58 protein-coding genes and 1 tRNA gene (2 of these 59 running past the window's edge) are annotated in these 54,165 nt (G+C 60.2%); 26 read left to right on the top strand and 33 right to left on the bottom strand.

Going from position 1 to position 54,165, the window contains the following annotated elements; genetic code table 11:
- Together ahpC and ahpF are read left to right on the top strand one after the other, a co-directional pair.
- A protein-coding gene (gene ahpC / locus GV002_RS23350; protein ID WP_160020638.1) for an alkyl hydroperoxide reductase subunit C crosses the window boundary here: on the top strand, positions 1-401 show its 3' portion. 163 nt of this gene lie to the left of the window's left edge; the window shows 401 of its 564 coding nt (coding positions 164-564); the start codon falls outside the window, past its left edge; its stop codon occupies positions 399-401.
- A 206-nt stretch (positions 402-607) separates the two neighbouring features.
- Positions 608-2,164: an alkyl hydroperoxide reductase subunit F gene (gene ahpF, locus GV002_RS23345; protein ID WP_160020637.1), complete on the top strand. Its 1,557-nt coding sequence runs from the start codon at positions 608-610 to the stop codon at positions 2,162-2,164.
- A gap of 147 nt (positions 2,165-2,311) precedes the next feature.
- On the opposite strand, the gene GV002_RS23340 is transcribed toward ahpF, so the two are convergent.
- Positions 2,312-3,154 (bottom strand): bifunctional allantoicase/(S)-ureidoglycine aminohydrolase, encoded by an 843-nt coding sequence (locus tag GV002_RS23340; protein ID WP_079784336.1) that lies wholly within the window; start codon positions 3,152-3,154, stop codon positions 2,312-2,314.
- Between the two features lie 143 nt (positions 3,155-3,297).
- Between GV002_RS23340 and GV002_RS23335 the strand changes: the two genes are divergently transcribed.
- Complete coding sequence (locus tag GV002_RS23335; RefSeq protein WP_160020636.1) at positions 3,298-4,152, top strand: LysR substrate-binding domain-containing protein; 855 nt, start codon at positions 3,298-3,300, stop codon at positions 4,150-4,152.
- 96 nt (positions 4,153-4,248) lie between these two features.
- Here GV002_RS23335 and GV002_RS23330 read toward each other — a convergent pair whose 3' ends face one another.
- From GV002_RS23330 to GV002_RS23305, 6 genes are all read right to left on the bottom strand, one after another.
- Positions 4,249-4,902 (bottom strand): HAD family hydrolase, encoded by a 654-nt coding sequence (locus GV002_RS23330; protein WP_160020635.1) that lies wholly within the window; start codon positions 4,900-4,902, stop codon positions 4,249-4,251.
- On the bottom strand, positions 4,902-5,888 hold the full coding sequence (locus GV002_RS23325; protein ID WP_160020634.1) for an ABC transporter ATP-binding protein: 987 nt from the start codon (positions 5,886-5,888) through the stop codon (positions 4,902-4,904). The genes GV002_RS23330 and GV002_RS23325 overlap by 1 nt, the downstream gene beginning before the upstream one ends.
- Positions 5,885-6,679: an ABC transporter permease gene (locus GV002_RS23320; RefSeq protein ID WP_160020633.1), complete on the bottom strand. Its 795-nt coding sequence runs from the start codon at positions 6,677-6,679 to the stop codon at positions 5,885-5,887. Before GV002_RS23320 ends, GV002_RS23325 begins: the two co-directional genes overlap by 4 nt.
- Positions 6,666-7,508 (bottom strand): ABC transporter permease, encoded by an 843-nt coding sequence (locus tag GV002_RS23315; protein WP_160020632.1) that lies wholly within the window; start codon positions 7,506-7,508, stop codon positions 6,666-6,668. The genes GV002_RS23320 and GV002_RS23315 overlap by 14 nt, the downstream gene beginning before the upstream one ends.
- Complete coding sequence (locus GV002_RS23310; protein ID WP_160020631.1) at positions 7,505-8,311, bottom strand: alkaline phosphatase family protein; 807 nt, start codon at positions 8,309-8,311, stop codon at positions 7,505-7,507. Before GV002_RS23310 ends, GV002_RS23315 begins: the two co-directional genes overlap by 4 nt.
- Positions 8,312-8,413: 102 nt before the next feature.
- The gene (locus GV002_RS23305; RefSeq protein ID WP_072422729.1) at positions 8,414-9,472 is read right to left on the bottom strand and encodes an ABC transporter substrate-binding protein; all 1,059 of its coding nucleotides are present in this window, start codon (positions 9,470-9,472) and stop codon (positions 8,414-8,416) included.
- Positions 9,473-9,788: 316 nt separating this feature from the next.
- Here GV002_RS23305 and GV002_RS23300 point away from each other — a divergent pair, with 316 nt between their 5' ends.
- The 4 genes from GV002_RS23300 to GV002_RS23285 all read left to right on the top strand — a co-directional run bounded on the left by GV002_RS23300 (position 9,789) and on the right by GV002_RS23285 (position 12,409).
- A complete protein-coding gene (locus GV002_RS23300) occupies positions 9,789-10,505 on the top strand; it encodes a UTRA domain-containing protein (RefSeq protein WP_160020630.1) in 717 nt (238 codons plus the stop codon).
- A 286-nt stretch (positions 10,506-10,791) separates the two neighbouring features.
- Positions 10,792-11,154 carry a YciI family protein gene (locus tag GV002_RS23295; protein WP_160020629.1) on the top strand — a complete coding sequence of 121 codons (363 nt, stop codon included), beginning with the start codon at positions 10,792-10,794 and terminating at the stop codon, positions 11,152-11,154.
- Between the two features lie 28 nt (positions 11,155-11,182).
- The gene (locus GV002_RS23290) at positions 11,183-11,965 is read left to right on the top strand and encodes a DUF899 domain-containing protein (RefSeq protein ID WP_160020628.1); all 783 of its coding nucleotides are present in this window, start codon (positions 11,183-11,185) and stop codon (positions 11,963-11,965) included.
- Between the two features lie 21 nt (positions 11,966-11,986).
- Positions 11,987-12,409, top strand: a complete 423-nt coding sequence (locus GV002_RS23285; protein WP_160020627.1) for a YybH family protein — start codon at positions 11,987-11,989, stop codon at positions 12,407-12,409.
- A gap of 43 nt (positions 12,410-12,452) precedes the next feature.
- Here the strand turns inward: GV002_RS23285 and GV002_RS23280 are convergent, their stop codons facing one another.
- Positions 12,453-13,403, bottom strand: a complete 951-nt coding sequence (locus tag GV002_RS23280) for a helix-turn-helix transcriptional regulator (protein WP_160020626.1) — start codon at positions 13,401-13,403, stop codon at positions 12,453-12,455.
- Between the two features lie 191 nt (positions 13,404-13,594).
- On the opposite strand from GV002_RS23280, the gene GV002_RS23275 reads away from it, so the two are divergent.
- On the top strand, positions 13,595-14,305 hold the full coding sequence (locus GV002_RS23275) for a glutathione S-transferase family protein (RefSeq protein WP_160020625.1): 711 nt from the start codon (positions 13,595-13,597) through the stop codon (positions 14,303-14,305).
- Positions 14,306-14,325: 20 nt separating this feature from the next.
- Positions 14,326-14,709 carry a VOC family protein gene (locus GV002_RS23270; protein ID WP_160020624.1) on the top strand — a complete coding sequence of 128 codons (384 nt, stop codon included), beginning with the start codon at positions 14,326-14,328 and terminating at the stop codon, positions 14,707-14,709.
- Between the two features lie 7 nt (positions 14,710-14,716).
- On the opposite strand, the gene GV002_RS23265 is transcribed toward GV002_RS23270, so the two are convergent.
- Complete coding sequence (locus GV002_RS23265) at positions 14,717-15,253, bottom strand: tetratricopeptide repeat protein (RefSeq protein WP_160020623.1); 537 nt, start codon at positions 15,251-15,253, stop codon at positions 14,717-14,719.
- Between the two features lie 150 nt (positions 15,254-15,403).
- Here GV002_RS23265 and GV002_RS23260 point away from each other — a divergent pair, with 150 nt between their 5' ends.
- The gene (locus GV002_RS23260; RefSeq protein WP_160020622.1) at positions 15,404-16,531 is read left to right on the top strand and encodes a M14 family metallopeptidase; all 1,128 of its coding nucleotides are present in this window, start codon (positions 15,404-15,406) and stop codon (positions 16,529-16,531) included.
- Positions 16,532-16,767: 236 nt separating this feature from the next.
- Here the strand turns inward: GV002_RS23260 and GV002_RS23255 are convergent, their stop codons facing one another.
- A complete protein-coding gene (locus GV002_RS23255) occupies positions 16,768-18,027 on the bottom strand; it encodes an OprD family porin (RefSeq protein ID WP_160020621.1) in 1,260 nt (419 codons plus the stop codon).
- 483 nt (positions 18,028-18,510) lie between these two features.
- Between GV002_RS23255 and GV002_RS23250 the strand changes: the two genes are divergently transcribed.
- Entirely contained in the window at positions 18,511-18,864 is a 354-nt protein-coding gene (locus GV002_RS23250) for a 5-carboxymethyl-2-hydroxymuconate Delta-isomerase (protein WP_160020620.1), read from the top strand.
- Here the strand turns inward: GV002_RS23250 and soxR are convergent.
- Positions 18,861-19,313, bottom strand: coding sequence for a redox-sensitive transcriptional activator SoxR (gene soxR / locus GV002_RS23245; protein ID WP_372241852.1), 453 nt, complete (start codon positions 19,311-19,313; stop codon positions 18,861-18,863). The genes GV002_RS23250 and soxR overlap by 4 nt on opposite strands.
- An 84-nt stretch (positions 19,314-19,397) precedes the next feature.
- Between soxR and GV002_RS23240 the strand changes: the two genes are divergently transcribed.
- On the top strand, positions 19,398-19,976 hold the full coding sequence (locus tag GV002_RS23240; protein WP_160020618.1) for an NADPH-dependent FMN reductase: 579 nt from the start codon (positions 19,398-19,400) through the stop codon (positions 19,974-19,976).
- A 531-nt stretch (positions 19,977-20,507) separates the two neighbouring features.
- Here the strand turns inward: GV002_RS23240 and gcvT are convergent.
- From gcvT to gcvH, 4 genes are all read right to left on the bottom strand, one after another.
- The gene (gene gcvT, locus GV002_RS23235) at positions 20,508-21,632 is read right to left on the bottom strand and encodes a glycine cleavage system aminomethyltransferase GcvT (protein WP_160020617.1); all 1,125 of its coding nucleotides are present in this window, start codon (positions 21,630-21,632) and stop codon (positions 20,508-20,510) included.
- Between the two features lie 69 nt (positions 21,633-21,701).
- Positions 21,702-22,955, bottom strand: a complete 1,254-nt coding sequence (gene glyA, locus GV002_RS23230; protein ID WP_160020616.1) for a serine hydroxymethyltransferase — start codon at positions 22,953-22,955, stop codon at positions 21,702-21,704.
- 148 nt (positions 22,956-23,103) lie between these two features.
- On the bottom strand, positions 23,104-25,956 hold the full coding sequence (gene gcvP / locus GV002_RS23225; RefSeq protein WP_160020615.1) for an aminomethyl-transferring glycine dehydrogenase: 2,853 nt from the start codon (positions 25,954-25,956) through the stop codon (positions 23,104-23,106).
- Positions 25,957-25,965: 9 nt separating this feature from the next.
- On the bottom strand, positions 25,966-26,349 hold the full coding sequence (gene gcvH / locus GV002_RS23220; protein ID WP_017361715.1) for a glycine cleavage system protein GcvH: 384 nt from the start codon (positions 26,347-26,349) through the stop codon (positions 25,966-25,968).
- Between the two features lie 334 nt (positions 26,350-26,683).
- On the opposite strand from gcvH, the gene sodC reads away from it, so the two are divergent.
- Positions 26,684-27,235 carry a superoxide dismutase family protein gene (gene sodC / locus GV002_RS23215; RefSeq protein ID WP_160020614.1) on the top strand — a complete coding sequence of 184 codons (552 nt, stop codon included), beginning with the start codon at positions 26,684-26,686 and terminating at the stop codon, positions 27,233-27,235.
- A gap of 125 nt (positions 27,236-27,360) precedes the next feature.
- On the opposite strand, the gene GV002_RS23210 is transcribed toward sodC, so the two are convergent.
- Positions 27,361-28,881, bottom strand: a complete 1,521-nt coding sequence (locus tag GV002_RS23210; protein ID WP_160020613.1) for a sigma-54-dependent transcriptional regulator — start codon at positions 28,879-28,881, stop codon at positions 27,361-27,363.
- 73 nt (positions 28,882-28,954) lie between these two features.
- On the opposite strand from GV002_RS23210, the gene GV002_RS23205 reads away from it, so the two are divergent.
- A complete protein-coding gene (locus GV002_RS23205; protein WP_160020612.1) occupies positions 28,955-29,152 on the top strand; it encodes a hypothetical protein in 198 nt (65 codons plus the stop codon).
- Positions 29,153-29,361: 209 nt separating this feature from the next.
- Here GV002_RS23205 and GV002_RS23200 read toward each other — a convergent pair whose 3' ends face one another.
- The 3 genes from GV002_RS23200 to GV002_RS23190 all read right to left on the bottom strand — a co-directional run bounded on the left by GV002_RS23200 (position 29,362) and on the right by GV002_RS23190 (position 31,722).
- Positions 29,362-30,060: an endonuclease gene (locus GV002_RS23200; RefSeq protein WP_160020611.1), complete on the bottom strand. Its 699-nt coding sequence runs from the start codon at positions 30,058-30,060 to the stop codon at positions 29,362-29,364.
- Positions 30,061-30,226: 166 nt separating this feature from the next.
- Positions 30,227-31,360 (bottom strand): mechanosensitive ion channel family protein, encoded by a 1,134-nt coding sequence (locus GV002_RS23195; protein WP_160020610.1) that lies wholly within the window; start codon positions 31,358-31,360, stop codon positions 30,227-30,229.
- A 170-nt stretch (positions 31,361-31,530) separates the two neighbouring features.
- Positions 31,531-31,722, bottom strand: coding sequence for a hypothetical protein (locus GV002_RS23190; protein ID WP_160020609.1), 192 nt, complete (start codon positions 31,720-31,722; stop codon positions 31,531-31,533).
- Between the two features lie 87 nt (positions 31,723-31,809).
- On the opposite strand from GV002_RS23190, the gene GV002_RS23185 reads away from it, so the two are divergent.
- Positions 31,810-32,478, top strand: a complete 669-nt coding sequence (locus GV002_RS23185) for a hypothetical protein (RefSeq protein ID WP_160020608.1) — start codon at positions 31,810-31,812, stop codon at positions 32,476-32,478.
- A 260-nt stretch (positions 32,479-32,738) separates the two neighbouring features.
- On the opposite strand, the gene GV002_RS23180 is transcribed toward GV002_RS23185, so the two are convergent.
- The 3 genes from GV002_RS23180 to GV002_RS23170 are packed head-to-tail and all read right to left on the bottom strand — an operon-like array spanning position 32,739 to position 35,194.
- A complete protein-coding gene (locus GV002_RS23180) occupies positions 32,739-33,266 on the bottom strand; it encodes a DUF5677 domain-containing protein (RefSeq protein WP_160020607.1) in 528 nt (175 codons plus the stop codon).
- 15 nt (positions 33,267-33,281) lie between these two features.
- Positions 33,282-34,454 carry a DUF1508 domain-containing protein gene (locus GV002_RS23175; protein WP_160020606.1) on the bottom strand — a complete coding sequence of 391 codons (1,173 nt, stop codon included), beginning with the start codon at positions 34,452-34,454 and terminating at the stop codon, positions 33,282-33,284.
- Positions 34,455-34,492: 38 nt separating this feature from the next.
- Positions 34,493-35,194 carry a hypothetical protein gene (locus GV002_RS23170; protein ID WP_160020605.1) on the bottom strand — a complete coding sequence of 234 codons (702 nt, stop codon included), beginning with the start codon at positions 35,192-35,194 and terminating at the stop codon, positions 34,493-34,495.
- Between the two features lie 547 nt (positions 35,195-35,741).
- Between GV002_RS23170 and GV002_RS23165 the strand changes: the two genes are divergently transcribed.
- The 4 genes from GV002_RS23165 (at position 35,742) to GV002_RS23150 (ending at position 38,803) form a co-directional block, all read left to right on the top strand.
- Complete coding sequence (locus GV002_RS23165; protein WP_160020604.1) at positions 35,742-36,635, top strand: toll/interleukin-1 receptor domain-containing protein; 894 nt, start codon at positions 35,742-35,744, stop codon at positions 36,633-36,635.
- Between the two features lie 205 nt (positions 36,636-36,840).
- Positions 36,841-37,209 carry a hypothetical protein gene (locus GV002_RS23160; RefSeq protein ID WP_160020603.1) on the top strand — a complete coding sequence of 123 codons (369 nt, stop codon included), beginning with the start codon at positions 36,841-36,843 and terminating at the stop codon, positions 37,207-37,209.
- Positions 37,209-37,571, top strand: a complete 363-nt coding sequence (locus GV002_RS23155; RefSeq protein ID WP_160020602.1) for a hypothetical protein — start codon at positions 37,209-37,211, stop codon at positions 37,569-37,571. Before GV002_RS23160 ends, GV002_RS23155 begins: the two co-directional genes overlap by 1 nt.
- 320 nt (positions 37,572-37,891) lie before the next feature.
- Positions 37,892-38,803, top strand: coding sequence for a hypothetical protein (locus tag GV002_RS23150; protein ID WP_160020601.1), 912 nt, complete (start codon positions 37,892-37,894; stop codon positions 38,801-38,803).
- A gap of 125 nt (positions 38,804-38,928) precedes the next feature.
- Here the strand turns inward: GV002_RS23150 and GV002_RS23145 are convergent, their stop codons facing one another.
- On the bottom strand, positions 38,929-39,183 hold the full coding sequence (locus GV002_RS23145) for a helix-turn-helix domain-containing protein (RefSeq protein ID WP_160020600.1): 255 nt from the start codon (positions 39,181-39,183) through the stop codon (positions 38,929-38,931).
- 69 nt (positions 39,184-39,252) lie between these two features.
- Positions 39,253-39,522 carry a DNA-binding protein gene (locus tag GV002_RS23140; protein WP_160020782.1) on the bottom strand — a complete coding sequence of 90 codons (270 nt, stop codon included), beginning with the start codon at positions 39,520-39,522 and terminating at the stop codon, positions 39,253-39,255.
- A gap of 132 nt (positions 39,523-39,654) precedes the next feature.
- Here GV002_RS23140 and GV002_RS23135 point away from each other — a divergent pair, with 132 nt between their 5' ends.
- The 7 genes from GV002_RS23135 to GV002_RS23105 all read left to right on the top strand — a co-directional run bounded on the left by GV002_RS23135 (position 39,655) and on the right by GV002_RS23105 (position 43,634).
- Positions 39,655-39,873: a hypothetical protein gene (locus GV002_RS23135; protein ID WP_064494269.1), complete on the top strand. Its 219-nt coding sequence runs from the start codon at positions 39,655-39,657 to the stop codon at positions 39,871-39,873.
- A complete protein-coding gene (locus GV002_RS23130; protein ID WP_160020599.1) occupies positions 39,870-40,085 on the top strand; it encodes a hypothetical protein in 216 nt (71 codons plus the stop codon). Before GV002_RS23135 ends, GV002_RS23130 begins: the two co-directional genes overlap by 4 nt.
- On the top strand, positions 40,078-40,419 hold the full coding sequence (locus GV002_RS23125) for a hypothetical protein (protein ID WP_160020598.1): 342 nt from the start codon (positions 40,078-40,080) through the stop codon (positions 40,417-40,419). Before GV002_RS23130 ends, GV002_RS23125 begins: the two co-directional genes overlap by 8 nt.
- Positions 40,412-40,810, top strand: a complete 399-nt coding sequence (locus tag GV002_RS23120) for a hypothetical protein (RefSeq protein WP_160020597.1) — start codon at positions 40,412-40,414, stop codon at positions 40,808-40,810. The genes GV002_RS23125 and GV002_RS23120 overlap by 8 nt, the downstream gene beginning before the upstream one ends.
- Before the next feature lie 9 nt (positions 40,811-40,819).
- Positions 40,820-41,134: a hypothetical protein gene (locus GV002_RS24190; RefSeq protein WP_178094796.1), complete on the top strand. Its 315-nt coding sequence runs from the start codon at positions 40,820-40,822 to the stop codon at positions 41,132-41,134.
- Between the two features lie 227 nt (positions 41,135-41,361).
- Positions 41,362-42,609, top strand: a complete 1,248-nt coding sequence (locus tag GV002_RS23110) for a hypothetical protein (protein ID WP_160020781.1) — start codon at positions 41,362-41,364, stop codon at positions 42,607-42,609.
- Positions 42,609-43,634, top strand: coding sequence for a tyrosine-type recombinase/integrase (locus GV002_RS23105; RefSeq protein WP_160020596.1), 1,026 nt, complete (start codon positions 42,609-42,611; stop codon positions 43,632-43,634). The genes GV002_RS23110 and GV002_RS23105 overlap by 1 nt, the downstream gene beginning before the upstream one ends.
- 25 nt (positions 43,635-43,659) lie before the next feature.
- On the opposite strand, the gene GV002_RS23100 is transcribed toward GV002_RS23105, so the two are convergent.
- From GV002_RS23100 to GV002_RS23060, 9 genes are all read right to left on the bottom strand, one after another.
- Positions 43,660-43,733, bottom strand: a tRNA-Gly gene (locus GV002_RS23100).
- Positions 43,734-43,818: 85 nt separating this feature from the next.
- The gene (locus GV002_RS23095) at positions 43,819-44,706 is read right to left on the bottom strand and encodes an alpha/beta fold hydrolase (RefSeq protein ID WP_160020595.1); all 888 of its coding nucleotides are present in this window, start codon (positions 44,704-44,706) and stop codon (positions 43,819-43,821) included.
- Between the two features lie 395 nt (positions 44,707-45,101).
- Positions 45,102-45,794: a pseudouridine synthase gene (locus GV002_RS23090; protein ID WP_160020594.1), complete on the bottom strand. Its 693-nt coding sequence runs from the start codon at positions 45,792-45,794 to the stop codon at positions 45,102-45,104.
- Between the two features lie 3 nt (positions 45,795-45,797).
- Positions 45,798-46,001: a cysteine-rich CWC family protein gene (locus GV002_RS23085; protein ID WP_160020593.1), complete on the bottom strand. Its 204-nt coding sequence runs from the start codon at positions 45,999-46,001 to the stop codon at positions 45,798-45,800.
- Positions 46,001-47,467, bottom strand: a complete 1,467-nt coding sequence (locus GV002_RS23080; RefSeq protein ID WP_160020592.1) for a sensor domain-containing diguanylate cyclase — start codon at positions 47,465-47,467, stop codon at positions 46,001-46,003. Before GV002_RS23080 ends, GV002_RS23085 begins: the two co-directional genes overlap by 1 nt.
- Positions 47,468-47,970: 503 nt before the next feature.
- Entirely contained in the window at positions 47,971-51,669 is a 3,699-nt protein-coding gene (gene uca / locus GV002_RS23075; protein WP_160020591.1) for an urea carboxylase, read from the bottom strand.
- A gap of 253 nt (positions 51,670-51,922) precedes the next feature.
- Positions 51,923-52,558 (bottom strand): urea amidolyase associated protein UAAP2, encoded by a 636-nt coding sequence (locus tag GV002_RS23070; protein ID WP_160020590.1) that lies wholly within the window; start codon positions 52,556-52,558, stop codon positions 51,923-51,925.
- A gap of 10 nt (positions 52,559-52,568) precedes the next feature.
- A complete protein-coding gene (locus GV002_RS23065) occupies positions 52,569-53,297 on the bottom strand; it encodes an urea amidolyase associated protein UAAP1 (RefSeq protein WP_160020589.1) in 729 nt (242 codons plus the stop codon).
- A gap of 135 nt (positions 53,298-53,432) precedes the next feature.
- Positions 53,433-54,165: the 3' portion of a putative urea ABC transporter substrate-binding protein gene (locus GV002_RS23060; RefSeq protein ID WP_160020588.1), read on the bottom strand. It continues 335 nt past the right edge of the window; only the last 733 of its 1,068 coding nucleotides appear in the window; the start codon falls outside the window, past its right edge; it ends in the stop codon at positions 53,433-53,435.

Here is a 54,165-nt window from a genome sequence, read left to right as displayed (position 1 = left end):
CCAATAACTACGCCGAGTTCCAGAAGGCTGGTGCCGAGGTCTACATCGTGACCACCGACACCCACTTCTCGCACAAGGTATGGCACGAAACTTCGCCGGCCGTTGGCAAGGCACAGTTCCCGCTGATCGGCGACCCGACCCACCAGCTGACCAACGCTTTCGGCGTGCACATCGCTGAAGAAGGTCTGGCTCTGCGTGGCACTTTCGTGATCAACCCGGAAGGCGTGATCAAGACCGTTGAGATCCACTCCAACGAAATCGCTCGCGACGTCTCCGAGACTCTGCGCAAGCTGAAGGCTGCTCAGTACACCGCCGCTAACCCGGGTCAGGTTTGCCCGGCCAAGTGGAAAGAAGGCGAAGCCACTCTGGCTCCTTCGCTGGACCTGGTTGGCAAGATCTAAAAACGGTTTCAGAGCTACCGTGTTTGGCTAGGCAACGCCTGCTAACCAGGTTTGCCTAGCCGTCGCTCGCGACGCTCTGAATTCCGTTTTGCCATTGCTACCTGCGCTGTTTGGGCCATTAACCGGCCCTTGTGGTGCCCGATGCCCGGGCGCGATCCGTCCGGGCATTTTATTGCCCGAATTTTCGTATTTGAGGAATTTCCGCCATGTTGGACGCCAATCTTAAAGCCCAGTTGAAGGCCTACCTGGAGAAGGTCACCCTGCCGTTCGAGATCGTTGCGTCCCTCGATGACAGCGCGAAATCTCAGGAGCTGCTGGGCCTGCTTCAGGACATCGTCGGCCTGACCGACAAGATCATTCTCAAGACCGACGGCAGCGATGCCCGCCGTCCGTCCTTCGCCCTGAACCGTCCGGGTGAAGACACCGGCGTTGCCTTCGCCGGTATCCCCATGGGCCACGAGTTCACCTCGCTGGTGCTGGCGCTGCTGCAGGTTGGCGGTCATCCGTCGAAGCTGGACGCCGACACCATCGCGCAGATCAAGAGCATCGAAGGCACGTTCGAGTTCGAGACCTACTTCTCGCTGTCCTGCCAGAACTGCCCGGACGTGGTCCAGGCGCTGAACCTGATGGCCGTGCTCAACCCCAATATCCGCAACGTCTCCATCGACGGTGCGCTGTTCCAGGAAGAAGTCGAGCGTCGCCAGATCATGGCTGTGCCGAGCATCTACCTGAACGGTGAGGTCTTCGCTTCCGGTCGCATGGAAGTGAAGGAAATCCTCGCCAAGATCGACACCGGCGCTGCCAACCGCGACGCCGAGAAGATGAGCGCCAAGCCAGCCTTCGACGTATTGGTGGTCGGTGGTGGCCCGGCCGGTGCTGCGGCTGCCATCTACGCCGCGCGTAAAGGTATCCGTACCGCCATTGCCGCCGAGCGCTTCGGTGGTCAGGTGCTGGACACCATGGCCATCGAGAACTTCATCTCCGTCAAGGAAACCGAAGGCCCGAAACTGGTGCGCGCGCTGGAAGAGCACGTCAAGGAATACGAAGTCGACGTGATGAACCTGCAGCGCGCTTCGGCTCTGGTACCGGCCAGCAGCGAAGGCGGCCTGCACGAAGTGAAGTTCGAGAACGGCGCGTCGCTCAAGGCCAAGACCGTGATCCTCTCCACCGGCGCACGCTGGCGCGAGATGGGTGTGCCCGGCGAGCAGGAATACAAGGCCAAGGGTGTGTGCTTCTGCCCGCACTGCGACGGCCCGTTGTTCAAGGGCAAGCGCGTGGCAGTGATCGGCGGCGGTAACTCCGGCGTCGAGGCGGCCATCGATCTGGCCGGTCTTGTTGCTCATGTGACCCTGCTGGAATTCGCCGACACCCTGCGTGCCGACGCCGTACTGCAGAAGAAGCTGCTCAGCCTGCCCAACGTGACTGTGATCAAGAGCGCGCAGACCACCGAGGTCAAGGGCGATGGTCAGAAAGTCACCGGCCTGGTGTACAAGGACCGCACCACCGAGGAGCTGCACACCGTCGAGCTGGAAGGCATCTTCGTGCAGATCGGCCTGTTGCCTAACAGCGACTGGCTCAAGGGCACCCTGGAGCTCAACCGCTTTGGCGAGATCATCGTCGATGCCAAGGGCGCGACCAATATCCCTGGCGTGTTCGCGGCTGGTGACGTGACCACCGTGCCGTACAAGCAGATCGTCATCGCCATGGGCGAAGGCTCGAAGGCATCGCTGAGCGCCTTCGACCACCTGATCCGCCATAGCTGATCGGGCGTTGCAGAAATGAAAAGGCCACCCCATGGGGTGGCCTTTCTTTTTATGGCTAACGAGGAGCCGCTTCGTAGGGTTTGCCGCGCGCACCGGTGTCTCGGTTCTGCTGGTGCGCATGGCGCACCCTGCGAGTGGGGGCATCCCTCAGCGCTTCAGGCCGCCCAGGGTCAGCGGCATCTGACGGTTCACATCCTTGTACAGCAGGTAGCGGAAGCGGCTCGGGCCACCGGCGTAGCAGGCCTGCGGGCAGAAGGCGCGCAGCCACATGAAGTCGCCGGCTTCCACTTCGACCCAGTCCTGGTTCAGGCGATACACCGCCTTGCCTTCGAGCACGTACAGGCCGTGTTCCATGACGTGGGTTTCGGCGAAGGGGATCACGCCACCCGGCTCGAAGTTGACGATGTTGACGTGCATGTCATGGCGCATGTCGCTGATCTCGACGAAGCGCGTGGTGCTCCAGCGGCCTTCGGTGCCCGGCATGACGATCGGTTCGATGTCCTGTTCGTTGGTGACGAAGGCTTCCGGGTAAGGCACGCCTTCGACCGGCTGGTAGGCCTTGCGCAGCCAGTGGAAGCGCACGGCTTCACTGCTGTTGTTGCGCAGCGTCCAATCGCTCTGCGGCGGGATGAAGGCATAGCTGCCCGGGCGCATGGCGTGCTGGGTGCCATTTAGAGTCAGGCTGAATTCGCCTTCGACGACGAAGATCACGCCTTCGGCAGTGGCGTCCAGCTCAGGCTTGTTGCTGCCGCCGTTCGGGCCGACTTCGACGATGTACTGCGAAAAGGTTTCGGCGAAGCCAGTCAGCGGGCGGGCGATGACCCACATGCGCATGTTGTCCCAGAACGGCAGGTGGCTGGTGACGATGTCACGCATCACGCCTTTGGGGATCACGGCGTAGGCTTCGGTGAACATGGCGCGGTCGGTCAGCAGTTGATCCTGACCTGGGTGACCGCCATGCGGTGCGTAGTAGTAGGGCGATTTGCTCATCGAGAGATTGCCTCGGCGGGTGAATGGCGCGGGGTTCGATCCCCGAGCGGAAAATTGGCTCCCAAGCACTATAGGAATTCGCAGCTGGATTCGGAAATTAAATAGTAGAATGCCTGTCAGTGGCTTTCATGATGGGTGGCGACATGCTCGATCCCGTGCTGTTACGCAGTTTTCTCGCCGTGGTGCAGACCGGTGGTTTCACCCGCGCGGCTGCCAGTCTGCACCTGACGCAATCTACTGTCAGCCAGCAGGTTCGGCGCCTGGAGGAGCAGCTCGGTGCGCAGCTGCTCGACCGCAGTGGCCGCTACGTGGTGACCACCACCGAGGGTGAACGCCTGCTGGGTTACGCCAACCGCATCGTCGCACTGATGGACGAAGCCATGCTGGCGTTGGGGCAGAGTGCGGTGGAAGGAGAAGTGCGCCTCGGTGTACCGGACGACTTCGCTGCCAACAGCCTGACGCCTTATCTGGCGGATTTCGCCGACGCGCACCCGGGCATTCGTCTGGAGATCACCAGCGGCCTCAGTCATGACGTGTGGCGTGCGTTCAATGCGGGTGAACTGGATCTGGCGCTGATCAAGCAGCGCGCCGGTAGCGCCAAGGGCCTGGCCAGTTGGGCTGAGCCGCTGGCCTGGCTCGACAGCCGTGCGCGCCCGGTGCTGGCGCGTAACCCGGTGCCGCTGGCTGTGTTCCCGCCCAATGGCCTGTACCGTCTGGAGATGACTCACGCGCTGGACGCCATGGGCAAGCCCTGGCGCATTGCCTATGTCAGCAGCAGCCTGCCCGGCGTCAGCGCTGCTGCAGAAGGAGGGCTGGGTCTGACCCTGTTGCCGCGCCGGTTGATCACTGCCGCGCACCGCGAACTGGACGAGGCCGAAGGTTTCGCCCCGGTGGCGCCGGTGGAGGTGGCCCTGCACGCGCGCAACCAGTTGCCCGGCTACGCGCGGGAGCTGGCGGCGGCGTTGATCGAGGCCTGCGAAGGGATCATGGCCGGGTAGGGTGCGCCTTGCGCACCTTGAAAGCAGTGTTTCGTCTTGTTGACCGTACACGTCGACGGTCGCTGGTGCGCACGGCCTGGGCGGCCCCGCGATACCCTACCGCCAACTGAGAATCGGCCAGCCGGCCTGTTCGGCATGGGCGCGCAGAGTCGGGTCGGGATTGACGGTGAAAGGCTTGTCCACCCGTTGCAGCAGCGGCAGGTCATTGCGCGAGTCGGAATAGAAGCTGGCGCCGGCCAGGCTTTCGCCCTGCTCGGTGAGCCAGGCGTTCAGTCGGGTGACCTTGCCCTCACGATAGGTCAGCACGCCCTGGGTGCGGCCAGTATAGAAACCGTGTTGCTGCTCCAGGTCGATGGCCAGCACCTCATTGATGCCAAAGCGTTCGGCGATGGCGCTGACCAGGAAATGCGCCGACGCCGAGATCACCAGCAGGCGATCGCCCGCAGCGCGGTGTGCCGCCAGCGTACGACTGGCGTCGCTGTAGAAGATCGGCTCGATCACGTCCTCGACGAAGGGCTCGACCACATGCGCGACTTCCTCGGGCGTACGGCCAACCAGCGGCGACAGGGTGAAGGCCATGTAGTCTTCCATGGCCAGGGTGCCGGCGGCGTATTGGCGCATCAGCTCCTGTTCGTGGGCGAGGAAGGAGTCGCCATCGGCCCAGCCGATCTTCACCATTTCCTGGGTCCACAGGCTGGCGCAGTCGCCATGGATCAGGGTCTCGTCGAGATCGAAGATCGCCAGGGCCATCACGCCACCTCCCGGATCGCATCGGCGCCAATGGCCAGGCTGACGCTCTGGCCGTCGTGGTGCAGGTCAGCGGCGGAGCGGTTGAGCACGTCCACCAGCAGCTCCACGCCGCAGGCTTCGACTCGGTAGCGGATCACGTTGCCGAGCAGGCTGTGGCTGCGAATCTGCGCCTCGATGCCGCTGTCGGCGAAGTGGATGGCTTCCGGACGAATGGCCACGCGGCTGCCGATCTGTTGGCCAAGCAGGCGGCTGGCGGCATCGGCATCGAGTAGGTTGTAGTTGCCGATGAAACCGGCGGCAAAGGCATCGGCTGGTGCGGTGTAGAGGGTCTCGGCATCGCCGCTCTGGACGATCTGGCCACCGTTCATCAGCACGATGCGGTCGGACAAGACCAGCGCCTCTTCCTGATCGTGGGTGACGAAGATGGTGGTCAGGCCCAGCTCGCGTTGGATGGCGCGGATCTGCTCGCGCAGGTGTTTGCGGATGCGCGCATCCAGGGCCGACAGCGGCTCGTCGAGCAGCAGCAGGCGCGGGCGGGTGACCAGCGAACGGGCCAGGGCCACGCGCTGGCACTGACCACCGGAAAGCTGGTGCGGGTAACGATTGGCGTAGTCGCTGAGCTCCACCAGTTCCAGCACCTCGGCGACGCGCTTGCTGGCCTCGGCGGCTGGCACTTTCTGCATCCGCAGGCCGAAGGCGACGTTCTGTTGCACGGTCATATTGGGGAACAGCGCATAGCTCTGGAACACCATGCCGATGCCACGCTTCTGCGGCGGCATCGGCACCAGGTCCTGGCCATCTAGCAGGATCTGCCCGCCGTCGACCGCAGTGAGGCCGGCGATGCAGCGCAGCAGGGTGGACTTGCCGCAACCGGACGGGCCGAGCAGGGTGATGAATTGGCCTTGGCCAATCTCGATATTGATGTCGGTGAAGATACGGGTCGGGCCGTAGCTTTTGTGCAGATTCTGGATATGCAGAAAACTCATGACTTGTCCTTGTTCAGACGGTTGGCTGCCCAGGTCATCAGCAGCACGAACATGAAATAGGAAATCACCAGGGCGCTGGTGAAGTGGCCGCTGTCGTTACGCATGTTGTACAGGTACACCTGCAGCGTCTCGTAGCGGCTGCCCACCAGCAGGTTGGCGAAAACGAATTCGCCGAACAGGAAGCTGAAGGACAGGAACACCGAAACCATCAAACCTTTGCGCAGATTGGGCAGCACCACCATGAAGGCCGCACGCCAGGTGCTGGCGCCGAGCAGGTGGGCAGCGTCCATCAGGTCGCGCAGGTTGATGGCCTGCAGGTTGTTGGTGATGGCGCGGTACATGAAGGGCAGGGCGATGGTGAAGTAGCAGCCGACCAGAATCCATGGCGTACCGAGGATCGGCAGTGGGCCGGACGCGAACAGCTGCATCAGGCCGACCGAGGACACTACCGGCGGAATGGCGAACGGCAGCAGGATCAACACGTTCATCACGCCGTCCAGCTTGGGGAAGTGGTAGTTGACCACGAACAGCAGCGGCAGGATCAGCAGCAGCGCCAGTGCCAGAGCCCCGAAGCACACCAGCAGCGAGCGGCCGAAGGCAGCGAGGAAGCGCGTATCGCTCCACAGCGCCACGTACCACTTGAAGGTGAAACCGCTGGGCAGGATGGTCGCCGACCAACTGGTGGACAGCGAGTACACAAGGGTGCCGAGCAGCGGCAGCAGCAGGATCAGAAACAGCAGGTAGACCACCAGTTGGTGGAACAGCGGCGAGCGTTTTTCAGCGGGTGACATGGTAGCTCCGGCGCAGCAGCCATTGGTGGACGATGGTGATCAGGGTCATCAGACCGACCAGTACCATGGCCAGGGCGCTGGCCATGTTCGGGTCGAGGAAGATGTCGCCGGAGACCATCGCCGCGATACGGATCGGCAGGATGTTGAAGTTGCCGGTGGTCAGCGCATACACCGTGGCATAGGCGCCCAGGGCGTTGGCCAGGAGGATGACGAAGGTGCCGAGCAGTGCCGGTGTCAGCACCGGCAGGCCGATGTGGCGCCAGAACTGCCAGGTATTGGCGCCGAGCAGTTCGGCCGACTCGCGCCAGTCTTCGCGCAGGGCATCGAAGGCCGGATAGAGCAGCAACACGCCAAGGGGAATCTGGAAGTAGGTGTAGAGGACGATCAGGCCGGTCTTGGAATAGAGGTTGAAGTCCTCGATCACGCCCATCTGCTTGAGCAGGATGGTCAGCGCGCCGTTGAAGCCGAGCAGGATGATGAAGGCGAAGGCCAGCGGCACCCCGGAGAAGTTGCTGGTCATGTTGGAAAACGCCATGACGAAATCGCGCAGGCGGCTGCTGACCTGGCGCAGCGAATAGCTGCCGATGATGGCGATGGCGATGCCGAACAGGCTCGACCAGAAGGCCACCTCCAGGCTGTGACGCATGGCCTGGCGGTAGAAGGCCGAGGAGAAGGCCTGCTGGAAATTGCCCAGGCCCCAGCCTTCGGCGGTATTCAGGCTGTTGCTCGCCACCCAGACCAGCGGTGCGATCTGGAAGGCGAAGAAGAACAGGGTGAAGGGGACCAGGCACAGCAGTGCCCAACCCTTGCTGGAAATGGACGACTTCATGCAAGCAGCTCCCTGCACCAGGGTTTATCGTGGGCCGCGCCGAGCAACTGGCAGAGGGTGCCGCACAACTCGGTCTGTTGCGGGCGGGCTGCAGGATCGAGACTGAATGCGCTGCCCAGGACGATCAGCGGTACTTCGCGCTCTTCCGGCAGCACGCCGTTGTGGCTGCGGTCGTTGTTCATGCCGTGGTCGGCAGTCACCAGGATCTGGTAACCGGCGTCGAGCCAGGTCTGGATGTATTCGGCCAGCAGCACGTCGGCCATGCGCGCGGCGTTGCGGTACTGCGAGCTGTCGAGGCCGTGCTTGTGGCCGGCATCGTCGATGTTCATCGGGTGTACCAGCAGCAGGTTCGGCTGGTGGCGCTGGCGCAGGCTGTCGGCGTCGGCGAACAGGTGCGAATCCGGGTAATGGTCGGCGTAATAGAAGTGGCCGTGCTGAATCGGCAGTGCTTCGTCGCTGGTGTGACGGTCGCGCGCGGCCTGGAAGGGTGCGCGGTTATACAGCTCGCTGACCCAGTGATAGGCGGCAGCGGCAGTGCTAAGGCCGGCGTCACGGGCGTAGTGGAAGACGCTGCGCTGATTCGACAGACGCACCACATCGTTATGCACGATGCCGCTGTCGATGGGCGCGACGCCGGTGAGAATGCATTCGTAGAGCGGACGGGACAGTGCCGGCAGTGCGCAATCGAGCTTGTACAGCGCGGCGCGCCCGGCCTGGCAGTAAGCCAACAGGTGACCCAGCGCATGCTGGGCCACCTGATAGCTCAGGCCATCCAGTACCACCAGGATGACGTTGTGCTTCATGGGGTTCTCTCTTTCGCTCGTAGCCCGGATGTAATCCGGGGGCGTACTTGGCGATTGCCCCGGATTGCATCCGGGCTACGGATCAATGGTGTCGCGACCGCATCAGTTCATATTGATGATCACGTGCTCCTGCCACAGGCGCGGCAGGGCCTTGGAAGTGGCCTCCCAGGCAGCGGCATCCTTGATCGGCTGGACCTTGGCGTACTGCTCTTGCGGCAGCAGCTTGGCCTGCACCTCGGCCGGCAGTTCGATGTGCTCGGCGCGAATCGGGCGGGCGTTGCCCTTGGCCAGGTTGATCTGCCCGGCATCGCTGAGGATGTATTCGCGGGTCAGCTTGGCGGCGTTGGGGTTCTTCGCCCACTTGTTGATGATGGTGCTGTAGCCGGAGATCACCGAACCGTCGGACGGGATCAGTACCTCGAAGCGCTCGGGGTCGATCTGGTCGCGATAGGAAAGGCCGTTGAAGTCCCAGACGATGCCGACTTCCACTTCACCCTTTTCCAGGGTCTGGATGGTCGGGTTGGCCAACGACAGGCGACGCTGCTTGGCCAGTTCGCCGTAGAAATCCAGGGCCGGCTGCACGTTGCTCTCGTTGCCGCCCATGGCGATGGCGGCGGCCAGCACGCCGTTCACCGCTTGCGCGGCGGTGCTCACGTCACCGGCGGACACCTTGTAGGTGCCGGTCTTGAGATCGGCCCAGGAGCGCGGGATGTCCTTGACCAGTTGCTTGTTGACGATGAAGGCGATGGAGCCGGTGTAGGCCAGCATCCAGTGACCGTCCTGGTCCTTGGCCCAGTCGGGAATCTGCGCCCAGGTGCTCGGCTTGTACGGCTGGGTCACGCCCTGCTGTACGGCGATGGGACCGAAGGCTGCGCCGACGTCGCCGATGTCGGCGGTGGCGTTCTCTTTCTCGGCGGCGAACTTGGCGATTTCCTGCGCCGAGCTCATGTCGGTGTCCTGGTGCTTGAGGCCATAGAGTTTGGCCAGGTCAGCCCAGGTGTCTTTCCAGTTGGCCCAGCTGTCAGGCATACCCACGCTATTCACCGCGCCTTCGGCGCGTGCAGCCTTTTCCAGTGCCTGCAAGTCGGTGCCTTCGGCCATGGCGGAAGTCGCCAGAGCGATGGCCGAGCCCATCAGTGAAGCCAGCAGCAGTTGTTTCATTGGAAACTCCTTTGCAGTGAGAATGTTGGTCTAGATCAGCAATACCCGAGCCAATCTAAGCGCCTTCGATGACAGTTTTATGTCCAGCCACGGCTGGCAGATGTCTAGCTGCAGTCAGCTGGCGCGCTCATCAAGCGTAGACCATGGATAAGTCGCTGATTTATTGGGCTGTGAGTGGATGTGGCGGTGGCATGCAGCGTGCTTGCAGCAAGGCTGTCATCTATCAGTCATCTAGACTGCCTAGTCTTGTAACCCGTTTGAGTGAGTGACTTTTGCCCTGTGATGGGGCTGGACTAGTCCAAAAGGGGAAATTTTGATGCGCGAAGAAGCGCCACGGGCCGTCACCCTCATCTGCCGCGCGTTGCAGGAGCAGATCGACCGGGGCCTGTTGCCCTCCGGCAGCAAGTTGCCGGCCGAGCGCAAGCTCAGCGAGTTGTTCGACACCACGCGTATCACCCTGCGCGAGGCGCTCGGCCAGTTGGAGGCGCAGGGGCTGGTCTATCGCGAGGAGCGTCGTGGCTGGTTCGTTTCGCCGCAACGGGTGGCCTACAACCCTCTGGTGCGTACCCACTTCCACGCCATGGTGGCCGAGCAGGGGCGGGTGCCGGCGACCGAGGTCCTGAGTGCACGCTTGATGCCGGCCACCGCGCAGATCTGCCAGGTGCTGGAGCTGCCGGCGTTGTCGAGCGTCTATCAGGTGTGCCGCGCGCGGCGCATCGACGGGCGCCTGGTGCTGTATGTCGAGCACTACCTGAATCCGGCCTACTTCCCAGGCATTCTCGAGTTCGACCTGACTCGCTCGCTGACCGACCTCTATGCCAGCGAATACGGCATCCACTACGGCCGCGTGCGCTTCGACATGGTACCCACCGCCCTGCATACCGAGGCGGCGACCAGCCTGAAAGTTTCACCTGGCAGCCCGGCGCTGCGCATCACCCGCGTCAACCGTGACCAGCACGGACGCATCATCGACTGCGACCTGGAGTTCTGGCGTCACGACGCCATTCACGTCAGCGTCGAAGTCCCCGAGTAGGGTGCGCTGCGCGCACCGGATTTTTAGGGCGCTGTCTGTACCAGCTGTTGCGAGGCACTGAGCCTTACACGGGGTTCGCTCACTATCATTGGTGGGCCAAAGCGGAACGCCGCCCGGCCCACCCTACAGGCCTGCGCAGCAACTCCTAACCCTTAACGCAGGTATTGAGGTGCGCACGGCGCACCCTACCGTTCGTCGGCTGCGTAGATGTTTTTTCGGCCAATGTCGAAATGAGCTCGCCGCGTTCGACTATCCAGTATCCACCGCCAAGGAACTGGAGTGCGTCATGAAATACCTCTGTCTCGTCTACGCCAACGAACAGGAGCTGCACAGCTCCCCCGACAGCCCGCATGACAGCGAGTGTCACGCCTACGCCCAGCGTGTGCAGGAGAGCGGGCGGATGCTCGCCGCCGAGGCGCTGCAGTCGGTACAGACCGCCACTACCGTGCGCATGCGTGGCGGCAAGCTGGACATCACCGATGGCCCCTTCGCCGAAACCAAGGAGCAGCTCGCCGGCTTCTACTTGATCGAGGCGCGCGACCTCAACGAGGCCATCCAACTCGCCGGTCACATTCCCGCCGCCCGTGTCGGCTGCGTGGAAGTGAGGCCGGTTCGCCAACTGGATGTCGACCCGGCCGCTCAACACTGAGCTGCCCTCGTTCAGCAGGAGAACCTTCATGGACCGTCGTTATATCCCCGAGGTCGCTACACGTGAGCAGTGGCTGGCCGCTCGCAAGGCGCTGCTCGAACAGGAAAAGGCGCTGACCCGCCAGCGTGACGCGCTCAATCGCGCCCGCCGTGCCCTGCCCATGGTGCTGGTGGAAGAGGACTACCGCTTCCAGGGCCCGCAAGGTGAAGTCGGCCTGGAGGCGTTGTTCGACGGGCGCAGCCAGTTGATCGTCTACCACTTCATGTATCACATGGACCGTGGCGAAGGCTGCGACGGCTGCTCTTGCCTGGTGGACAACATCGGCCACCAGTCCCACCTGCATGCTCGCGACACCAATCTGGTGCTGGTTTCGCGGGCGCCGCGGGCTGATCTCGAAGCCTTCAAGCGGCGCATGGGCTGGACGCTGCCCTGGTACAGCGCCTACGGCAGTCGCTTCAACTACGACTATCACGCCACCACCGATGAGCAGGTCGCGCCGGTCGAATACAACTACCGCGACAAAGACGAGCTCAAGCGCCTGGGCCTGACCTATCACATCCAGGGCGAGCAGCCCGGTGTCAGCGTGTTCCTGCGCGACGGTGGGCGCATCTATCACACCTATTCCACCTATGGCCGAGGCGTGGAGATGCTGATGAGCAGTTTCCACTTCCTCGACTTCACGCCTTTTGGCCGCGGCGAGGGTTGGGATGGCATGCCCGATCTGGACGGCAAGGGGCTCAACTGGACGCGCCTGCACGACGAGTACGAACAGACCGCGCCCACCCACGACTGCTGCGGCCACAAGGCCTGAACCTCAGCGAAGGAGAACGACATGAGTCAGCACGAACTGCAAGATGCCCTGAACAGCTGGACCGAAGCCTGCCGCAGCAAGGACGTGGCGCGCATCATGAGTCACTACGTCGAGGACGTGGTGTCCTACGATGCCATCGGCCCATTGCGTTTTCAGGGGCGCCCGGCGTACCAGGCGCATTGGCAGGCCTGCATGGAGATGTGCAGCGGCCCGGGGATGTTCGAACCGCACGAGCCGACCTTCACCGCCAGCGGCGATCTGGGCGTGACCCATTACCTGCTGCACTGCGGCGGCACCAATGAAAAGGGCGAGCTGGAAACCTGCTGGATGCGCGTGACCCAGTGCCTGCGCCGCCAGGGCGGTCGCTGGCTGATTTTCCATGAGCACTTCTCGGCGCCCTGCGATATGGAAAGCGGCAAAGCCCTTTTCGACCTGCAGCCCTAGCGAGCAGGGGCTGCGCGATGGTCTGGTGCTTACCAGACCATCCTTAGCGCGTGACCAGTTCCAGCATGCGTTGCGCCTGCTGGCGTACGGCCTCACGCAGCTCGACCGGCTGTTCGATGGTGAAGTCGAAAGACAGGCGTAGCAGCAGGTGAGCGAACCAGGTTGGGCTGTCGGTGCTGGTGGTCAGACGCACGCTGTTGCCTTCGGGCATCAGCAGACCGGCGTTGTTACCCAGTTCGGCGATGGCACTGGCGAGGTCGGTGTGCAGCTGGATACTCACCGGGTAGGCCCGTGGCAGGGTGGCGATGCTGGTATTGAGGTGGGCGGCGGCGTCGAAGGCTTCCGGCCGCTCGAAGTGGCTCTCCAGGGCGCGCACTTCGCGCAGGCGATCCAGGCGGAAAGAACGCACCGCCTGGCGTAGGTGGCAGTAGCCGCTCATGTACCAGAAGCCCCGGCGGAACACCAAACCGTAGGGATCGACTTCGCGCTCGCTACATTGGCCCTGATCGCTGCAATAGCTCACCCGCACCTGACGGCGCGCCTCGGCGGCGGCGGCGAGTTCGGCCAGGAGTTGCTGGTCGCCATTGGCGCGGTTGCGCGGTAGATCCAAGATGGCGCTCTGGCTGAGGGCGCGCACTCGCTGCTGCAGTCCCTTGGGCATTACCCGCTCCAGCTTGGCGCGGGCACTGGCCACCGCCACGGCGGTTTCTGTCAGGCCCAGATTGGCCGTCGCCAGCAGGCCCAGCGCCACCGCCTGAGCCTCCTCAGCAGTGAACATCAAGGGCGGCAGCTTGAAACCGGCCACCAGGCGGTAACCGCCATGCCGACCGCGCTCGCTGGTTACCGGAATCCCCAGGTCTTCCAGATGGCGGATGTAACGGCGCAGGGTGCGGCCGTCCACCTCAAGGCGCTCGGCCAGGTCGCGACCGCTGAGCTGGCTATGACTTTGCAGCAGCTCCAGCAGGGCGAGCACGCGGGTGGTGGGACTGTTCATAGGCGATCGCAGGCTCCGTAGGGCGCGCAGTGCGCACCGGGCAAACCTTTAGCTGTCTTGCTGCGCGCACACTCAACAAAAACAGCGCTAGGCGATTTTATTAGGGCGGAATATAGCCTAATTGGCTCTTAGTCTGGAGGTAGGTCGACGCCAAAGGCGTGTCGGCCACCAGCAGACAAGGAGTAACCCTTATGCAACCGATACTGTTCTACGGCGTTCCGCAAGGCTGTTCGTTCGGCTCGATCGTAGCCCTCGAGTGGCTCGGCCAACCTTATCGACTGTGCCGGGTCGAGATGCTCGAGCAACCCTGGGACCCGCTTTTCGAGCGGATCAACCCGCTCTATCAGACGCCCGCGCTGCTGCTGGAGAACGGCGAGTTCCTGAGCGAGAGCCTGGCCATTCTCCTGAACCTGGCGGCGCGGTCAGTGGATACGCCGCTGGGGCCACGGCAGGGCAGCGACGAATTCGATGCACTCAACCAGATGCTGTCCTACCTGGTGACCGACTTTTTCTCCGCCTTCAACCCGCTGTGGTTGGCTTATGAAAAGGCTGAGCTGGACGAGCCGCAGCGCGAGCTGTTGCGCAGCCTCGGCGCAGAGCAGGTGGTGGCGGGCTGTCGTTATCTTGATCGGCTGCTCAGCGAGCGCGACTGGCTGCTGGGTCAGCGCCGCAGTCTGGCGGATGCCTACCTGAGCGGTGTTGGCCGCTGGGTCGACTACCACCAGTTGTTCGATCTGCGACACGACTACTCGCATCTGGCCCGCCACCTGGATCGGCTCGCCAACGATCCAGCGGCGCGTTTCGCTCATGCGATCGAGCAGGGCATAACGGTTGAGGGCGCTGGCGGCTTCCTCGGCCATGTGGGCTTCCAACAACTGCGCGAAGGGTTGTGCGCAGCCTGAAAACCTATGGTGAGGTTTCGATGATCGACCATCTTTGTATCACCGTGGCCAACTTTCGCCGCAGTCGCGCCTGGTATCAGGCGGCCCTGGCGCCTTTGGGCTACGAGCTGAAATACGACGGCGAGCATGGCGCGGGGTTGGCCGCCGGCTTCGGTCCGCAGGCCGAGGAGCAGGCCGTGCTTTACCTGCTCAGTTCCGCCCCCGGACGTGGTCAGTGTGAGCCGCTGACGCATTTTTGCCTGCGTGCCGACAGCCAGGCGACAGTGCAAGCCTTCCATGCCGCGGCGTTGCAGGCCGGTGGCGAAGACAATGGCCAGCCCGGCCTGCGCGAAGAATATGGCTACTACGCCGCCTTCGTGCTTGACCCCGATGGCTACAACGTCGAGGTGGCCTGTTACGTCTGAACCTTCGTCACTGCTGGCCCAGCGCCGCGCAGGAAGGCTCGTAGCGCTGCTGGCAGGCACTCTGGTACAGGCGCTGGGCCTGGTCGGGATCGCGCGATACGCCACCTTCGCCGCGACGGTAGAGATTGCCCAGCACATGCTGCGCCATCGGGTTGCCCGCAGCGGCTGACTGGTTGAGGTATTTGAGCATGTCACGCTGGTTGGCGAACTCAGGGGCGTCGCGCCCGGTATAGAGGTAGGCCAGGCTGACCGCAGCCATGGCGTGGCCCTTGTCTGCGGCCTGCTTCCACCAATATTCGGCCTGCTTGAGGTTCTTCTCCGGCTGACCGACGAAGTAGCTGCTGCCGAGCTGGAACTGGCTTTCCAGATCACCGCGTTGGGCTTGTTGGCGCAGCTGATCCTGCTCGGTCTGGGGGACGGGCTGTTCGACCTGCGGCTGTTTTTCCGGTGCGGCGGAGTCGGCTTCCCGCCCGGCGCAGCCCGCCAGCAGCGCGATGGCGAGCAGGGCGGTGATGGCGTGAAGCGGGCTGATCGGGCTGGGCATGGCAGTGACTCCGTAGGCAATAAACAGGGCAAGTCGCTATTAGGCCTGCCTCGCTCACCTTAGTTCGCTCTGATCCGTCTGTGCAGTGTCGACTTCACACTCGCGTCCTGAACTGCAATCCTGAGCGCTGATTTCGCTTACGAGGTAGTCATGAAGATCAGCGCGGATTTCGACAGTGGCAACATTCAGGTCATCGACGCCAGTGACCCGCAGCGCGTACTGCTGGCCATGCGGCCGGACCTCAACAGCCATCATTTCCAGTGGTTTCACTTTCAGGTCGATGGCCTCCAGCCTGGTCAGGGTTATGGATTTTGTCTGACCAACGCCGGGCAGTCGGCCTACAACCGTGCCTGGGACGGTTACCAGGCTGTGGCCAGTTACGACCAGCAGGACTGGTTTCGTGTGCCGACCCGTTATCAGGATGGTCAACTGCACTTCGAGTTGCAGGCCGAGCACGAGGGCATCTGGTTCGCCTATTTCGAGCCCTACCCGCGAGCGCGGCATGAACGCCTGATTGCCAACGCGCTGGAGCGCGGCGCCGAGCTGGTGGCCAGCGGCAGAAGTCTGGAAGGCCGTGATATCCAGTTGCTGCGTATCGGTGGCCAGGCTGGCGCTGCGCGCAAACTGTGGATCATCGCCCAGCAGCATCCGGGTGAGCATATGGCCGAGTGGTTCATGGAGGGGCTGATCGAGCGTTTACAGGATCCACAGGATGCCGAGATCGCCGCGCTGTTGGCCGAGGCCGAGTTCTATCTGGTGCCGAACATGAACCCGGACGGTGCCTATCGCGGTCATCTGCGTACCAACCATGCCGGGCAGGACCTCAATCGCGCCTGGCAGTCAGCCAGCTCCGAGCGTAGCCCCGAGGTGTTGTTCGTGCTGCAGCACATGCAGCGCATCGGCGTCGATCTGTTCCTCGATATTCATGGCGACGAAGAGATCCCTCACGTGTTCACCGCCGGTTGCGAGGGTAATCCGGGCTATACCCCACGGCTGGCTGCGCTGGAAGAAGAGTTCCGTAGCCGCCTGGTTGGTATCGGCGCCGAGTTCCAGACCCGTTTCGGTTATCCGCGTGACGAGCCAGGCAAGGCCAACCTGACCCTGGCCTGCAACGCCGTGGGCCAGGCCTTCGATTGCCTGTCGTTCACCATCGAGATGCCGTTCAAGGACCACGACGACAGCCCACAGCCGCGCACCGCCTGGAATGGCGCACGCTCGCAGAAGCTGGGGCAGGATGTGTTGACCGTGCTGGCGCAGATGGTCGCGACCTTGAGGTAGGGTGCCATGTGTTCCGCATCATCGATGCGCATGACAGGTAGGGTGGATCACGCTTCACCGATCCACCGCTCTGGTGGATGTAAAGAGCGACATCCACCCTACGTTTTCCCAAGGCAAGCTGCCTGTGCGGTCGGGGAGAGGCAGCCATTTTCCAGGTAAAAAAAGCCCGTCACGAGGACGGGCATAAAGTGCCGTTAACACACAGGAGTCAATAGGACGCAGTGATGCGTCCGGTATTACAGAATCGACAGCGGATAGTTGATGATCAGACGGTTCTCGTGCAGATCCTGGCCAACGTCACGGCGGACGTCGGAGTTACGCCAGCGAACGTTGAGGTTCTTCAGGGTGCCTTCCTGAATGGTGTAGGCCAGTTCGGTTTCACGACTCCATTCTTCGGCATCGGTACGGCCGCCGGCATGGATATTGGAGCCGCTGGTGTAGCGGTTCATCAGGGTCAGGCCCGGGATGCCGAGGCCGGCGAAGTTGTAGTCATGACGCAACTGCCAGGAACGCTCCTCGGGGCTGTCGAACGCCGACAGGAAACCGTCGTTGACCAGCGAGCCGCCACTGGCGCCGTCGATACGCAGGAACTTGGTGTCACCGCTCAGTCGCTGGTAGGTGACCTGGAAGGCGTTGTTGCCTCTCTTGGCCGACAGCGCACCTTGATACACCTTGTTGTCCAGGTCGCCGGCCTTGGCCGCGCCTTCGTCCTTGCCGTTGAAGTAGCCGAGGTTGGCGCCCAGTACCCAGTCACCGACAGGCTGGCTGTGGGTCAACTGCAGGAAGCTCTGCTGATAAACGTCTTCCAGGCGAGCGTGCCAGGCGCCGACCATGGTGTTGTTGCCGTTGAAACGGAACTCACCGCCACCGAAGTTGAAGTCGTCGCCCTCCACGCCACCGAACGACATGTCTTCACGGCTGGCATCGTTGCGCTGGCTGTTCTTCCAGAACTGGCCGCCGTACAGGGTCAGGCCATCGATCTCGTTGGAAGTCAGCTGGGCGCCCTGGAAGGTTTGCGGCAGCGAACGACCGTCGTCGGCGCGCAGGATCGGCAGCACGGCGAACCATTCGCCGACCTTCAGTTCGGTCTTGGAAATCTTGGCCTTGGCAGCTACGGCGGTGCGGCCGAACTGGTCGGCGGCCTGGCCATCATCGTGGATCGGCATCAGTTGGGTGTTGGCGGCGCCACGGTTGCCATCCAGCTTGATGCTGTACAGACCGAGCACATCGAGGCCAAAGCCGACAGTGCCCTGAGTGAAACCGGAGCGGGCATCGAGGATGAAGTTCTGCGTCCAGCCTTCGGCCTGGCCCTGGCGCTCGCCACGGATCACCGGATCGGTGCTGTTCAGGTAGTTGCGGTTGAAGTAGTAGTTGCGCAGGCCGAGGGTGACCTTGGCGTCTTCGACGAAGCCGGCAGCGTGCGTGGTGGTCGGCATAACCAGGGCCAGAGCCGTGCTGCCGAGCAGGGCCAATGGAATGATGTTGCGTGCGGTCATTGTTGTTGTGCTCCCAGTTTTTGAACGAACCATCCCCTGCCGGTCTGCATCAGGACCTGCATGATGGGAATGTTGTGTTTGCCCCGTAGAGGGCGATAGCCCGGCCGAACGCGGCCGGTCATTGCTGGTGGCTGACGTCAGCCTCCGGCGAATCCGGTTCTGTGGCGTGTGGCGGCGATGGGTGCCGAGCAGGCGAGGGGCTGCTGCGCTGAGGGAGAGGCGAGGATAGTCATGTCATGGCCCTGATTCTTGTTGTTATCGTTGTTATATGTCGTCATACAACTTGCTGGATTATCGACAGCCTTTTTATTGCTTGTCAACGTATGGCTAGACGAAAGTCTGAGGAGGTTTTCCCCGTATAGCGGTGCTATTGGCGATGCCATGGGCTTTCAGCGCGGTTCCGTGCAGAGCCGGTAAACCATCTGGTATCGAATTTGTTGTGTGATAACGTATGACAAATTCACTTACCTCTAGGGTTTATCCATGCCGCATTGCCTGATCGAAACCGCCCGCGAGGTGAGTGAGCTGATTGCACCGCAGGAGCTGGTGCAACTGGTGCATGACCAGGCAGCTGAGGCGGGGCTGTTCCAGCCCGGCGAGGTCAAGGTGCGCCTGAGCCTGTACGAGCACCACTGCGTGGGTGGCGAGCCGGGGTTGTTCGTGCACCTGATCTTCTACGTGCTGGCCGGGCGCAGCGATGACGACAAGCGGGCGCTGTCGCGACGTATCGTGCGCGCACTGGTCGAGCGCCTGCCGCAGGTGCCGGCGATCTCCCTGGACGTGCGCGACATTTGCCGCGAGGTGTTCAGCAACAGGCGCAACTGCCTGGACGATTAATGCGTCTCCAGCAGACGTGCCCCTGCGCCCTGTTCACCGAGTTCGTCGCTGGGGTTGCGCAGTGGGCAGTCCTGCATCGACAGGCAACCGCAACCGATACAGCCGGTGAGCTGGTCGCGTAGCCGCGTCATTTGCTCGATGCGTGCGTCCAGGTCGTGCTGCCACTGCGCTGACAGTCGCTGCCAGTCCGCAGCCGTGGGGATGTGGTCGCAAGGCAGCGTGCTCAGCGCCAAACCGATATCTGCCAGGGGAATACCCAGGCGCTGCGCCACCTTGATGAGCGCTACGCGGCGCAGCACATCGCGCCGATAACGTCGCTGATTACCGGCATTGCGTTGGCTGTGGATCAAACCCTTGGCTTCGTAGAAATGCAGTGTGGAAACCGCCACGCCACTGCGCTCGGCTACCTGGCCGACGCTCAGCGGACGTTCGTGAAAGGCGCGATGCATGTCCATGAGAAATTCCTGTTGACCTCAAGTTAAGTTGAGGTTTTACCCTCGCTGGCCTTGATAGACAACACCGAGGGCAATTCCATGCAGGACCGCATTCGACTGGTAGTGATTTACGGCAGCGTGCGTGAAGAGCGCTTCTGCGACCAGGTGGTGGCCTGGGCGCGTGAGCAGATCGAGCAGCGCAGCGAATTCGAGCTGAGCCTGGTCGATCCGGCCGTGATGTTTCGCCAGCCTGGCGAGGCGCAGGCGCTTGTTGAACGCCGGCATCAATCGCTGCAGCAGTTGCTGCGTGCCGATGCCTTTCTGATCGTCACACCGGAGTACAACCACGGCTATCCGGCGGCGCTCAAGCAGTTCATCGACGAGGTGCCGGCGTCCTGGGAAGCGCGGCCGGTGGGATTCGTCAGTTATGGCGGGGTGTCCGGCGGGTTGCGAGCGGTGGAGCAACTGCGCCAGGTGCTGGCAGAGCTGCACGCGATGACGGTGCGTGGTTCGGTGAGCTTCACCAATGCCTGGGAACAGTTCGATGACCAGGGCCAACTGAGTGAACCACGACGGGCCAACTCGGCGTTGGCGCATACGCTGGTGCAACTGAACTGGTGGGCACAGACACTACGCGCCGGGCGCGAGCGGGTGCCCTATGAGCGGATCAGAGGGTAGAAACGACGTAGCCCGGATGCAATCCTGGAGCTTTTGAGGGCCTCCCCGGATTGCATCCGGGCTACGGAGCCGTCATCCGTAGGGCGGGTACAACCCGCCAGGGCTATGTGGCGGGTTTCACCCGCCCTACGAACTGCGCGCCGGACGCGAGCGTGTGCCCTATAAGCGGATCAGAGGGTAGAAACGACGTAGCCCGGATGCAATCCGGGAGCTTTTGAGGGCTTCCCCGGATTTCATCCGGGCTACTAAGCAGTGACCTGTAGGGCGGGTGCAATCCGCCAGGACTATGTGGCGGGTTTCACCCGCCCTACGAACTGCGTGCCGGACGCGAGCGGGTGCCCTATGAGCGGATCAGGGGGTAGAAACGCCGTAGCCCGGATGCAATCCGGGAGCTTTTGAGGGCATCCCCGGATTTCATCCGGGCTACTAAGCAGTGACCTGTAGGGCGGGGTGCAACCCGCCAGGACTATGTGGCGGGTTTCACCGGCCCTACGCCATTGTCCTTTCCCATGAGCGGGAAAAGTGAGCGAATCAGCCGCGGTAGTAGCGCTGCGGCACGAACGGGGTCTTGGCCACTTTCATCGCCACGCGCTTGCCGCGCACCACGGCCCAGACGTCGCTGTCGATGGCGACATGGCTGGCGTTGACGTAACCCATGGCCACCGGCGCGCCGAGGGTCGGGCCGAAGCCGCCGCTGCACACCTGGCCGATCACCTGGCCGTCTGCGTCGACGATTTCCGCGCCTTCACGCACCGGTACACGCTCCTGCGGCAGCAGGCCGACGCGTTTGCGCGCCACGCCTTTTTGCTGCTGCTCGAATACGCGTTCGGCACCCGGGAAGTTGCCGGCGCGCTCGCCATCGGCACGACGCACCTTGGAGATGGCCCACAGCAGGCTGGCTTCGATTGGCGTGGTGGCGCTGCTCATGTCGTGACCGTAGAGGCACAGGCCGGCTTCCAGGCGCAGCGAATCACGCGCACCCAGGCCGATCGCCTCGACTTCCACTTCTGCCAGCAGGCTGCGCGCCAGGGCTTCGGCCTGGTCGACGGCGACGGAAATCTCGAAACCGTCTTCGCCGGTGTAACCGCTGCGGCTGACGATGCACTCGCTGCCCAGCAGGCGCACGCGGGCGACCTGCATGAAGGTCATCTTGCTTACTTCCGGCGCCAGGCGGGCCAGCACGTCGACCGCTTTCGGCCCTTGCAGGGCGAGCAGGGCGCGCTCCTCGAACAGGCACTCGATCTGGCACTGCTCACCGATGTGTTTCTTCAGGTGGGCCAGGTCCTGATCCTTGCAGGCGGCGTTGACCACCACGTACAGCGTGTCGTCACCCAGGTTGGCGACCATCAGGTCGTCGAGGATGCCGCCCTGGGCATCGGTGAACATGGCGTAGCGCTGCATGCCCACCGGCAGGTCGATGATGTCCACCGGCACCAGGGTTTCCAGAGCGCGCGCAGCGTGCTCGCCACGCAGCAGGATCTGGCCCATGTGCGAAACGTCGAACAGGCCGGCGGCGTCGCGGGTGTGCAGGTGCTCCTTCATCACGCCCAACGGGTACTGCACGGGCATGTCGTAGCCGGCGAAGGGCACCATGCGCGCGCCGAGTTCGAGGTGCAGAGCGTGCAGCGGAGTCTTGGCGAGAGTTTCAGTGGTCATGTCGATTTCCTGTTGGGTGCGCCGCGCGCACCGGTTGGGGCCGCCGCGCGGCCCGTGGTAAGTCGGGTATCAGTCAGCGTAGACCGGGAAGGTGGCGCACAGGTCTGCGACCTGGCCGCGCACGCGCTCGATCACGGCCGGGTTTTCCAGGTCGTCGAGGATGTCGCAGATCCAGCCGGCCAAGGTGCGGCATTCACCTTCCTTGAAGCCGCGAGTGGTCACCGCCGGAGTGCCGATACGGATGCCGGAGGTAACGAACGGCGACTGCGGGTCGTTCGGCACGGCGTTCTTGTTCACCGTGATGTGGGCATCGCCAAGGGCTGCGTCAGCCGCCTTGCCGGTCAGGCCCTGCTTGACCAAGCTGATCAGCATCAGGTGGTTGTCGGTGCCGCCGGAGACCACGTCATAGCCGCGCTCGACGAACACTGCCGCCATGGCGCGGGCGTTGTCGATCACCTGCTGCTGGTAGGTCTTGAAGCCCGGCTCCAGCGCTTCCTTGAAGCACACGGCCTTGGCCGCGATCACATGCATCAGCGGGCCGCCCTGGGCGCCGGGGAACACGGCGGAGTTGAGCTTCTTCTCGATCTCTTCGTTCTTGCGCGCGAGGATCAGGCCGCCACGCGGACCGCGCAGGGTCTTGTGGGTGGTGGTGGTGACCACATCGGCGAACGGTACCGGGTTGGGGTACAGACCGGCCGCGACCAGGCCGGCGACGTGGGCCATGTCGACGAACAGCAGCGCCCCGACCTTGTCGGCGATGGCGCGGAAACGTGGGAAGTCCAGCACGCGCGAGTAAGCCGAGAAGCCGGCGACGATCATCTTCGGCTTGTGTTCGATGGCCAGACGCTCGACCTCGTCGTAATCGATCAGGCCGTTCTCGTCGATGCCGTACTGCACGGCGTTGTACAGCTTGCCCGAGGACGACACCTTGGCGCCGTGGGTCAGGTGGCCGCCATGCGCCAGGCTCATGCCGAGGATGGTGTCGCCCGCGCTCAGCAGTGCGAGGTACACGGCGCTGTTGGCCGAGGAACCGGAGTGCGGCTGGACGTTGGCGTAGTCGGCGCCGAACAGGGCCTTGGCGCGCTCGATGGCCAGCGCTTCGACCTTGTCCACATGCTCGCAGCCACCGTAGTAGCGCTTGCCCGGATAGCCTTCGGCGTACTTGTTGGTCAGGCCGCTGCCTTGCGCCTGCATCACGCGCTGGCTGCAGTAGTTTTCCGAGGCGATCAGCTCGATATGGTCTTCCTGGCGCTGTTCTTCGGCCTGGATCGCCGCGAGTAGGGCGTCGTCATAGCCCTGCAGTTGGTCGTGCTTGCTGAACATGGTGAGGCCCTCTTTATCGTTTTTCTCGGGATGCAGTCGACCCGCCCCGGTGAGGGGAGCCGAAAGGAATCGGGGTGGATGTAGCCCGGATGCAATCCGGGGAAGCTGTTGAGAGCTCCCGGATTTCATCCGGGCTACGGGCTGGCGCTTACGCGTCCTGATACGCCTCGATGGACGGGCAGGCGCAGACCAGGTTGCGGTCACCGTAGACGTTGTCCACGCGGCCAACCGGCGGCCAGTACTTGGCCTCGATCAGCGTCGCCAGCGGGTACACGGCCTGCTCGCGGCTGTAGGCGTGGTGCCATTCGCCAACCAGTTCCAGGGCGGTGTGCGGGGCGTTCTTCAGCGGGTTGTCGTCCTTGTCCAGACGGCCTTGCTCGACCGCGCGGATTTCTTCGCGGATGGCGATCATGGCGTCGCAGAAGCGATCCAGCTCTTCCTTGGACTCGCTCTCGGTCGGCTCGATCATCAGGGTGCCGGCAACCGGGAAAGACATGGTCGGAGCATGGAAGCCGAAGTCGATCAGGCGCTTGGCCACATCGTCGACGCTGATGCCGCTGCTGTCCTTGAGCGGACGGATGTCGAGGATGCACTCGTGCGCCACCAGGCCGCCTTCGCCGGAGTACAGCACCGGGTAGTGCTCTTCCAGACGACGGGCGATGTAGTTGGCGTTGAGGATGGCCATCTGCGACGCGCGCTTGAGGCCGTTGCCGCCCATCATGGTGATGTACATCCAGGTGATCGGCAGGATGCTGGCGCTGCCGAACGGTGCGGCGCTGACCGCACCTTCCTTGCGTGCCATGTGCGCATGGCCCGGCAGGAACGGCGCCAGGTGCGACTTGACGCCAATCGGGCCGACGCCCGGGCCGCCGCCGCCGTGCGGGATGCAGAAGGTCTTGTGCAGGTTCAGGTGCGAGACGTCGCCGCCGAACTGACCCGGGGCGCAGAGGCCGACCATGGCGTTCATGTTGGCGCCGTCGATGTACACCTGGCCGCCGTTGTCGTGGATGATCTGGCAGATCTCGCGGATACCTTCCTCGAACACACCGTGGGTGGACGGGTAGGTGATCATGATCGCTGCCAGGCGATCCTTGTGCTCTTCGGCCTTGGCCTTGAGATCGGCGATGTCGACGTTGCCGCGCGCATCACAGGCGGTCACCACCACGCGCATGCCGGCCATGGAGGCAGTCGCCGGGTTGGTACCGTGGGCCGATTGCGGGATCAGGCAGATGTCGCGCTGATCGTCGCCACGGCTCAGGTGATAGGCGCGGATGGCCAGCAGGCCGGCGTATTCGCCCTGGGAGCCGGCGTTGGGCTGCAGCGACACGGCGTCGTAGCCGGTGGCGGCGCAGAGCATGGCTTCCAGCTCAGTGGTCAGCTGGGTGTAGCCGGCGGCCTGCTCGACCGGAGCGAAGGGGTGCAGGTTGCCGAATTCCGGCCAGGTCACCGGGATCATCTCGCTGGCGGCGTTAAGCTTCATGGTGCAGGAGCCCAGCGGGATCATGCTGCGGTCCAGGGCCAGGTCCTTGTCAGCCAGCTTGCGCAGGTAGCGCATCAGCTCGGTTTCGCTGTGGTAGCGATTGAACACTTCGTGCTGCAGGATCGCCGATTGGCGCAGCAGGCCTTGCGGCAGGCGGCTGGCAATCTGTGCGGCCAGGTCGCTGACGGCAGGGGCAGCCTGGTCAGCGGCGAACAGGTTCAGCAGCGCCTCGACGGCGGCCTGGTCGGTGGTTTCGTCCAGCGACAGACCCAGACGCTCGGCGTCGATCTCGCGCAGGTTGATGCCGGCGGCACGGGCCTTGGCATGCAGCTCGGCGGTCTTGGCGCCAGTCTTGATGCTCAGGGTATCGAAGAAGTGCTGCTGCTCGACGCTGTGGCCCAGCTTGGTCAGGCCCAGAGCGAGGATGGCGGTGAAGCTGTGGATGCGCTGCGCGATCTCGGTCAGGCCTTTCGGGCCGTGGTACACGGCGTACATGCTGGCGATGTTGGCCAGCAGCACCTGAGCGGTACAGATGTTACTGGTGGCCTTCTCGCGGCGGATATGCTGCTCGCGGGTCTGCATGGCCAGGCGCAGGGCCGGCTTGCCGAAACGGTCGACCGACATACCGACCAGGCGGCCCGGCATGTCGCGCTTGAACGCGTCGCGGGTGGCGAAGTAGGCGGCGTGCGGGCCACCGAAGCCCAGCGGCACACCGAAGCGCTGGGCGCTGCCCAGAGCGACGTCGGCGCCGAACTCGCCCGGCGGGGTGAGCAGGGTCAGGGCCAGCAGGTCGGCGGCGACGGCCACCAGGGCATTGGCGGCGTGGAAACGCTCGACCAGGGCGCGGTAGTCGAAGATGTCGCCGTTGCTTGCCGGGTACTGCAGCAGGGCGCCGAAGTAGGCACTGGCGTCAGTGATGGCGGCTTCGTCGCCGACTTCGATGTCGATGCCCAGCGGCTCGGCACGGGTGCGCAGCACGTCGAGGGTCTGCGGGTGGCAGTGCTGGGAAACGAAGAAGATGTTGGCAGCCTTGTTCTTCGACAGACGCTTGCAGAAGGTCATGGCCTCGGCGGCAGCGGTGGCTTCGTCGAGCAGCGATGCGTTGGCGATCTGCATGCCGGTGAGGTCGCTGATCAGGGTCTGGAAGTTCAGCAGCGCTTCCAGGCGGCCCTGGGAAATCTCAGGCTGGTAAGGGGTGTAGGCGGTGTACCAGGCCGGGTTTTCCAGCAGGTTGCGCAGGATCGGGCTCGGCGTGTGGGTGCCGTAATAACCCTGGCCGATGAAGTTCTTGAACTGCAGGTTCTTCGCGGCGATGGCCTTGATCTTGGCGAGGGCGTCGGCTTCCGACAGGCCCGGCTGCTCGCCGAGGATGCTGGTGCCCTTGATGCTCTCGGGAATCACGGCACCGGTCAGCGCGTCGACCGAGTCATAGCCGAGCAGTTCGAGCATGGCGGCGGTGTCGGCATCGCGCGGGCCGATGTGGCGGGCGATGAATTCGTTCTGGGTATCGAGCTTGGTCATGGCGGTCACTCAGGCGTCGGCGTTGGCGTTCAACAGACGATCATAGCCGGCCTTGTCCAGCAGGTCGGCCAGCACGGCGTTGTCGGCCAGGCGCATGCGGAAGAACCAGGCCTTGTCCAGCGGCGACTCGTTGACCAGTTCCGGGCTGCCTTCCAGGTCGGCGTTGATTTCGACGATCTCGCCATCGAGCGGCATGACGATGTTGCTGGCGGCCTTGACCGACTCCAGCACCGCTACTTCCTCGCCCTGGGCGTAGGACTTGGCTTCCGGCAGTTGCACATACACCACGTCGCCGAGCGCGTCCTGGGCGTAATGGGTGATGCCGACGGTAACCAGACCATCGTTGTCCAGACGCAGCCATTCGTGATCGGCGGTGAAACGCAACTCGCTCATGTCAATTCCTCAGGGGGTAATGGTGTCCGCTTCTAGGTGGCGGCCAGGTTGCGGAAGCGTTTGCAATGCCGGTGCCAATGTAAGAATATTCAATAAAATCAACAACTTAATTATATTTTAAGGGGTTGTATACAGTCCTCTGGAACGATATCGCTACGAATCCAGGCGTCGCAAATGGAAAAGTCGAAGTCGCAGCAGACAGGGCGCGGCTTTCGCTCGTTTGTTGCTGAATCGTTACGGTGGAATGATATCGATACGTTGTTTGATTGGAACCGCTCAAGGGCATCGAGGGTCGGTAACTGGGAGGCTTTATAAACAAGGAGACAGATCGACCATGAGACCCCTGATTCCCCTGGCATTCGCGTTGCTAAGCGCCACCAGTCTGCAGGCCAGCGAGACGGTCACCGTGACCCTCGAACAGGCCACCGAAAACGGCACAGGCGCGCCTGTCGGCAGCGTGACCATCAGCCAGTCGCCCTATGGGCTGGTGTTCACTCCTGATCTTCAGGGCCTGGAGCCGGGCGCGCATGGCTTTCACGTGCACACCGAGGCCAACTGCAACGCGGCAGAAGTGGACGGCAAGCTGACACCGGCCGGCGCGGCAGGCGGTCACTGGGACCCGGAAAAAGCCGGACGCCATGGTTTCCCCTGGGAGGACGACGCCCACCTCGGCGATCTGCCAGCGTTGCTCGTCACCGATGATGGCAGCGCCAGCCAGCCAGTGCTGGCACCGCGACTCAAGCGCCTGGAAGACCTGCATAACCGTTCGCTGATGATTCATGCCGGCGGCGACAACCACGCCGACCACCCGCAACCTCTGGGCGGCGGCGGTGCGCGTGTGGCTTGCGGGGTAATCAAGGTGCCGACCAGCACCACGCCGATCTGATCCGCGCCGAGTAACCCACCGGGCGATCTCCCGCGTTGCGCCGATGTTGGGTTGCGGCGCATCGGACCCTGTGGGATTTTTCGTATTCAAGACAGGCGCCTAACCCACCCTACCGGGCGAGTGCGTCAGTGCTTGCCCGGAATTCCGTACTTGCGCAGGCGCTTGGCGATGGCGGTGTGCGAGGTGCCGAGGCGGGTGGCCAACTGGCGGCTGGACGGGTGGCTGTCGTAGAGCTTTTCCAGCAGCGCCTTCTCGTACTCGTCCATGGCCTGCTCCAGGCTGGCGACTTCCCCTTGCACCTTCGGCGCCACTTCGGTGCCGGCGATATCCAGGTCATCCATCTCCACCCAGTTGCTGTCGCAGATCGCGGCGGCGCGGAAGATCACGTTCTGCAACTGACGCACGTTGCCCGGCCAGCGTCCGGCCAACAGCGCCGGGAAGGTGGCGGGCGCCAGGCGGCAAGGCAGGCGCTGGATCTGCGCGCAAGCCTGGGCCATGAAGTGCTGGGCCAGCAGCAGAATGTCCTGGCCACGCTCGCGCAGCGGCGGCACTTCCAGGTTGAGCACGTTGAGGCGGTAGAACAGGTCTTCGCGGAAGCTGCCTTCGGCGACCATCTTTTCCAGATCACGGTGGGTGGCGCTGAGGATGCGCACGTCCACCTTCACCTCGCGGTCGCCACCGACGCGGCGGAAGCTGCCATCGCTGAGAAAACGCAGCAGTTTGGCCTGCAGATAGGGCGACATCTCGCCGATCTCGTCGAGAAATACCGTGCCCTGGTTGGCCAGCTCCAGTAGCCCCGGCTTGCCGCCACGCTGAGCACCGGTAAAGGCGCCGGGGGCGTAGCCGAACAGCTCGCTCTCGGCCAGATTCTCCGGCAGGGCGGCACAGTTCAGCGCCAGGAACGGTGCGGTACGGCGCACGCTGACGGTATGGCAGGCGCGCGCCACCAGCTCTTTGCCGGTACCGGTTTCGCCGTGGATCAGCAGCGGTGCATCGAGCGATGCCACACGCAGGGCGCGGGCCTTGAGCGCACGAATCGGCGCCGACTCGCCGAGCAGAGAATCGAAACCCTCGGCATGATCATGATGCAGCGCGGCCAGACGCTGGCCCATGCGGCTTGGTGCATAAAGGGTGAGCAGGCCGCCGGTGAGGCGACCGTCTTCGGTGATCGGCTGGGCATCGAGCAGCAGCGGCTGGCCGGCGAAATGCACCTCGCGCAGTGGCTGGTGAAAACCGGCGGCGAGCAGCGATTGCTGCAGTGCGTCATCGGCGAACAGCGCGGCGATGCTCAGACCTTCGGGGGGGCGGGTGCACATGTCCACCAGCGCCGGGTTGGCCAGCAGTACGGTGGCGCGGTCATCCACCGCCAGCACCGGGTCGGGCATGGCCGCGAGCAGCGCATCGAGCTGCAGGCGTCTGCGTTGGCCGGGCAGAATGTCCACCACTTCAACGCTCTGCACGCCATGCACCTGCAACAGGGCGCCGCGCAGTTCCTCGAGCACCGCCGCGCTGAGGGTCGGTGCATCGATATAGACGTTTGGCGGTACCATCTCCACCGCATCGAGGTTCAGATTGCGCCCGCCAAGCAGCGCCAGGACTTCCTGGGTGATGCCGACGCGGTCGATGAAACTGACGTGGATGCGCATTGATGACGGTCGAAATGGGCGAACAGGTCGCGATTATGCCTGCTCTGCCCGATATGAGGAAAAGGGCAACCGCGTGAGTACAGAAAAACCGAGCCGCGCCGACTACCACCGCGAGCACCAGGCCCGCGCTGAAGCCGAGGCCCAGCGCCTGCTGGCGCGCAGGAACGAGCTGCAAGGGCGCTGGCTACCCTGGGTGGCGCAGGAGCTGTACCAGCTCAGCCCGCCGGAGTTCGCCAACATGGTGCGCCGCGAGTTGCAGCGGTTGGCGTAGATCGCTGCTACACGATGTACACCTGTAGGAGCGGCTTCAGCCGCGATGCTGTTGAACGGCCCGGATTGCATCTGGACTACGTGCTGGGCGAAAGCATTGGGGCGGTTTTGGACAGCGGTAGAGGTTCTAATCGCGGCTGAAGCCGCTCCTACGGGACGGTGGATATCTGTAGAAACAGTCGGTATGCCACGCCACTACGTGACTCGGTCCTACGCGCGCTTGCGCGCACAGCGGCTCATATCCACCTTGCCCACATAGGGGTTGCCCCAGCCCATCACACAGGCCACCTGCTGGTTGCGTTGCTGCTCCCATACCTTGGGCGGGTAGGCCTTGCTCCAGGCTTCGTAGAGCTGCCGATCCTGCTTCGACAGGCGCAGCTTGTAGCGGTCGGCCATGTAGAAATAGGTGCGTGCGATCATCCCGCGAATGGCCGGGCGCGGCATTACCTTGCGCGCCTTGAAGTCCACCACCGTTTCGCACTTGCCATATTGATGCGGCTTCTGTGGCAGCCAGGCGAAGGCGTAGTTGCTGCGGTCGCCGTTCACCTCGCCGATGCTCGGGACCAGGTTGTGCAGGTCGGCCTCGGCCTTGCGGAACTGCGCATCGTTGGCCGCGCAGTGCTTGCGCCCGCCTTTCTGCCAGCACTGGCGCTGATGGCCGATCACCCATGCTGGGACGATATGTTCCCACTCGATGCGCTGGGCGCGATTGGCGTTCTTGCGTGGCGTGTAACCACAGGAGCGCAGATCGACCCGATTGCCGCTGTACTTGCAGCCGCAATAGAACTCGGTGGATTGCTGCTCATACAGCGGCCAGGCCAGGCGCTTGGCCTCGGCGAAAGTGGCGGGTGCGGCGTGCAGGGAAAGGGCTGTGAAACAGCAGAGCAGGGGCAGTAGGCGTCGAATCATGGGGCGGCAGATTAGCCGTCACCGCTGTCGATGTGAAGACAGAAATTTCATGTTTTTCAAATGCTTGCGTGATGGCTAGAGGCCTTTATTGCGGGCTGGTTGGTACATGGACTGCTGCTCAGTCCGTCAGCCTGCAAGCAGCACTGGCGACCTCCCGCCCTTGCAATCAGCTGAACCTCGGCAAGCGCTGATCCGAGTCGTTGCCTTCGCTCTGGGCCGGTTGCGGCAGGCCTGCGACCTTGAGCACCGGCATCCTCTCGCCCACCAGACGCAGATCGCGGCGGGGCAGGGCGAAGCGCACATCCAGCTCGCGCAGGGCATCGAGCAACTGCAGGTTGATCTCCTGCTGAGTGTCCATGTACTGGTTGTAGTCCGAGGTCAGCACGATATAGACCACCTCGAAGGTCAGCTGGCTTTCATCGAAACCGAGAAAATGCGCGCGGTCGAAGCGGGTCTTGGGCGTGGCGCGGATGATATCGCCGACCTTCTCCGATACCTGGCGCACCTTGTCGCTTGGCGTGTCGTAGTTGATACCGAACTTGAAGACGATCCGTCGCGTGTCCATGCGCTTGTAGTTGTGCACGACCTGGCGCAGCAGGTCGGCGTTGGCGCACACCACCTGCTCACCGCTGAGGCTGCGAATGCGCGTGGTCTTCAGACCGATATGCTCGATGGTCCCTGCCACCTCGCCGAACACCACGAAGTCACCGATCTCGAACGGCTTGTCGACGCCAATCGACAGCGAGGCGAACACATCGCTGAGCACCGTCTGCACCGCCAGCGCCACGGCGATACCGCCGACCCCCAGGCTGGCCACCAGCGCGGTGATATCCACCCCCAGATTGGCCAGGATCGACAACAGCATCACCGACCACACCACGATCAGGATCATGATGCTGATGATGGTGGTCATAACCGGGTTGTAGCTGCCACCGTTCTTGCTCATCACCAGGCTGCGCGACCACAGGCGCACGCCGGTATCGACCCACAGCGCCACCTGCAAGGCCAGGGCAACGAACCAGGTATGGCTCAGCGCGCTCTGCCAACTGCCGGGCAGCTCCGGCAGACGCAACGCCAACAGCAGGGAAAACGCCAACAACAGCACGCGGCTGGTGCGCCCGATGACCATGGCGACGAAGTGCTGCCAGTTGCCGTCCTGATCCTTCGACCAGGCCTTGAGCCGCTTGTGCAGGGTGTTCACCAGGGTACGCAGCACGCTGTACATCAGCGCCGTGGCGACCACCACGATCGCCACGTTGAGCCAGAGATCACGCTCAAGCCAGATATTCCACTGTTCCATCGCCGGGGCCTCCAGAAAAAGACGTATAGGGTTCTGGTGGCGTTGGGGGGCAGAAGTTCCAGGGAAATGGGCGAGCGGTTTGGGTTCGTTCAGTGTTGGGGGATTAAACCCTTTCCAGGCCCGTGCAGTGATCCGTAAGGCCCGGCTTTACTGGCCTCGCAACCCAGCCACTACGGCATTTTTCCGCTATCTCTTGCAGTGTTTTCGACACTTTTTCGACAGGCCGTCTGGACAGTTTTCAAGTCAGCCAGTAGCGTCTGGCCATTACGTTGCCTTGGCTGATCGGCTTGGTTGTCGTTTTTCGCCCACCCTGAGTCGCGCTCTTTCTTCTTGTCTTCATGCGAATCAAGACTGTACTGCATGACAAGGAACGTTATCCGACACCGCCAAGGTGTGTTAAATGACAGCAATGTCGCCTAAATAATAATTACGCACTCTAAGGAGTACCAATGGCATTTAAGGATGAAACAAAGTTAGCTATAAAAGAATATCTTGGCGCTCATCTTGCCGATTGGAACTGGCACAAAGATCGCTTTGACTTCATCACGGACAGCGTACTAAGAGATCGACTTGCGGACGAGTTTATATCGACTAGATATGTATATAAAATTCTTGAAGGCATGTCAGCCGACTCATGGCTTCTGCGCGCACAAATTCGCCTTCAAGTTCTATCCTATGCCTCAATATATGAGGCAGTAATCCACCACATCCTGTTTGATAATCTACCATCAAATCCTGACGTTCAATTACTTACTGAATTCAGTATGAAAAAAGTAATTTCCATTCCCGCCGCCAAAATGGCCGTGCTACAAAGCTCTCTTGAGCACGACGGAAAGGAGATAATCCCTACGTACGAAGGTATTGGAAAAACTGACACGACTAAAGTGAGGTTTGATCGAAAAGCAGAGTGTGCAGAAAAGCTAGGATTAATTGAAGGGTGGCTGAAAGATGAGATCATTGAACTTTATGAGGCCAGAAATTCTATCCACATACATGCTGAAATAAGAAAAAGTCTCAATTATCAACTTGATCTATCCAAAAGAGCATATCTGCGAATGGAACCATTTGTGGAGCAAATTAAGAAGAATCTGCCCACAGTGCTTGCCAATCATGCATAACAGTGAGCCCGAGCGCTCGCTTCGTTTCTCCAAGCTTTAGATAAATATCTTGAATTCCAGTTGGTCAACATTCGAGACAGCTTATCAAACATTGGTATTTTTGCGCGAAAAAGGTAGCCGCGAAAAAAAGGAAAAGGGGACAGATTTATTTATGGTACAGCGCCACTGGTCTAAAAATAAATCTGTCCCCTTTTTACACTGTTTCTAGAAAGGCGATTCCTAGGGCAATATAAGATTGCATGTCTTCAAGTATTTCATCCTCATTGGGAGAGTATAGGATAGTGGCTAGTGTTGAGTGCGCAAAGGTGGCTGAGAGTTTCCGATAGCTGCTGTCGTATATTGCGTCTTGCAAACCTGAAAGCTCTGCTATGTTGTATAAATTGGCTTTTAAGTCTTTCGTGCTTGCAGAGGTTTCTAAGTGTGCCTGAGCTTTTAGTAGTAGCTCTTCTTCTAGGGAGGAATGTCTTTTTTTGGTTCTCTACTATTTTAGTAAGAGTTCTTTTGATATCGCTTTTGCTTTGTGCTTCAAGATCATTAAGGTGTCCGGGGTTTTTTATTAGTGCTGCTAGATTTAGTAGGTGCTCAATGGTTAAATGATCTATTGCGGCAGCCTCTTTGTTATAGTTGTTTTGGGTCAGAAGTATGACGGCTTTTGAGTTTGAAAGTATGTTTTTGAAGAATCCTAACGCGGCTTTTTCGTGCGGGTGCTTTAGTTTTTTCTCTAGCTCGTTATGTTTTGAGTCGCCAGTGAATATTGATTTTTTTAGTTCGCTTTGAATGTGGCTCATTGGTTTGGATCTTCGTTATTTGTCTTTGTAGGATTCTTTTATGAAATTAGCTACGTGCTCAATTTCAGGGAAGATTGATGATCTACTTACTCCTAAGAGTTCTAGTTGTTTGAGTATTTTGGATTTATTGTGGCTTGGTATTAGTAGTCTATTTTTGTCTTTGGATACTAAAAGGTTGTTGGGTATTTCTGCTGGTATTGTCTTGTCTTTTCCCATGCCGAATAAGAAAAAAGCGCCGTCTTGTTTGATTATTCTTGGGTTGTCAAGTATTGGCTTGACACATAGTACGGTGTTTATATCCTCGGGTTTTATTCTTGGTTCAAAATATGGTTTCTCTCTTTGGATCTCACGTACCAGGCTGTCAACTTCTTGAAGTTTGTTAAATTTACTAGGGTCGGCTTCTTCTGGAATAGCAAATGATGAATGCATTCTGCTGATGTTTGATACTACGCTTACTGTGTCGCTGTCGTAATACTTTATGTTTGATTTCTTTACAGAGAATACTATGACTTCACCTTCCTCGCTCTGGCTTCCAGCGCATGCGAAGTATAGTGCTATTAGCGGGTTGGATGTGATGTCTAGTAATCTTGTGGGTAGAGAATAGTGTTGCATTTTTACTAGGGAGTTAAATGTTGACTTTGAGTTATGGAAGTCTCCTGGGCATCTCAAAGCAAGCTCGTGAAACATTACGTGTTCATTTGTTACCCAGCCAGAGTTTCTGAAAATACTTGGGGCTAGGGTGTACTTGGAATCTCCGTGGCCTCTGTAAAATAATACAGAGTTTGTGTCTGAGCTTATATCTCCAATGATTTTTAGGAAAGTGGTTACGCTTCCAATTTTTTCTATACTGTTTTGCTTTGAAAGGTCTGTAATACTGCTGTGTTTTAGATGGCGTACAACCTCAGAAATGCCTCTAAATGCACTCGAGCTATTTGCGTACATTTGGCTTTGGCCAAGTACTTGGCCGTTTGAAGCTTTTAGAAAGAAATAGTACTTTCCTGATGACGTGGCTTTCAGTTGGAAGCGGTTAGGTTCTCCGCCGTTTTTCTTGACAGATTCAATTCCGTTGATGGCCGATTCTTTGTGTTTGTAAAGTTCGCTGGATAGTAGTACCTGGCCATTGCTGGATAAAAGATTAAAATGGTAGTTTCCGTCTTTTGTTTGTTTTAACTCAAAAGTTCCAAGCATTTTCAATTTTCCTGGTTTTTATTCTGTGGGCTGCCCCGTTAGGTCTTGATGCTGACTAGTTTGTTTAGCCTTTCCTGTAGCTGGCTTGCAAGAGCTTCTTTCTGTTTTATTAGGTTTTCTTTTTCAAGTTTCTCCTGTTCTTCTTTTCTTGCTTGTATTTCTGCCTTTAGTCTTTTATTTGTTCCAAGAAGAATTTTGTAAAGGCAATCCCTGAACCAAGTGAAAGCACTGATGGCATCTTTTATTTCTCTGTCTGAGACTTCTAAGTCTTTTGAGGATTTTGGATGCATAAGCCTGTCTCTTATTTTTATGCATCTTGATAGCGATTCAAATCCTTTTCCTTTGCACTCAATTTGATTTCCTAAACCTAAATTCTTGGTTGCAATGTTAAAGGTCAGCTTAATGAGTGCGATAGTTCTTATTTTCGCTTTTGATTCATGAACGATGCCGTTTCCATCGACCTGATAGTTGACTTCTCGTATCGCCATTGATTCAAAGTTGCTTAATTTATCTTGGAAATCATTTAATATGTCTGTTCTTGTAAGGTAAGACATTCCTTCAATAAATGCGTAGATTGACCTAACAAGCGTGCGCCTATCGCTTTCGCTTAGATTCGTAGGGTCAAGTATTATCTGCATGGAGCTATTGGTAGGGTGTGGCTTCGTTTGCAAGAACTTTTCTACGTCTTCATTTAGTATTCTAAATACTTTTCTATGTTCGCTTTCTTGCTTAGGTTCCATGGTCAGAGTCCTTTCTTTGGGCATACCAGCGACGAAAAAGGTGACAGATTTATTTTCCTCTCCAGCGCCTTTTCTGCCTGATCGCAAAGCGCCATCTTTCCCGGCTCAAACCCTTGCGGTCAAGCCCTTCAAACGCCAGAAACGAAAAAGCCCCGTCAGTGATGACGGGGCTTTTTCTTGGCTGTCTGGAGCGGGTGATGGGAATCGAACCCTTTCCGGGGGCTCGCTGTAATCCGCAAAGCCCGGCTTTACTGGCCTTGCAGCCCATCCTTTGGGGCATTTCTCTGCTATCCCTTGCAGTGATTTCGACACTTTTTCGACACGCCGTCTGGACAGTTTTCAAGCCTGCCAGTAGCGTCTGGCCATTACATTGCCTTGGCTGATCGGCTGTGTTGTCGTTTTCCGCCAACCCGGAGTCGCGTTCCTCGGTCTTGTCTTCAAGCGAATCAAGGCTTTACTGCATGACAAGGAACGTTATCCGACATCGCCAAAGTGTGTTATGCGACAGCAATGTCGTCTAATTAATAGTTATGCATAAGGAAGCGCAATGTCTATCTCATCAATCACAAGTACCATCACACGGCTGCAAAAGGAAATATCAACTATCGCCGCAAAAGTGAGTCAGGAAACCAAAAAAGAGGTGGCGCTGTACTCACGAATAAATCAAATTCAGAGATCAATAACAAAAAACACCTCCGCCAGCTCCTTATCAAGCAAGCTCTCAGAAATTGAGCGTAAGCAGAAAGAAATAGCCACCATTTCTGTAGCCAAAGCCGCACTTGCAAAAAAGGAATCCGACAAAAACGCAGCGTTACTCAAGGCGCGTCAAGAACTAGCAAAAGAGGAAGAAAAAGAAAGAAAGCGCATTGCTTCTGCTAAAGAACGGGAGCTGAAGAAGGAGATTGAGTTAGAGAAACAGCGTCAAAGAGCTCAACTTGAATTCCAGAGAAACCTAAATGCTGAATTGTCTGCCACATCTGCACTATCAAGAAAAATTGAGTCAATGACTCCTCAGCATCAAGAGCCTGAAATAGCATACGATTTATTTATTTCGCATGCGTCTGAGGACAAGGAAGATCTTGTACGACCGCTCGCAGTTGCTCTTGAAAAGCTAGGCGTAAAAGTCTGGTATGACGAATTCACTCTCAAAGTAGGCGACAGCTTGCGCAGAAGCATTGATAGTGGTTTATCAAACTCGCGCTTTGGAACTGTAGTGCTTTCCTCATCATTCTTTTCAAAAAACTGGACTCAGTATGAACTGGACGGAATGACCGCCAAAGAAATGGACGGTAGGAAAATGATTCTTCCGATCTGGCATAAAGTTACAAAGAGTGAAGTTATAAAATTCAGCCCGACACTGGCGGACAAAGTCGCATTAAATTCTTCGGTTCACAGCACGGAAGAAATTGCGCAGCTAATAGCAGACGTAGTGCTAGGGTAGAAAAATGCATAACAAATGGTTCAAATCGTTCGCTTCGCTCACTCAGTAGGAAAAGGGGACAGATTTATTTATGGTACAGCGCCACTGGTCTAAAAATAAATCTGCCCTCTTTTTCGCATGGACTTAGATGGGAGTATATCGCTGGCGTCTAAGATTGGGCTTGCTCGATAAACCAAAATGGAATTGTTTTGAAAAGAGAAGGTGTATGAGGCTAGGAAAATTCAAAGTAGTACATCAAACGTCATTTCTTCAAATGGCGGAGGATGATGCGATTGTCGAGTTTGAGTTCGATGATGACAGTGCATCCTTCATCATCAAATTTGCATCGGATGCCGATCCTGAAGAGAAACCTCAAAGGCGTATTGAGGGTGGCCCAGATCCCGATAATGAAGAGCGCGGGCTTCTCACTTTTTATAACTGGGGCAGGCCAGGTGCTGCATCCAGTGGTGAGCCAATGACTGTGTTGACCATTGAGGATGGTGATAGGAGGACGAAAATTCTGATGCTTGCTTTTGTGCAATATGCGAATCGAATTTACTCTGTCAATCTTCAGTTCATGATGGAGGTGGCCTAATGACCACCCCGAAATATACGAGCAGCAAAGTAGAGGTTGGTAAGGTTCATCGAAACGTTTCTCAAGAAGTAGTGGTGATAACCGTCGATAGGCTCCGAATTTTGATTTCTTCGCATGTGTCTTGCATTGAAAAGTCTATGGGATGGCAAGCGGCGCTTGGTGTGTTTATTTCACTTGTGGCTGCGCTTTCAACTGCTGAGTTCAAAGATGCATTTAATGTAGGAGGAGAGGTTTGGAAGGCCTTGTTTATTATTGCGTCTGTAATTTCCTTTGTGTGGCTTGTAAAAGGGTTGATTCATTACTTTAAGGCGGAGAAAATTGAGGGTCTTATCGTAAAAATTACCGCTTCAGACGAAACCTAAATACTCATTTAAGCCGATGCCGCTTGTAGGAAAAAGGGGCGGATTTATTTATGGTACAGCGCCACTGGTCTAAAAATAAATCTGTCCCTTTTTTTTGCTTTCCAGCCCCTTGCTGTGATCCGCAATACTCGGCTTTTCAGGTCTTGCAGCCCAGTCAGTACGGCATTCCTCCGCTTTCCCTTGCATTGTTTTCGACACTTTTTCGACACCACTTCTAGACAGCTCTGAGGCTGATAGGTAGCGTTTGGCTATCACAGGGATCGGTCAGCAAATGAATTAGTACGGAAAACTATCTGATAACTATTAGGAGCTTGTGAATTATGACTAATGAGTGGAAGTTTTCTGATATGACGCAGTGGTTCTATATCTACATGGCTCGAGTTGGAAATGCCGATGCTTTGCATCCTCTCAATGAGCTTGATCTTGAAATAGACGGCTGCCAAGAAATTCTCGATGAATTTTTGTCTAATTTCAAAAACACACTTGAGGCTGTAAGTGTTCCGTTTTATGTTGGCTTATTCGCTGCATCTATGAGTCAGAACAAGTTGTTGGAAAAGCTTCTAAACAAGGCTAGAGATGAAGGCTGCAAGGACGCTCTTTCTGTAGCGACCTATCTATTGAATAATAAATCTTATGCGGCGGGAATTGGGTCTGTCATACCTTCTTTTCAGAGGCTTGAGAGCGATGGAATCCTTTCTTCTCAGTTTGAAACTTTGTACAAGCTTGCTGCAATTCGTTTCTATGGGTGTTTAGAGGAGTTTAGTAAGCAAGCTTTAAAGCTGCTTATTGTAAAAGATATTTCTCGACTTGATGCTCTTTCAGTTAAAGGCATAAAGATAGGAAAGTCAAAGTGTGAAACCCTGAAGGCAAGAATTTTGCAATCTCAAAATGAATCTTCAATGACTCTGAGTCAGGCGTATGATGAAGAAATACTTAACAAAGGGTACTCGTTAGAGCAGTACTCAATGATATTTGGAGAGCTTGTAGGGGTCAGCTTTAATAGTGCAGATATTGATAGTATCAAGAGGCTGGAATCTAGTCGGCACTTATTTGTTCACAGGAGTTCCATGGTTGATCAAAAATATATCGACGAAACTGGCTGTGATGAAAGTATTGGTGAAATTCTCAGTGTGCCTGCGAGTAGCATGTATGAGTGGCAAGATAATTTAGTGTCTTATGCAAAAGATTTAATTTTAAAGGTTAATGAGAGGTGTTCTAGCAGCGTCAATTAGGCCCTCGTGAACTGGCATCTATCACTCGGGCTTTGATATTCGAATTGATTCACTCTCACTTGGCTCCATGTGTTCGGCATACCAGCGCCTAGCTGCTTCCTGGGTGATCGCTATCCCGCGTTGGGTTAGCTCAAGTTTCGGTTGGCTTCGTCGTAGTCTGGGCTGGTCTGGCCAATCTCGGGCGCTATTTGCCCGCTCGCGATCCAGAAGGCGTATTGGGGGAACATCTGCACGATGGCCTCGATGTCCTGCTCGTTGGCACGCCGCTTGCCATTTCTCAGGTGATACCAGCTGCTGCGGTCTATGCCAGTCAGTTTCTCAAGCTTAGGGGCTGAGAGCTTCTTTCTGTCCCATACGGCTATCAATCGTTCTCTGATCATTCCTTGATTACTTGCTCTGATTCCTTTCCTTACGGGCATACCAGCGCCTAGCTGCTTTCTGAGTGATCGCTATCCCGCGTTGGGTTGGCTCAAGTTTCGGTTGGCTTCGTCGTAGTCAGGGCTGGTTTGGCCTATCTCTGGTGCTACCTGTCCATTTGCCAGCCACAGGGCGTACTGGGGAAAGAGCTTGATCAGTACGTCTATCTCTTCGGTGCTCACTCGTACAGCACCTTTGCTCACGCTCAGCCATCGGTCGTGGCTGACGCCGCCTGCCTCGCTGGCCTTCTTTGGGCCAATTTTCTTGATTAGTAGTCTTGCTCTATCAGCGCTCGTGGTCATATGCAGATTATTCATCGATAAATAGCAAGGAAATAATTGCTTAGCCCTGCTATGCGCGGTAATAATTTCCGCAAAGGAAATAGGTTCCTTTGCTGGTTCCTGAAAATTGCCGAACATAGTGGATTAAAGCTTATGGATACGGAAGGTCTCGACCCGCAAAAGCTGCACGGCGCTCCACCCTTGATGCCGTGGCAGAAGTTTGCCGAGTGGATCGGCATGGGCGACGAACCCATCGTGGTACGCACCTGGATCGAACGTAACTACCTGCCGTCGCGCAAGGTAGGCAAGCGCACCATGGTCAACGTGGCCTTGCTGCATCAACAACTGCTTGAACAGGAATGGACGCTATGAGCAAACCAGACGAAAGCCTCGACCTGTGCAGCGTGAAGACCTTCGCCGATCTAAGCGGCGTAACGGTCGAAGAGGTCATCAACTGGGTAGACAGCCAGACCATCCCGAGCATGAAGCTGGCCGACTTCCGCATGGTCAACCTTGCCCGTCTGCGTGCTGATCTGGAGAAGGGCAAAACCGTGTTCAAGGCGGGGGACTACGCCCATGTCTAGCCCGACTCTCACCTTCGACCCTATCACCGCTATCGGCTACATCGGCCAGACCGTTCTTGTCGAACTGGTATGGGAGGGAGACCCGGAACCTATCTGGCGTTTCAAACATATCGTTGGGGTGGTAGTGCCAGTCCAGGGCGTTAATGAAGTGGGGTACTTCTTGACCCTCCCTGTCATTGGCGAAGCTGATTTTCCGGATGAGATCTACTTCGACAGCATCCACACCATTCGGGCTGTCCGTGACCGTCACTCCTCCGCCAAGGTGCTGGGCTGCCTGCCTCTGCCGCACCTGTTCCAGGGGCAAGCCAAGGAAGGGGAGCGCCGCCATGCGTAAGCCACGTATCCAGCTCGATGCCGCTACTGCTCTGAGCTATGTCGGCAAGACCGTACTGGTCGAAACCGCCTGGGACGCTGAGCCGGAATCCTTCTGGCAATGCATCCAGATTGTCGGCGTGCTGATCCCGACACCGGATATGCAAGGCGCCCCGTGCTTCCTGGGCGTCGAACTCAGCTCCAGCACGCGCAACCCTAACGAGTTCTACTTCGATGACATTTGCTCTATCAGGGCGATGCGGTACCGCGACCGGCATGGTTCCGGCAACGTACTGGGCCGCATGACCCTGACCCATTCCGCCGATGCATCCGGGTCAGGGGCCGCGCTCCCGGCTCGTCGGAACAGCTTCACCGTTCCGGCGAACGGAAGCACGGGCGCAGCGCACCCTTGACCCCACGCCATGAAAACGAGCCTGACCACGGGAGAGTGGGGCAGCTTCACCGCCCCGCGCTCCCGAGCCCTCGGCGGCAAGAGTGGGATGACAAGGGCAAAGCCCTTGGTGTTGATCCAGCCCCGCCCGCTGCACTTCGCTGACTTCCTGCACCTCATGTTCCTGGCGCTGCTGAGCGCCTTCCTCTGGTACGCCAGCCTCCCGCCCTTTGATCGCCCCCAGGTGCCTTCCTACATCCAGGAACAGAACTGCCTGATCGAACCAGACCCATTCAAGGAGCTTGAACGATGGATGAAGCAAGAGCGGTGCAAGCCCCTGACGTAGCCGTGTGTGTCTCGGCGCAGCCGAGACGGGTTCGGCTGCGTCGGGGGCGCCGCACGCCGCGAGCTGACACCAGCGCCGAGTCAGTGTAGCGCAACGGGCGCTGGTGCCACGCGGCGCGCCCGCCGCCTGACGCCCCTGTAACACGTCAGAAAGTAGGACGAAAACATCCGCATTAATCAGCAATAGGTGACCAAGTGAAAAAGCCAAAAGACTTCCTGAGACTCGACATGCTGGCACGTGAAGACGTGAACGGTCGGCTGTTCATCGATCCGGGTTCTGCACGTTTCGTAGACCTGTCGAAAGTCCGCCTGCTGCACTGCGGCGTCGATACCGTCCGCCAGTTGTACCGGGGCCTGCTCCGGCCGGAGCTGCTGTGCCTGTTCGACAAACCCGGCACCATCGTCGACTTCGCGGGAGAGCGTTGGCATGCAGGCCGTGTCAGCAAGGATTCTGGCTACCAGTACAAGCTGCAGAACGCCGACCTGGGCTTTGTGCTGCTGCTCAAGAACTACAACGCCAAAGTCGAGAACATCGGCCCGCACCTGAAAATCGAAGTGTCACCCCATGCCATCGACAGCCTGTCGCCTGAGCGCCTGCAAGCCCGGATGGATTTCTACGCCGAGCAGATCCTCACCCACATCGAACGCAACCAATGCGCGGTCCATCTCGCCCTGGATGTTCAAGGCTGGCAACCGCCCGCTGATCTGGTGGCCCGCATGCACTGCCGCGCCCGATCCGCCCGCGATATCTCTGGCATCAAGGAAATTACCTGGGACACGAAAAGCAGCGTCTACGGTCGCGGCGAGACCTACATGTTTGGTTCTGCCGGTGGCGTCCAGCTGGCGATCTACAACAAGACCGAGCAGGCCAAGGCCACCGACAAGCTCGACTACTGGGAAGGCGTCTGGCGGCGTCGTGACAGCTTCGACGAAGGCGACCCGGACAACTACAACCGCGATCAGACCGTGTGGCGCGTAGAGCTGCGTTACCACCATTCGGTGATCCAGCAATTCGCCTCTGGCTCCGTCGATCTGCACACCGGCAACGCCATCGACACCAACAGCTATGCCGCCTTCACGCCTCACTTGGATGGCCTCTGGCGCTACGGCATGCAGCAATTCAAGTTGCTGGCTCGCCCTGGGTACTACGAACCGATCTGGACCCTGCTACGTGAAGACGCCCGCGTTGATCTGCCGGTCGATTCGCTGCTCGATGACACCGAGTACAAGCGCAACTACAAGACCTCTCGAGGCTTCTCCGGCAAGAACGTGGAACTGTTCCTGGGAAACTTCGTAAGCCTGCTGGCACGGGAGCGAGTGGGCGCTAGAAAGGGCTTTTACCGGCTCAAGGATTGGGAATGCTGGCCGGTGATTCGTGACCACTACGCCGCCAAGGGGATGGACGAGGATGGGCTCTACAAGCACCTCAAGAACATCCTGGAGGAACGGCACGTCAGGTGGGGCAGGGCGATCTGATGGCGATCATCCAACAGCCTGACGGGCGCTGGAAGGTCGATGTAGAACCCATCAAGGGGCGGCGCTTCCGCAAGACCTTCAAGACCAAAGCTGAGGCGCAACGCTTCGAAACGTCCTGCAGGGCCAAGGTGATGGAGACGCCCGACTGGGCACCCAAGCCAAAGGACCGCCGCAAGCTCTCTGAGGTGTTCACCCGCTACTACGATCTGCACGGCCACACCCTGGCCGACTCCAAGCGCTTGAAGCAGGTGCTTGCGAACATCGCTCACGACCTGGGCGACCCGGTAGCGGCCAAGTTCACGGCTGACCAGTTCTGCACCCTGCGCGGCAAGCTGCTGGTTGAAGGCATCAACGGCAAGACGCTGAACAACCGCCTGGGCTACGTGAAGTCGGTATTCAACGAGCTGCATCGCCTGGGCGATATCGACTACCCAAACCCGTTGGCCAAGGTGCGTCCGTTACGCCTGCAGGAACGCCCGCTATCGTATCTGACCCAGGAACAGATAACCGAACTGCTGGAGGCCTTCGACAACTACCCGAACTGCACGCACATGGCGCTGATCGCTCGCGTCTGTCTGGCTACCGGGGCACGTTGGGGAGAGGCTCAGGGGCTGGTGCCGTCCAGGGTGAAGAATGGCGCCGTGACTTTCGCCAATACCAAGTCGAGGCGCACCCGAACCGTGCCCATCGCGCCGGCCCTGGAGCGGATGCTGTTGGACTACTTCAAGGAATACGGGGCGTTCCCGAACTGCATCCGGCATTTCAGTCGCGTGCTGCAATCGACGTCGATCACGCTACCGGCCGGACAAGCCACGCATGTTCTGCGGCACACCTTCGCCAGTCACTTCGTCATGGCCGGTGGCAACATCCTGACCTTGCAGAAGGTCCTGGGACACTCCTCGGTGACGATGACCATGCGCTATGCACACTTGTCACCCGATCACCTGCAGGACGCGCTACGGCTGAATCCCATCTTCGACACTTTATCGACACTTCCAAAACCCGGAAACGAAAAAGCCCTGTAAAAACAGGGCCTTAACTTTGCGATTTTGGAGCGGGTGATGGGAATCGAACCCACGGCTCTAGCTTGGGAAGCTAGGGTATTACCATTATACGACACCCGCAGCGGGTGCCTTTATACCGGAACTCGGCGGGGAAATGAAGGGCGAACCGGCGCTTGTCGTGCAGCCGGTTCGCCTCTGGGCCGGTTCATACCGCCATGGCCTGCAGTTCCTGCAGTTCGCCGCGCGTCGGCAGTTGCAGGCGTTTGCTGGGGGCGTTGAAGAAGTCCAGTAGTACGCGTTGGCTTTGCAGCCAGGCGGCCTTGTGTTCCATGTCGAGGAAGTGGCCGGCATCGTCGATCACGGCGAACTGGGCGTGGTCGATGTGCTGGGCGAACAGGCAGGCGTCTTCCACTGAGGTGTATTCGTCACGGTCGCCGTTGACGAATATCAGCGGGATGTCGATGGCCTGCAGGCATTCCTTGCCGCAGTTCGCTTCCATGCTCAGCACCTGCTTGATATGCGCGTACATCTGCCGGTATTCGTGCTCATCCAGGGTGCTGATGTGTTTGTGGTTGAAGCGCTTGAACAGCGACGGCAGGTGCTTGCCGATGGTGCTGTTGACCAGCAGGGCGATGTTGTCGCGATCTACCGAACCGAGGAAGCGCAGGCCCTTGTGCAGGTAGTCGAGCATCGGCACGTTGAGGATCGGCGAGAAGGAGCAGATGGCGGCCTTCTCCAGCGTCGCCGGGCGTTGGGCCAGGGCGAGCATGGAGGCGACACCGCCCCAGGAGAAGGACATCAGGTAATTGGCACCATAGTGGTCGATCAGGTGCAGCAGGATCGCCGCTTCGTCTTCCTTGCTGATGGGTGTGAAGTCGCTGTTGTACGGCTTCGACTGGCCGGCATAGGGCAGGTCGAAGGCCACTACGTTGAACTGCGGCTGCAGGTATTTGATCGTTTGCGTGAACGAGGCCGTGGTCGCCAGAGAGCCATTGACCAGGATGATGGTCTTGCTTGCTGCCGGATTGCCGTAGAACTCCGTGTGTACCTTGTGCTTCCTGTTGATCTCGACGACTGCGGTTTCTGGCCTCATGTCGTTTCCTCCTGGCGCAAGTGTGTCAAGGCGAGCGGGTGGCCGTTCGCATTTGATTGAGCAGTCAGAAAAGCGCCTGAGCGTGACAGCATGATGTCAGGCTGGAGATTTTTATAAATATAGGAATTTCAAGCAGTTAGGATCGAAACAGGCGAGCGCTCCAGGCCTTTTGCAAGGCCGTGGAGAGGGCGGTGTTACCAGGCAGGAATCCAGTCGGCGCAGGGCGCCAGCAACTGAAAGAACGTGTAGCTGTCTTGTAGTGACTGGTTGGTCATCTCAGGACTTATGGTTCGATTCAAGCAGTTACCTTGCAGCCACGCAAGGGTGAGTCACATCTTTGTAGCCGATTAGCGCTGCCGTTGGTCGGGTAGTCAGATTCAGGCGCAGGACGACGATCAAACGCTGGCGATTTCCGCATCGGTCAATGCGCGGTATTGGCCGGGGGCGAGCTGTGGGTCGAGGATGATTTCGCCCATGCTTTCGCGGTGCAGGGCGACGACGCGATTGCGGAAGTGGCCGAACATGCGCTTGACCTGGTGGTAGCGGCCTTCGAACAGAGTCAGCCGGGCTTGGTGGTTGCTCAGTACCTCGAGCTGGGCGGGCAGGGTGGTGAGGTCTTCGAAGGCGAAGTAAACGCCTTGGGCGAAGACCTCGGCGTATTCGGCGGTGATCGGCTGTTCGGTGGTGACGTGGTAGACCTTTGGCTTGCGCTGCTGCGGCTGGGTGATGCGCCGCGACCAGCGCCCGTCGTTGGTGATCAGCAGCAGGCCGCTGGTGTTCAGGTCTAGGCGCCCGGCCAGGTGCAGGTCGTGCTTGTCCGGCTCGTCGAGCAGATCGAGTACGGTGCGGTGTTCGTCGTGCTCGGTGGCGCTGACCACGCCGACCGGCTTGTGCAGCATCCAGTAGCGCGCGCTGCGCCCGGCTTGCAGCAGTTCGTCATCCAACTCGACGCGCTGGAAGTCGCGGACCTCATGGCGTGGGTCGTGGACCACCGCGCCGTCCACACGCAGGCGCCCTGCACTGATCAGCAGGCGACTGTCCTGGCGACTGAAACGGGGGAAGTTGCTGAGGAAGCGGTCCAGGCGCATGGCTCAGTCGCGCTCGCGGGGCTCAGTGGCTTTCAGCGCCCCAGCGCAGGCCGGGCACAGACAGGCTTGGTCACGTTGCTCGGGCGTCAGGCGTTGCAGCGCGGCCGGGTCGATCTGCGCGTCGAAGCACCAGCAGGGTTCGTCACGCCCGGCGGCGACGCTGCACTGGTTGCTCTTGCCGCATAGCGGGCAGTGTTGAGTGTCCATCAGAGATCGAGGCAGACGCGGTCGCGCCCGGCCTGCTTGGCACGGTACAGCGCGCGGTCGGTGCGGCCGAGCAGGGTGTGCAGGCTCTCGCCGGCTTGCCACTGGCTGAGGCCAAGGCTGACGGTGACCTGCAGGCTCTGGCCTTCGACGTCATGGTGCTGTTCGGCGCATTGCTGGCGCAGTTTCTCGGCCAGGTCATGGGCGGCCTGGCGGTCGGTGTTCTTCAGCAGCAGGATGAATTCCTCGCCACCCCAGCGGCAGACAATGTCGGCTTGGCGCAGCGTGCCGCGCAGTTGCTGGGCGAAGTCGTGCAACACCTGGTCGCCGGCGAGGTGGCCGTGCTCGTCGTTGATCAGTTTGAAGTTGTCGAGGTCCAGCAGCACGGCGCACAGCGGGCTGCTGTCGCGCTGCGCCTCCTGCAGCGCCTGTTCGGCGAGGATGTCGAAGCCGCGGCGGTTGGGCAGATCGGTGAGGCTGTCGGTGGTGGCCAGAGCGGCGATGCGCCGCTGGTAGCGACGAATCGCCAGGCTCACCAGGGTCAGCACGATGGCGGTGACCAACAGGCACAACAGCAGGTTGATGTAGAGCCCCTGGCGGATGCCGGCCAGGGCCTTGTCCTGCTTGTCGACGAACAGGTACCACTCCAGTTCGGGGATGTAGCGCACGTTGAGGAAGTGCTCGCGGCCCTGCTCCTGGTATTCGAACTGGCCACTCTGTGGCGTGGGCAGTTTTTCCATCAGGCCTTCGAGGCTGGGCACGTCGGCCAGTGAATCGCCGACCTGGGCGCCCATCGGTCCGCCTTGGGCGCCGGTGAGGGTAATGCGCCCGGTGGTGTCGACGAAGTAGACGCTGCGTTCGTAGCGCGCCTGATATTCGTCGATCAGCTTGACCACGGCATCGACAGCCAGGCCGACGCCGGTGGCGCCAATGAAGCTGCCGTCGTAGTCGAGCACCTTGTAGTTGATGAAGATGGTCAGGCGGTCGGCATTGGCCATGTCGACGTCGACGTTGATCTCGTAGGGCTCCTCAAGGCCGCGCACGCGGTAGTACCAGACGTCACGCGGCTCGTCCGGCTTGACCTGCTTGAGTACGCCCTTGGCCTGGTAGTAGGTGCTGGTCCTGTCAGAGATGAAGAAGCTGGTGAAGGCGCCGTAGTGCTCCTGCACTTCGCGCAGGTAGCGGGTCATCTGCCCGTTGTCCTGTTCGCCGGCCAGCACCCAGTCACGCAGGAAGGTGTCGCGGGCCATCATCGAGGAGATGAGGATGGGGCGCACCAGGTCCTTCTGGATTTCCGAATAGACGGTATCGGAGGTCAGCGGCAGCTCGGTGTTGATGATGTGGTCGCGAATCGAGTCGCGCGAGGCGTAGTAGCTCAGCAGCGAAGTCGTGAGAAAGCCGCTACCGAGCAGGAACAGGAGCAGTAACACCAACGAGGTTTGCGTGTGCCGTTTGGGGCGCAGGGACATGGGTGAATCCGGGAGCGGGCTAATGGCGTGATGCTAGCTTGTCGGGAGGGGATAGCGCCAGTTGTGATCATGATCGGCGCTGTTATGGGGTGTGGATGAAAGTTGGGGTAGTGCCAATCCGGCAAGGCGAGCAAAGCAGCCTTGCGTAGGAGCCCCGTCCAAGGTTTTTCGTAGGAGCGGATTCATCCGCGATTGGCGGCGGAGTTTCGCGGCTGAAGCCGCTCCTACAGGTTTGGTGCGTCGATATTCAACCGGGTGGAGCTGGGCGGGTGGCTGGTTTTCCCGGATTGCATCCGGGCTACGGGACTGTAGGAGCGGATTTATCCGCGATTGGGGTTGCCGGTATTGCGGTGGCTCATGAAGCGATCGCGGCTAAAGCCCCTCCCACAGGGAATCGGCGTTTGTGTGGATCGCGGCTGAAGCCGCTCCTGCGCGGTCGTGGCTGGGACGCCTCCCGCAAGGGCTGGTAAGGCCCTGTGGGAGGCGCTTCAGCGGCGAGCTTTTCAGGCTTCTTCCATTACGACCACACGCTGTCCGGCACGCACGGGCGAACCCGGCTGCACACGCACTTCGCGCACGGTGCCGGCTATCGGTGCGGTGAGCGGGATTTCCATCTTCATCGACTCGAGGATCACCAGCACGTCGCCGGCTTGCACCTTGGCGCCGGCTTCGACCTGCACCTGCCAGAGGTTGCCGGCGATATGGCTTTCGATGCCGTGTTGGCCGGCTGCCAGCGGGGCGTCATCGCCGAGTTCGGCGGCCACTTCCTCGACTTCGAAATGCGCCTGGCCGCTGTCGATCCAGCGCTGGCGCTCGGCATCGAAGGCGGCACGCTGCTGCTGGCGGAAGGCGTCGATGCCTTCCGCCTCGTCATCGAGAAACTGCTGGTAGTCGGCCAGGGCCAGTTCGCTGTGTTCGATGCGCAGCGGGTAACGGCCGAGCGGGAAGTCGCGGCGGATGCGCAGCAGTTCGTCGGCACTCACCGGGTAGAAGCGGATCTGGTCGAAGAAGCGCAGCAACCAGGGCTTGCCGTCGAAGGCCTCGACCGCGCGGTAGCGGTTCCACATCTGCAGGGTGCGACCGACGAACTGGTAGCCGCCTGGGCCTTCCATGCCGTACACGCACATGTAGGCGCCGCCGATGCCGACCGAGTTTTCCGCCGTCCAGGTGCGCGCCGGGTTGTACTTGGTGGTGACCAGGCGATGGCGCGGGTCGAGCGGGGTGGCCACCGGCGCACCGAGGTAGACGTCACCCAGCCCCATCACCAGGTAGCTGGCGTCGAACACCGTGCGGTACACCTCGTCTAGGTTCGGCAGGTCGTTGATGCGACGGATGAACTCCAGGTTGCTCGGGCACCAGGGGGCGTCCTTGCGCACGGTGGTCATGTACTTGTCGATGGCCAGCTGGCAAGCCGGATCGTCCCAGGACAGCGGCAGGTGGACGATACGCGACGGCACCTTTAGGTCGCGTGCGGCGCAGACGGCATCCCACTCGCCGGCGACGATGTCGAGCAGCGTCTGCAGTGCCAGGGTTTCCGGTTGGTAGTGCACCTGCAGCGAGCGAATGCCGGGCGTCAGGTCGATCACGCCGTCGAGCTGCTTGGCCTGAAGCGCTTGCATCAGCGCATGGCCACGGAAGCGCAGCACCAGGTCGAGTTCTGGCGCACCGATTTCCAGCAGCAGGTGGGTGTCGCCGGACAGGCGTGCGACCAGGCGCGTGTCGGCTTCGCCGATGTCGAGGACGATGGGGCTTTGTAGCCCGGATGCAATCCTGGGGCTGTTCGTCGCGGCTTCGCCAAGGTCGAGGATGATGGGGGCGGTCAGCTGTGTAGGAGCTGGCTTGCCAGCGATCCGCGTTGGTGGCTGATCGCCCGCAAGCGGGGTCCTACAGAGTTCGGCGTATTCGCGTGCGTTGTTCTGCGCCAACTCCCGCGCGGTGGCGATATCCACCGGCACGAAGCGCACCTTGTCACCCGCTTTGAGTTGGCCGAGCTGCCACAGGTCGGCCTCGATGATGGTCACCAGGCAGACGAAACCGCCGAGGCTGGGGCCGTCCGGGCCGAGGATCACCGGCATGTCACCGGTGAAGTCCACCGCGCCGATGGCGTAGGGGTTGTCGTGGATGTTGGACGGGTGCAGGCCGGCTTCGCCGCCGCTGTCACGTACCCATTCCGGTTTCGGGCCGATCAGGCGCACGCCGGTGCGACTGGAGTTGAAGTGCACTTCCCAGTCGGTGGCAAGGAAGCTGTCGACATAGCCGGGCGTGAAGTATTCCGGCGCGCCGTGCGGGCCGTAGATCACCCGCAGTTCGCGCACGGCCGGCAGGGCCGGGCAGAGTTCGGCGGGCAGTTGCGCGCCGGCCTCGCGGTTGGTGAGTGGCAGCAGGTGCAGCACGTCGCCGGCACGCAGGGCACGGCCGCCGTGGCCACCGAACTGGCCGAGGGTGAAGGTGCTTTTGCTGCCCAGGTAGTCCGGCACCTGGATGCCGCCACGGATGCTCAGGTAGCTGCGTGCACCGCTGCCTCCGAGGGTGCCGAGGGCCAGGGTGCTGCCGGCTGCGATCAGCAGGGCGGTGTTCGTCGGTTGTGCCACGCCATCGATGCTCAGTGGAATCTCGGCGCCGGTCACGGCGATCACGGCGTCGCAGTTGAAGCGCAGCAGCGGGCCGCTCATGGTGATTTCCAGCGCGGCGGCGCCTTCGTCGTTACCGAGCAGGCGGTTGCCCAGGCGCAGGGCGCGGTCGTCCATCGGGCCTGATGGCGGTACGCCGACCGCCCAGTAGCCGAGTCGCCCAGGGAAGTCCTGCACGCTGGTCTGGGTACCGGCGCTGAGCACCTCGAAGGTGGTCGCCTGGTAGACGAGATTTTCCAGGCAGCGCGTCCAGGGATGACCACTGGCGAAAGGCGCATCGCTGAGAATCTGGCGCAGGTAGTCGCGGTTGCATTCCACGCCGTACAGCACGGAATCGCCAAGGGCTTTGTCCAATGCCGTACTGGCCTGTTCGCGGGTTGGCTGCCAGGTGATCAGCTTGGCGATCATCGGGTCGAAGTAGGGCGGAATCTCGCAGCCAGCTTCGACCCAGGTATCGATGCGCAGCGCCTTGCCATCGGCTTCCGGAAACTGCACGGCGGTCAGCAAGCCGGGGCTGGGCTGAAAGTCGCGACCCGGGTCTTCGGCGTACAGCCGCGCCTGGATGGCGTGGCCGGATGGTTCGAGCGCCTTGGCCAGTTCGCTCAGCGGCGCCAGATCGCCGGCTGCCAGCTCGATCATCCAGCGCACCAGGTCGACGCCCCACACCTGTTCGGTGACGCCGTGCTCGACCTGCAGACGGGTGTTCACTTCGAGGAAATAGAAGCGCTCGGCCTCGCCGTCGTAAACGAATTCGACGGTACCGGCGCTGCGGTAACTCACGGCCTTGGCCAGCTTGATCGCCGCGGCGCACAGCTCATCGGCCATGCCGGCTGGCAGGTTCGGTGCCGGTGTTTCTTCCAGTACCTTCTGGTTGCGGCGCTGCACCGAGCAGTCGCGCACGCCGAGGGCAAGCACCTCGCCCTGGCCGTCGCCGAACACTTGCACTTCCAGGTGGCGGGCGCGCTGGATGTATTTCTCGATGAACACGCCGCTGTCGCTGAAGTTGTTCTGTCCCAGGCGTTTGACTGCCTCGAAGGCTTCGCTCAGTTCGGCAGCCGAGCGGCACACACGCATGCCGATGCCGCCACCGCCGGCGGTGCTTTTCAGCATCACCGGGTAGCCGACCTGTTCGCCGGCCTTGAGTGCGGCGTCGAGGTTTTCCAGCAACTCGGTGCCTTCGAGCATCGGCACGCCGTGCTGCTTGGCCAGGGCGCGGGCAGTGTGCTTGAGGCCGAACACGCGCAGTTGCTCGGGCGTCGGGCCGACGAAGGCGATGCCGGCGGCTTCGCAGGCTTCGGCGAAGGCAGCGTTTTCGGAGAGAAAGCCATAGCCGGGGTGGATGGCTTTAGCGCCGCTGCTTTTGGCGGCAGCGAGAATCTTGTCGACCACCAGGTAGGTCTGCGCGGCCGGGCCGTCGCCGAGAGAAAACGCCTCGTCGGCATGCTGGATATGCAGGCTGGCGGCGTCGGCTTCGGAGTACACGGCGACGCCGCCGACGTTCAGCTCACGCAGGGTGCGCAGGATGCGGCAGGCGATGGCGCCACGGTTGGCGATCAGCAGTTTCTCAAACATCAGGGTGACCCTCGAAGGTCATGGCGGGCCGTCCCGCCGTCATTCGTCATGTGCCACGGTCGTCCGTGGCAGAAAATTCGGGTGGCGCGTGTTGCCTATGCAGGAGGCTTTAACCGCGAACCGGCTGAGCCGGTGGATGTAGAAAGCGACATCCACCCTACGGGTTATCGCGGCTGAAGCCGCTCCTACGGGAAATGCTCAGCGTAGGGCGGGTGAAACCCGCCGGGCCTTGGCGGGTTTCACCCGCCCTACGTCAGTTCCACACCAGCACTTCGGCGGGCGTCGGGTTCCAGCCGTTGCACGGGTTGTTCAGTTGTGGGCAGTTGGAGATCAGCACGATCACATCGGTCTCGGCGCGCAGCTCCACGTATTTGCCGGGCGCGGAGATGCCGTCCTCGAAGGTCAGGCCGCCCTCCGGCGTTACCGGCACGTTCATGAAGAAGTTGATGTTGGCGCCGATGTCGCGCTTGCTCAGGCGGCCGTCGTGCAGGCTGGCACGCAGGAAGTTATCGCGGCAGCTGTGCATGTAGCGTTTGTCCAGCGCGTAGCGCACGGTGTTGCTCTCCTGCGCGCAGGCGCCGCCGAGGGTGTCGTGGCGACCGCAGGTGTCGGCGACGATGGTCAGCAGCGGGTTGCCGAGGTTGGAGTAGAGCACCGTACCGGTGGTCAGGTAGACGTTGTTCTGCTTGCGCAGGGTGCGCTGCGGGTCGAAGCGTTCACGTGGGTTGCGTGCGGCGAAGAACAGGGTGTCGATCGCCTGGTTGCCTTCGAGGTCATGCAGGCGCAGGGTCTGCCCGGCCTTGACCTCGAACAGGTAGGGTTCGCCCGCCGGGATGGTATGGCGGAAGCTGGCGGTTTCGGGATGCAGGTTGCTTGCGGTCAGGCTCATGTCGGCATCCTCAAATGTACTGGCGTTCGGTGTTGTGGAAGCCCCGGCCGTTCTCCGGGCGCGAGGTGCGGCAGAGCACGGTGATGCCGTCGCTGTCGACCTTGCTTAAGCGGAGTTGTACCGGTTTGGGCGCGTACTGCGGGTTGGGGTCCATCGGGTGCTGCAGGGCGGTGAGCACCACCAGGCAGTCCATCGGCGCGTACAGCTCGATGTAGTCGCCGGCTGTGCTGTTGCCAGGTTGGAAGCGGAAAGCACCATCGGCATCGACGTCCACGCGGCTGAACAGGTTGAGGTTCATCAGCAGGTCGAGCAGGTTCAGGTCCCACTTGCCCATTTCCACCAGCAGGTTGTCCATGCCGTTGCGGAAGAAGCCGTTGCGCAGTTCCTGGTAGCGGCCCTGGCCGTATTTCTCCAGCACTTCATCGGCATTCAGTACGCCGCCGAAGCTGTCGTGCCAGCCGCAGGTATCGGCCGTGATGGCCGCCAGCACCTTGCCCATGTCCGAGTACAGGCAGTGGCCGGCGGTGAGCTTGGCGGTGTGCTGGCACTTGAGGGTGTCGGGCAGGTTCAGGCGCTCGCTTTTCTCAGTGGCGTTGAACAGCAGCATGCTGACGTTGGCGCCGCCTTCGATATCGGTGATGCGCAGCAACTGGCCACGCTTGAGGATGAAGGAGGTGTGGCCGCCACCAGGTACGGTCTCTTCGTACAAAGTCGGGCGCAGGGTAAGGGCAGTGGTCATGGGTACCTCGGGATCAAAGCCTGGTCGTCAGGCGCCGCCAGGGGCGCCTGATCATCGTTGCGATACGGTTTAGGGCGGCTCTAAAAACGTTGGCGAGGCAGTGATGGCAACGCAGGTAGTTTTTAGAGTTGCCCGTCAGAGCTTGCCGTCGACGGCCATCTGTATGTAGCTCGGGTCGAAGCGCAGCTTGATGTTGGCGCTGTCGCCGGTCGTCACGCCGCCCGCGAAGGTCATGCCGATGGCGTCGGCGCTGCGCGCACCTTCGCCGAGGATGCCGTGCTCGAAGCTGAAGTTGGCGACCTTGGTCATGGTCTCGGGCAGGGCCGGGCTGGTGACGAAGTCCAGGGTTTGCTTCGGTGTGTAGAACAGCTTGGTGGTCGCCAGTTGCGCCTGGTAGCCGGGCAGGTCGGTGCCGGAGGCCTTGGCCATTTCGGTCAGGGCTTCGGTGGCTTCCGGGGTGCCGGACTGCATCAGTTCGATAATCTCGAACCAGGCGCCGACCAGGGCTTTGCCGAAGTCCGGGTTGTCCTTCAGGGTCTGGGTGTTGACCACCATCATGTCGAGGATTTCACCGGGGATCTTCGAGGAGTCGAACACCAGGGTGCTGCCGGGCTGGGCGACAATCTCGGCGAGCATCGGGTTCCAGGTGGCGGCAGCCTGCACGCTGGGGGTGGTGTAGGCAGCGATGATGTCGGCGTCGGAAGTGTTCACCACCGTCACGTCGCGCTCGCTCATGCCTGCCGACTCCAGCGCTCGGGCGAGGAAGTAGTGGGAGACCGACAGCTCCACCAGGTTGACCTGCATGCCCTTGATGTCGGCCAGGGTCTTGCCCTCGCCCTTGATCAGAAGGCCGTCGTTGCCATTGGAG

This window comes from Pseudomonas sp. 8O, assembly GCF_902506495.1.
GTDB lineage: Bacteria > Pseudomonadota > Gammaproteobacteria > Pseudomonadales > Pseudomonadaceae > Aquipseudomonas > Aquipseudomonas chaetocerotis.
The sequence above is the reverse complement of the archived record's forward strand: the minus strand, read 5'-3'. Positions and strand labels throughout refer to the sequence as shown.

What these genes read in the sequence shown, in the direction of transcription:
- ahpF (WP_160020637.1), top strand. Translation starts at nt 608, where the DNA reads ATGTTGGACGCCAATCTTAAAGCCCAGTTGAAGGCCTACCTGGAGAAG.
- GV002_RS23340 (WP_079784336.1), bottom strand. Translation starts at nt 3,154, where the DNA reads ATGAGCAAATCGCCCTACTACTACGCACCGCATGGCGGTCACCCAGGT.
- GV002_RS23335 (WP_160020636.1), top strand. Translation starts at nt 3,298, where the DNA reads ATGCTCGATCCCGTGCTGTTACGCAGTTTTCTCGCCGTGGTGCAGACC.
- GV002_RS23330 (WP_160020635.1), bottom strand. Translation starts at nt 4,902, where the DNA reads ATGGCCCTGGCGATCTTCGATCTCGACGAGACCCTGATCCATGGCGAC.
- GV002_RS23325 (WP_160020634.1), bottom strand. Translation starts at nt 5,888, where the DNA reads ATGAGTTTTCTGCATATCCAGAATCTGCACAAAAGCTACGGCCCGACC.
- GV002_RS23320 (WP_160020633.1), bottom strand. Translation starts at nt 6,679, where the DNA reads ATGTCACCCGCTGAAAAACGCTCGCCGCTGTTCCACCAACTGGTGGTC.
- GV002_RS23315 (WP_160020632.1), bottom strand. Translation starts at nt 7,508, where the DNA reads ATGAAGTCGTCCATTTCCAGCAAGGGTTGGGCACTGCTGTGCCTGGTC.
- GV002_RS23310 (WP_160020631.1), bottom strand. Translation starts at nt 8,311, where the DNA reads ATGAAGCACAACGTCATCCTGGTGGTACTGGATGGCCTGAGCTATCAG.
- GV002_RS23305 (WP_072422729.1), bottom strand. Translation starts at nt 9,472, where the DNA reads ATGAAACAACTGCTGCTGGCTTCACTGATGGGCTCGGCCATCGCTCTG.
- GV002_RS23300 (WP_160020630.1), top strand. Translation starts at nt 9,789, where the DNA reads ATGCGCGAAGAAGCGCCACGGGCCGTCACCCTCATCTGCCGCGCGTTG.
- GV002_RS23295 (WP_160020629.1), top strand. Translation starts at nt 10,792, where the DNA reads ATGAAATACCTCTGTCTCGTCTACGCCAACGAACAGGAGCTGCACAGC.
- GV002_RS23290 (WP_160020628.1), top strand. Translation starts at nt 11,183, where the DNA reads ATGGACCGTCGTTATATCCCCGAGGTCGCTACACGTGAGCAGTGGCTG.
- GV002_RS23285 (WP_160020627.1), top strand. Translation starts at nt 11,987, where the DNA reads ATGAGTCAGCACGAACTGCAAGATGCCCTGAACAGCTGGACCGAAGCC.
- GV002_RS23280 (WP_160020626.1), bottom strand. Translation starts at nt 13,403, where the DNA reads ATGAACAGTCCCACCACCCGCGTGCTCGCCCTGCTGGAGCTGCTGCAA.
- GV002_RS23275 (WP_160020625.1), top strand. Translation starts at nt 13,595, where the DNA reads ATGCAACCGATACTGTTCTACGGCGTTCCGCAAGGCTGTTCGTTCGGC.
- GV002_RS23270 (WP_160020624.1), top strand. Translation starts at nt 14,326, where the DNA reads ATGATCGACCATCTTTGTATCACCGTGGCCAACTTTCGCCGCAGTCGC.
- GV002_RS23265 (WP_160020623.1), bottom strand. Translation starts at nt 15,253, where the DNA reads ATGCCCAGCCCGATCAGCCCGCTTCACGCCATCACCGCCCTGCTCGCC.
- GV002_RS23260 (WP_160020622.1), top strand. Translation starts at nt 15,404, where the DNA reads ATGAAGATCAGCGCGGATTTCGACAGTGGCAACATTCAGGTCATCGAC.
- GV002_RS23255 (WP_160020621.1), bottom strand. Translation starts at nt 18,027, where the DNA reads ATGACCGCACGCAACATCATTCCATTGGCCCTGCTCGGCAGCACGGCT.
- GV002_RS23250 (WP_160020620.1), top strand. Translation starts at nt 18,511, where the DNA reads ATGCCGCATTGCCTGATCGAAACCGCCCGCGAGGTGAGTGAGCTGATT.
- soxR (WP_372241852.1), bottom strand. Translation starts at nt 19,313, where the DNA reads ATGCATCGCGCCTTTCACGAACGTCCGCTGAGCGTCGGCCAGGTAGCC.
- GV002_RS23240 (WP_160020618.1), top strand. Translation starts at nt 19,398, where the DNA reads ATGCAGGACCGCATTCGACTGGTAGTGATTTACGGCAGCGTGCGTGAA.
- gcvT (WP_160020617.1), bottom strand. Translation starts at nt 21,632, where the DNA reads ATGACCACTGAAACTCTCGCCAAGACTCCGCTGCACGCTCTGCACCTC.
- glyA (WP_160020616.1), bottom strand. Translation starts at nt 22,955, where the DNA reads ATGTTCAGCAAGCACGACCAACTGCAGGGCTATGACGACGCCCTACTC.
- gcvP (WP_160020615.1), bottom strand. Translation starts at nt 25,956, where the DNA reads ATGACCAAGCTCGATACCCAGAACGAATTCATCGCCCGCCACATCGGC.
- gcvH (WP_017361715.1), bottom strand. Translation starts at nt 26,349, where the DNA reads ATGAGCGAGTTGCGTTTCACCGCCGATCACGAATGGCTGCGTCTGGAC.
- sodC (WP_160020614.1), top strand. Translation starts at nt 26,684, where the DNA reads ATGAGACCCCTGATTCCCCTGGCATTCGCGTTGCTAAGCGCCACCAGT.
- GV002_RS23210 (WP_160020613.1), bottom strand. Translation starts at nt 28,881, where the DNA reads ATGCGCATCCACGTCAGTTTCATCGACCGCGTCGGCATCACCCAGGAA.
- GV002_RS23200 (WP_160020611.1), bottom strand. Translation starts at nt 30,060, where the DNA reads ATGATTCGACGCCTACTGCCCCTGCTCTGCTGTTTCACAGCCCTTTCC.
- GV002_RS23195 (WP_160020610.1), bottom strand. Translation starts at nt 31,360, where the DNA reads ATGGAACAGTGGAATATCTGGCTTGAGCGTGATCTCTGGCTCAACGTG.
- GV002_RS23190 (WP_160020609.1), bottom strand. Translation starts at nt 31,722, where the DNA reads ATGCAGTACAGTCTTGATTCGCATGAAGACAAGAAGAAAGAGCGCGAC.
- GV002_RS23185 (WP_160020608.1), top strand. Translation starts at nt 31,810, where the DNA reads ATGGCATTTAAGGATGAAACAAAGTTAGCTATAAAAGAATATCTTGGC.
- GV002_RS23180 (WP_160020607.1), bottom strand. Translation starts at nt 33,266, where the DNA reads ATGAGCCACATTCAAAGCGAACTAAAAAAATCAATATTCACTGGCGAC.
- GV002_RS23175 (WP_160020606.1), bottom strand. Translation starts at nt 34,454, where the DNA reads ATGCTTGGAACTTTTGAGTTAAAACAAACAAAAGACGGAAACTACCAT.
- GV002_RS23170 (WP_160020605.1), bottom strand. Translation starts at nt 35,194, where the DNA reads ATGGAACCTAAGCAAGAAAGCGAACATAGAAAAGTATTTAGAATACTA.
- GV002_RS23165 (WP_160020604.1), top strand. Translation starts at nt 35,742, where the DNA reads ATGTCTATCTCATCAATCACAAGTACCATCACACGGCTGCAAAAGGAA.
- GV002_RS23160 (WP_160020603.1), top strand. Translation starts at nt 36,841, where the DNA reads ATGAGGCTAGGAAAATTCAAAGTAGTACATCAAACGTCATTTCTTCAA.
- GV002_RS23155 (WP_160020602.1), top strand. Translation starts at nt 37,209, where the DNA reads ATGACCACCCCGAAATATACGAGCAGCAAAGTAGAGGTTGGTAAGGTT.
- GV002_RS23150 (WP_160020601.1), top strand. Translation starts at nt 37,892, where the DNA reads ATGACTAATGAGTGGAAGTTTTCTGATATGACGCAGTGGTTCTATATC.
- GV002_RS23145 (WP_160020600.1), bottom strand. Translation starts at nt 39,183, where the DNA reads ATGATCAGAGAACGATTGATAGCCGTATGGGACAGAAAGAAGCTCTCA.
- GV002_RS23140 (WP_160020782.1), bottom strand. Translation starts at nt 39,522, where the DNA reads ATGACCACGAGCGCTGATAGAGCAAGACTACTAATCAAGAAAATTGGC.
- GV002_RS23135 (WP_064494269.1), top strand. Translation starts at nt 39,655, where the DNA reads ATGGATACGGAAGGTCTCGACCCGCAAAAGCTGCACGGCGCTCCACCC.
- GV002_RS23130 (WP_160020599.1), top strand. Translation starts at nt 39,870, where the DNA reads ATGAGCAAACCAGACGAAAGCCTCGACCTGTGCAGCGTGAAGACCTTC.
- GV002_RS23125 (WP_160020598.1), top strand. Translation starts at nt 40,078, where the DNA reads ATGTCTAGCCCGACTCTCACCTTCGACCCTATCACCGCTATCGGCTAC.
- GV002_RS23120 (WP_160020597.1), top strand. Translation starts at nt 40,412, where the DNA reads ATGCGTAAGCCACGTATCCAGCTCGATGCCGCTACTGCTCTGAGCTAT.
- GV002_RS24190 (WP_178094796.1), top strand. Translation starts at nt 40,820, where the DNA reads ATGAAAACGAGCCTGACCACGGGAGAGTGGGGCAGCTTCACCGCCCCG.
- GV002_RS23110 (WP_160020781.1), top strand. Translation starts at nt 41,362, where the DNA reads ATGCTGGCACGTGAAGACGTGAACGGTCGGCTGTTCATCGATCCGGGT.
- GV002_RS23105 (WP_160020596.1), top strand. Translation starts at nt 42,609, where the DNA reads ATGGCGATCATCCAACAGCCTGACGGGCGCTGGAAGGTCGATGTAGAA.
- GV002_RS23095 (WP_160020595.1), bottom strand. Translation starts at nt 44,706, where the DNA reads ATGAGGCCAGAAACCGCAGTCGTCGAGATCAACAGGAAGCACAAGGTA.
- GV002_RS23090 (WP_160020594.1), bottom strand. Translation starts at nt 45,794, where the DNA reads ATGCGCCTGGACCGCTTCCTCAGCAACTTCCCCCGTTTCAGTCGCCAG.
- GV002_RS23085 (WP_160020593.1), bottom strand. Translation starts at nt 46,001, where the DNA reads ATGGACACTCAACACTGCCCGCTATGCGGCAAGAGCAACCAGTGCAGC.
- GV002_RS23080 (WP_160020592.1), bottom strand. Translation starts at nt 47,467, where the DNA reads ATGTCCCTGCGCCCCAAACGGCACACGCAAACCTCGTTGGTGTTACTG.
- uca (WP_160020591.1), bottom strand. Translation starts at nt 51,669, where the DNA reads ATGTTTGAGAAACTGCTGATCGCCAACCGTGGCGCCATCGCCTGCCGC.
- GV002_RS23070 (WP_160020590.1), bottom strand. Translation starts at nt 52,558, where the DNA reads ATGAGCCTGACCGCAAGCAACCTGCATCCCGAAACCGCCAGCTTCCGC.
- GV002_RS23065 (WP_160020589.1), bottom strand. Translation starts at nt 53,297, where the DNA reads ATGACCACTGCCCTTACCCTGCGCCCGACTTTGTACGAAGAGACCGTA.